The following is a 55,724-nucleotide window of genomic DNA, read 5'->3' on the forward strand; positions in this document are numbered from 1 at the left end:
TGGCCCTGCGTCTCCTCCTGAACCACCGGTCCGCCCCCAAGGGCCTGGCGGGCCGCCGTGAACTCGCCTCGATGTGCCCGGCGGGCATCGAGGCCCGCGCCCGCGACCTGCGCCCCACCCTCAAGGGCCGCGAGCAGGTGCACCCGGACGAGACCGGCAACCTCCTCGGCGACCTGGACCCCAAGGGCCCGGAGCTGCGCAGCAGTTACGAGGACGTGGAGCTCGACCTCATGGCCCCGCGCGCCGGCAAGTCCACCGGCATCGCCATCCCCCGGGTGCTGCGCGCCCAGGGCGCCGTCCTGCTCACCTCCAACAAGTCCGACGTGTACGCCGTCACCCGCGCGGAGCGCGAAAAGGCGGGCACGGTATGGACGTTCGACCCGCAGGGCATCGCGCACACCCCGCGTGCCATGTGGTGGAACCTGCTCGGCGAGTGCGACACCATCGAGAGCGCCCGCCGCCTGGCAGGCCACTTCGTGGCGTCCGTGAACGACGACACCGCGAAGAAGGACTTCTGGATCTCGGCCGCCCAGAACACCCTCACGGCCCTCTTCCTGGCCGCCGCCCGCGGTGGCGCCTCGGTGGTCGACCTCCTGGCGTGGCTCGCCGACCCGGCCGACCGCACGCCGGTCGACCTGCTCCGCGACACCGGACTCATCGCGATGGCCGAGCAGTTGCAGGGCACGGTCCGCGGCGCGGTGGAGACCCGGGACGGCATCTACGAGACCGCCCGCCAGACCGTCTCCTGCCTGCTGGACCCCGAGATCCTCGCCTGGGTCACCCCTGACCCCGAGCTGCCCGAGTTCCGCCCCGACCGCCATGTCCTGTCCAAGGACACCCTCTATCTGCTGTCCAAGGACGGCGGCGGCTCGGCGGCGGGCGTCATCGCGGGCATCGCCGACGCGACGATGCGGGCGGGCGTGGTGGCGGCGGAACGCATGGGAGGCCGCCTGGACCCGCCCCTGACCGCGGTGCTGGACGAGGCGGCCAACGTCTGCCGCATCTCCGATCTGCCCGACCTCTACTCCCACTTCGGCTCCCGGGGCATCAACGTCGTGACGCTCCTGCAGAGTTACCGCCAGGGCGCCCGGGTCTGGGGCGAGATGGGCATGGACGCGCTGTGGAGCGCGGCGACCGTCAAACTCCTCGGCGCGGGCCTGGACGACGCCGACTTCGTCCAGAAGATCTCCACCCTGGTCGGCCAGCACGACGTCCGCACGCCGAGCGTCTCCCGCAGCAAGGACGGCACTTCACGCTCGTACTCCTACCGCCAGGAGGCCGTGCTGCCCCCCGACCGCATCCGGGCCCTCCCCAAGGGCACCGCCCTGCTCCTGGCCACCGGCGTCAAGCCGGCCCTGATCCGCCTCCGCCCCTGGTACAAGGAGCCCGGCGCGGACGCCATCTCGGCGGCGGCCAAGGCGGAGACGGCGGCGATCACGGAACGCGCGGCCCGTCGGCTGCTCCCGAGCGAGGCGCTGTCGCTGGACAAGCGGCCGGTGCACGAGCCGGACGGCGCCCCAGCGTGAGGGTCCGCAGAAGGAGTTCGGCCGGCCCGTGCGAGGCGCGGGCCAACAGCGGTCGGCTGACGGCGAGTTGGACGAGGTACAGCACCACGCACCCCGCCACCACGGCGCCGGCCCCGACCCGGCCGTACAGCCCCAGGCCGTAGCCGGTGAACACCCAGGCCAGGACGAGGGACTGGGTGAGGTAGTGGGTGAGTGCGAGACGGCCGGCGCCGGCGATCACGCCGGCCGTCCGGCCACGCACGAACAACAGCACACCACAGGCGTACGAGGCCGTCAGCGCGGGTCCGGTCAGGACGCCGACGGCATGTCCGACGAGGAACCAGCGCCCGTCGAGGGGCCCGTTGGCGCAGAGGGCGGTCACCGCACCTCCCGCGAGCCCGACGGGCAGACAGCGCAGGCCGGTTCGCCGCAGCCACACCGCGTCCCGCCCGTAGCGCTCCAGGATCCGCAGCCGGGCCGCCGCGAGTCCGGTCAGGAACATGGCGAAGATCTGCGGCGAGTAGAGCACGTTCGCGCCGAGCGCGGCCGACAGTGCGCGCAGATGCGCCCGCAGAACGGACGGCGCGTCCCCGCGGAGGGCGGCGGCGAACGGGTCCCCGGGAGAAGCGGCGGGCGTGCCTGTCGCGGCCACGACCAGCAGCCCGTACCCGAGCAGCAGCACCGACAGCCCCACCACCAGCCCGGCGGCGACGCGCAGGGCGGTGCGGGGCGCGATGCCGCGCAGGGCGAAGAGGGGAAGCGCGAGCGCGGCGTACGTCGTGAGGATGTCGCCGGGATACAGCAGCACGGCATGCAGCACGCCGATCGCGAACAGCCCACCCGTGCGCCGCAGATGACGCGGCGCGAACGGGACGCCGGCCCGCTCCGCCGCCCGCATCTGACACACGAACCCGTACCCGAACAGGAACGCGAACAGCGGGTAGAACTTGGCGGTCACGAGCGCGGTGACCAGCCAGGCGATCAGGCGGTCGAGCGCGAAGCCACCGGACCCGCCCCCGCCGCCTCCGAACACGACCTCCGGCCCGGCCATCAGCTCGGCGTTGACCAGCAGGATCCCGCACAGGGCGAACCCGCGCAGGATGTCGAGCTCAGGGATCCGGTCCTCCGACCTGCCGTCGGGCCTCACGGCGACACCACCACCCCCGTGCCGAACGCCAGGGCCGAGGACAGGAACCAGCCGAAGGCCGGCGCCAGCAGATGGCGCACCGTCCACAGCCGGGCAGCGGTGGGCCGCTCCCGGACGTACACCACGGGCACGCTCCCGCCGACCGGCGGCAATCCGCACAACGCCCCGTACCGGCCAGGTTCGAGAAGGAGATGCCGCCCCAAGTGGTCGCAGAACGCCACGAGTCCGCCCGGTCGCCGGTCACCGGCCCCCCGAGGCGTCACGACCCCCATCACGCGCAGCCCACGCGCCCACAACCGCCCGACCACGACCAGCGACCGGAGGGCGAGCAGCAGAAAGCCGAGCCCGCACCCCGTGCACAACGCCAGCAGCGCCAACTCCGCGTCCATACAGCCCCTTTCACCGGCGGAAATTCCTCGCCCGCACAACGGGCCGCGGCCCGCACCCGGTTCAGGCACTCCTTGAACCACCGCCCCCCGAGGGCCCGTTGTGGAGACGACCCAAGCCAACGAAGGGAGCTTCGGCCCAGATGACCCCATGGACATGGACTCCACGCCCGCACGGCCACCGGACGACGGCGGCCGTCGCCCTGGCCATCGCCCTGACGGCGGCGATCCAGCAACCGGCCGGCGCCGAGCCCAGGACACCGACGACCCTCACCGAGGTGAAGGCCGAGCTCCAGCGCCTCTATCACGACGCCGAGGTGGCGACGGACAAGTACAACGCCGTCGATGTGAAAGTGAGAGCGCAGGAGAGGCGAGTCGGCACGCTCAGGTCCCGCATCCAGGCGACCGAGTCGAACCTGACCCGCCTCAATTCCCTGGCGGGAGCGGCGGCAGCGGCCCAGTACCGGGGCGGGGGCCTGCCCGCCGAGGTGCAGTTCGTGCTGGACGACGACCCCGAAAGCGCCCTGGACAACGCGACGTTGACCCGCCGGGCGCAGCAGTCCACGCAGGAACTGGTCAAGGCACTCAGGGGGACCCGCGAGAAGCTCCGCACCCGCACCGACGAGGCGTCCGCCGAACTGAAGCGCCTTGAGAATAACCGCCGGACCATGTCCGCCGACCGCAGGACGATCGAGCAGCACATCACAGCCGCGAAAAGACTGGAATCGAGCCTGGCGGAGAAGCAGCGCGAGCAACTGGCGGCCCTGGAGGCACAGGAGGCGGCGGACGCCCAGGCGGAGTGGGTGGACACGGGCATCCTCGACCAGGTCGGCACGCAGGCCACCCCGGCGGGCCGAAAGGCCATCGCCTACGCCACGAAGCAACTGGGCAAGCCGTACGTCTGGGGCGCCGAGGGCCCGGACTCCTTCGACTGCTCGGGCCTCACCTCTCAGGCGTGGCTCGCAGCGGGCGTCACGATCCCCCGCACATCGGAACTCCAATGGGCCCAGCTGAAACACGTCCCCATCGCCACAATGCGCCCCGGCGACCTCATCATCTATTTCTCCGACGCCAGCCACGTGGCCCTCTACACAGGCGACGGAAAGATAATCCAGGCCCCTCGCCCCGGCCGCTGGGTGTACGTCTCCCCGGCGGCGTCGATGGAGATCCTGGGGGTGGTCCGACCGGACGCGTGACAACTGACCGCGAGCATCCCGGACATCGCAGGAGGACCAATGTCGACGACGTCGACGCAGAACACCGAGACCACGGAAACCGCGGAGTCCAAGGAGAGGACGCCTGACCCCCCGCAGTTCATCCTCTACTTCCAGGGCCGCGAATACGCCCTGGCCCTACGCAAGTTGACCCTCTGGACCCACCACGTGCTGCTGCCGGTCTACGGCAGGGAAGTCACGTCCGCGTCCCCCTGGTGCCCACGCTGGTGGGAACACCCCGAGGCGGTCGCCCAACTCCACGGCCTCTGGCTGGCCTGGGGCGAACTGACGGGCCCCGGCTCGCCGATGACGGGACCGGCGAGCTGGCATCGCGACCATCTGGCCGTGGTCATGAACAACCTGCGTGACCCACAGGGCCCGTTCGCCGGCTGCAAGCCTGGAATGCACCGCGCCAAGGAAACACCGACCGTCGACGACATGGACCCCTTCGCGGAAATTTCTGCCCCGGTCGAATGAACCGGGTCCGCGTTCAGGGCCGTTGTGCCGGGCGGAACCAATTGGCTCCACTGGGAGAAGAAAGGGTGTGGACCACGTGACGACACCGATGGATGTCGAGCAGGCACCGAAGCTCGTGGAGGTGGAGGACTCGGCGCTCGAACGAGACCTGGAGATTGCTCGGACGGAAGGAGCGAAATCCAACCCCGGGACGCCGCAGGGATCACCGAAGGTATCGCCACAAGGATCCCCGAAGGCAAGCGCATCGGAGCTCAATGCCGGCGGCCATGGCGGGATCAGGCCGATCGGAACCGAAGGCCGGATCCTGGAGAAGCCCGCGCCCGCCGGATCCGTGGAACACGAATTCTATCGCCGCGTCAGGAACGGCGAGGGTGCGTACTCGGGTTTCAAGGAGGTCGTCCCGAACTCCTACGACGCCCAGGGAGCCCGTGATCTGCTGGGTTCCGACCTGCCGCAGGGCACTCGGCTCGACGACACACAGAACGTGTACATCGAGAACATCACCGCGGGTCTGGACAACAAGAAGGTCCTGGACACCAAGGTCGGGAATGCCACGACCAGTTACGACGAGAATCGGGCCCAGCAGGGCAAGAACGCCTTTCAGGCCGCTTTCAAGAGCTTCAAGTTCGCGGTCGGCGGTGATCTGATGACCGGGTCGACGTTCCGTGGCTGGCGGGTCGTGGCGGGTACCGACGCGCATCAGACCCGCGTGTTCAGCGGTGCGCGGTCGAAGGAGATCCTCAGGAGGTTCTCGGACGACCCCAAGGTGTGGGACCAGCTGATCGACAAGATGACCGCGATCCGGACTGCCGCCGACACTTCAAAACTGGGCTTCATCGCCTCAAGTGTGTTCTCCGTGCACGGGGATGAGAAAGGCGCCCCGACGGGCACCCCCAAGACGGTGGACGCCAAACTCATCGACTTCGCCCACGTCATCGACGCGCAGCATCCGTTCAATCCGGCATCCAAGGTCGATCTCACCGCGGCGCAGGCGAAGTACCACCAGAAATTCATCTCCGGCATGGATGCCCTGATCCAGGACTCGACCGAGATCCGGCAGGACCTGAGGGCCAAGGCCGTGCAGGACCTCAGTCCGACGATCAGGGCGACTCACCAGGTCTCCACCTCGACGACCGACGCACCGAAGCCGGTCCTGCCCGTACAGCAGCTGACAAAGTCTCCCGCTCCCTGATCAGGACAGGAGGGCCAGGTGTCCCCCGAGATCGAGCAGCAGGCGCGAGAACTGATCGGGAGGGAGTACGGCAGAAAGGAGGAACCGGAATCGCACCAGGACAGCACAAGGAGTTCGCCGCAGGGGCCGGGGGCTCTGCGGCGACTGTTCGACAAGTTCCTCGCCTTCCTCCGCGGCCTGACAACAAGCCGGTCCTTCGCCACGCGGCCCGGGGGAAACTCCTCTCCCGTCCCCGGGCACCCACCCAACTCCCCCGGCGGGCCCCCGCATTCACCGACCCGGAACCCGCCGGGTCCAAGTGACGCGGTACGCGCGCAGCGCGACCGGGAGCAGGTGGAGGACGCTGTTCTCCACCTGATCAGGACCGACGACAAGCTGAGGAAGGCCGTCGAGGAATCGCCCGGGAGCATGCCCACGGTCCTCGAGTACGCGAGCAACGCGTACATGAGGGAGTCGCTGCGCGAGAGCGCAGAGCAGTCGCGGGACATCACGCGGTCTTCTCCCTCCCTGCCGGAAAGTCCTGTGGGCCAGCTGGCGTGGACGGACTTTCAATGGCAGCGAACCAGCAGCGCGAGCACGTCCGACCTGGACGCGGGCTCCCTCACAAGGTCGACGAGCCGCGCGTCCACCATCAGCAACTCGTCCCGTCCGGCGAGTCGTTGAACCTTCCGGGCCGACCACCCGTTGTCCGAGTACACCCTCGATCGAAGGAGGCCCATGTCAGGTGGTCGGCCCGGGCGCGGCGTCCGGCACGAGTACCTCCTCCGCCGTGCCCTCCCCGTCCTCCAGCCGGCGGAGCAGCTCGCTGACCTTCTCCGCGTCCGGGTGGTCCGACTCCACGAAGATCTCCAGCGCCCGGCGCCAGCTGTCGACGGCCGCCTTCCGTTCGTCCGCGGCGAGTTGGGCGCCGCCGAGGTTGCCCAGGGTGTGGCCCTCGCCCCAGCGGTTGCCGATGTCACGGTGGGTCTCCAGCGCCCGGTGGTAGTACTCGACCGCCTCGCCGTGGCGGCCGAGCCGGCTGTGGATCGTGCCGAGGATGTCGAGCGCGAGGCCCTCCACCCAGCGGTTGCCGCCGGCGCGCAGGACGACCTGGGCCTGCTCCAGCACCTCGATGGCGTCGTCGTAGCGGCCCTGGCGCTGGTAGGCGTCACCCAGGTTGCACAGGGCGATGCCCTCCCCCCAGACGCTGCCGGTGGCCCGGTAGACGGCCAGTGCCCGGCGCGTGTACTCGACGCCCTTGTCGAACTGCCCGGCCTGGAGGTAGGCGTCGCCGAGGTTGCCCACCGCCGACGACCTGCCCTCGGTGTCCCCGATGTCCCGGTAGGCCGCCATCGCCTGACGGAGGTGGTCGATGGCCTCCTCGATCTGCCCCGAGTGACGCAGGGCGGCCGCCACGTCCGCGAGGCCCTGGGCCACGCCCTGGCGGTCCTGGGCGGCGCGGGCGGCGGCCAGTCCCGTCCCGGCGCAGTCGAACCACTCCTGTATGTGGCTGCGGAGGTAGAAGAACCCCCACAGCACCGCGGGCAGCCGCCAGGCGATGCCCACCCGCCCGCTCTCGGCGGCCTGATGGACCACGGCGACCAGATTGGCCCGCTCGGTCTCGCACCAGGCCAGGGCCTGGTCGTACGTCGTGAACTCCAGCGGCCGGCACCCCTCGGGCGGCGGGTCGAGGACGAGCCGGCGGCGGTTCGGCGTCAGGTGCGGGCAGGTGGCGTCGGCGGTGTGCAGGTACCACGCGAACGCCCGTCCGACGGCCTGCTCCCGCTCCTGCGGGGTCTCGTCGACATGGGCGCGCTCGGCGGCGTACACGCGCAGCAGGTCGTGCAGGGTGTAGCGGCCGGGGTAGCGCTCGGTGAGCAGATGGGCGCGGGTGAGTTCGACGAGCAGGCCGCGGGTCTCGCGCAGCGGCAGACCCGCGAGGCTGGCCACGGCGGCCGCGCCGAAGTCGGGTCCGGCGTGCAGCCCCAGGAGGCGGAACAGCCGCGCGGCGGGTGCGGACAGCGCCTTGTACGACCAGGAGAAGACGGCCCGTACGTCGATGGTGACGTCGCCGCCCCCGGCGAACGCGTCGAGGCTGCCGTGGCTCTCGCGCAGTTCCTCGGCGATGGCGCTGAGCGGGAAGCCGGGGTGGGTCGCGGCGTGGGCGGCGACGATGGCCAGCGCCAACGGCAGCCGGGCGCACCGCGTGATGATCTCGTCCGCCGCCTGCGGTTCCGCCGCCGGCCGCTCGCTGCCGAGCCGCTGCACCAGCAGTTCGTTGGCCTCGGCGGAGGTCAGCTGGTCCAGCGCCAGCGGATGCGCCCCGTCGCTCACGACCAGGCCGGTGAGCTGATTGCGGCTGGTGACGATGACCAGACAGCCGGGCGAGCCGGGCAGCAACGGCCGTACCTGGTCGGTGTCGTGGGCGTTGTCGAGCACAATCAGCACCCGCCGCTGGGCGAGCCTGCTGCGGTACAGCGCCGCCTGGGCGTCGAGCCGGGCCGGGATCCGCACCGGCGGGACGCCCAGGGCGTCCAGGAAGATACGGATGGCCTCGTCCGGCGTCACGATCGAACCGGACGGATCGAAGCCGCGCAGGTTGATGTAGAGCTGACCGTCGGGGAAACGATCCGCTATCTCGTGGGCCCAGTGCACGGCGAGGGTCGTCTTGCCGATGCCGGCCATGCCGCCGATCGCGGTGATCAGGACGGTGGCCGAGGGCGGCCCGTCGTCGGGCAACAGGGCCCGTACGCGGTCGAGTTCGGCCTCCCGGCCGGCGAACGTCGGCAGGTCGGCGGGCAGTTGCGCGGGGCGCGCGGTGTGCGACGCGGTGGCCGGCAGAGCCGGCTCCTCCGTCGGGTCCGGGCGCGGAGCGGATTCCAACGGCGGGGACGCGTCCGGTACTTCGGGTGCGGCGGGCTGGTGGGACGGGTCGGGGTGCAGGGACGCGTCGGCCGCCAGGATGCGGTCGTGCAGGCTCTGCAGTGCCGCGCCGGGCTCGATGCCCAGTTCGGCCACCAGGGTGCTGCGGGTCGCGCGATAGGCGGCCAGCGCCTCGGCCTGCCTCCCGGACCGGTACAGCGCGACCATGAGGAGGTGGCACAGCCGTTCCCGGAGCGGATGCCGGCCGGCCAGCGCGGCCAGTTCGGCGATGACGTCTCCGTGGCGGCCGAGTTCGACGTCCAGCGTCAGCCGGGTCTCCAGCGTGGTCAGCCGTACCTCCTGCAGCCGGTGGCGCTCGGACTCGGCCAGCGGGCCGGGGAGTCCGGCCAGGGCCTCGCCCGGCCACTCGTCGAGCGCGGCGTGCAGCAGCTGAGCCGCGGCCGTGAGTTCGCCGTCGGCGCGCAGCTTCCGCGCCTCCGCCACCCGTTTCTCGAACAGGGCCAGATCCAGGGCGTCTTCATGGACCCGGACCAGATATCCGTCCCCGACCGACACCAGGACCTGCGGAGATCCGGCGGCCGTGCCCCCGCGGGGCTCCAGCGCCTTGCGGAGGCGCGAGACATAGGTCCGTACGACGGACACGGCGGCCGCCGGATGCTTCTCGCCCCAGACGGCGTCGAGAAGTTCGCTGAGCGTGGCCGGGCGGCCCCAGCGCAGGAGCAGCGCCGCCAGCAGCGCTCGCTGCTGGGGTGGACCGAGATCCAGTTCCTGCTCACCGCACCAGGCCCCGACCTGCCCTAACAGGGTGAACCGGACGGGAGCTTCGTATGCGTTCATCCTTCGCACTGTAGTGAGTCGCGGCCCCGTTGCGGCGGCGTCGGTGGAATGAAACCTTCCAACGTGCCTCACCGCCCGTAAAGGCAGTACCCGTCACGGTCGAAGTCGAAGGATCACGGTCAGAACTGTGAAGGTTCCGCATGCCCCCTCACGGAATGGGCACGGCTCCCTGACATGAGCAACACCCATATGCCGCCCTTCCTTTCGGGTCTCGAGCTCTCCCGGCGCTTGTACATCGAAGCCGTACGCCCCTTGCTGGAGGAAGCCGCTCCCGGGATTCCCCACTCCGCCGCCCGCCTGGGCAGCGGCTCCGAGGTGCTCGGCTTCGACACGACCGGCCCCGCCGCCCACTCCCCGGATCACCCCGCGGCCCACTCCCCCGACCGCGCACGCCCCCTCCGTCTGCAGCTCTTCCTCCACCGCCACGACGTCCCCCGCAGCGCCGGCCGTATCAGACACGTCCTCGCCGAACACCTCCCGGACACCTTCCACGGCCGCCCGGTCCGTGACGGGGTCGAAGTCACGCACACCGCGCCCTGGTTCACCGCGACGCTCGGTTTCGACCCGGCGCACCTCACCCCGCGGGACTGGCTGGCGACCCCCACCCAACTGCTCGCCGAGGTGACCGCGGGCGCCGTCTTCCACGACGGCCTCGGCGAACTCGCCCGCGCCCGGGCCGCGTTGCGCTGGTACCCGCACGACATCTGGCTGCACGTGCTGGCCTGCCAATGGCAGCGCGTCTCGCGCGAGGAGGCCCTCGTCGGGCGCTGCGGCGAGGTCGGCGACGAGATCGGTTCCGCGGTCGCCGCGGCCCGGCTGGTACGCGACTTGATGCGCCTGTGCCTCCTGATGGACCGCCGCTATCCGCCGTACGGCAAATGGCTCGGCACCGCCTTCGCCCACACCTCCGCCGGGCACCGTCTCGCCCCGGTGCTGACCGCCGCCGTCACGGCGGGCGACCGGCACGGCCGCGAGAAGCATCTGGCCCACGCGTACGAGATCGTCGCCGGCCTGCACAACCAGCTCGGTCTGACCGACCGCGTCGAACCGACCGCCCCACCGCACCGGTTCACCCGCGCCCTCACCGCCCGCATCACCGACCCGGCTCTCAAGCGGCTCCAACTCGTCGGCTCGGTCGACCAGTTCGTCGACAACGCGGAGGTGCTGACCCGGCCGGACCTGGCGCGGGCGGTGTACGCGGCGGCTATGTCAGCGCGAAGGCCAGCAACGCCGTCGTCGTGAAGTCCAGCGCCGGCTCCACCGTCTGCCAGGCGCCCACGTCGTCCACGTACCGCGCACCCTTGCCGTCGAAGTCGCTCCAGGCACCCTCCGGCGGGCCCGCGGAGCACTTCCTCATAGTGGAGAAGCCGTTCAAGTCGGCGAGTTCGTCAGCGGCGTTGGGGCCGTTGACCACCGCGCCCCGCAGGATGGCACCCTTGCCGTCGAGGCTGCCGCGGAGGTTGGCCAACTGGTGTTCCGGGCAGTGCGGATAGACCTCACCGGCCCCGATCATGAAGCTGGTGCCCCAGGCGTTGGCGCCGAGCGCCCAGCCGCGCTGCTGCCCGGCGAAGGCCGCGTACCGGGTGTCGCCGGTGGCCTTGGCGTAGAGGCGCGCGGTGGCCACCAGACCGAAGGTGTGCGGTACGGCGTCGAAGTCGTCGTAGACAGCGCCCGCTCCGAACGGATCGTGCCCGGCGCGATCGACACCGTCCTCCAACTGGCGGCGCAGGTCCTTGTACAGGTCCTCCGCCCCGATGCCGTTCGCCCGGTCGCCGTCCAGGGCGGTGGCCAGGTCGACGTGGGCCAGGGCGCTGACGTCGGCGACGTTGAGGGTGCCCTTGACGTCGGAGTCGAGATAGGCGCGGGCCCAGCGGGCCGCCTCATCGGTCCACTCACCCTCCCGGTCATCGCCCAACATCCTCGCCGCCAGGGCGAGTTCGGCACCGGCGAACTCCATGTCGTCCTGCCAGGAGTCCTCGGGGTAGAAGGCGCTGGGAAAGGCGGTGACGAGCGGTTCGTCGGGGTCGTGTTCGGTGTCGGCCAGGTCGTGGACGGCGGCGGCCTTGTCCAGCCACTCCCGTGCCTCGTCCGGGTCGGTGTCGGCGACGCGCTGTGCGGCGAGGGCGAAGACCGCGGCCACGCGTCCGGCCAGGCTCGGGGTGATCGGCTCGCCCGGGTCGTTCGCGCGGAACACCGGGCGGTGCTTGATCGTGTAGTCCGGGTCGCCGGGTGACACGTCGAGCCGGTCGTCGGCCTCCGGCAGCCGCCATACGTCGTGATCGGTGCGTACGGCGTCGTTGCCCGCGCCGATGCCGACCTGGGCGTAGAGCGTCCCGCTGTCCCCGTCCCACATCTTGTCCAGCCAGTCCAACCCGTGCGTGGCCTCGGCGGCCAGCTCCTTCATGTCGGGCAAGTCCCGCTGGGCGAGGAGCAGTTCGGCGACGGAGTAGGAGGTGGTGCCGGTGAACTTGAGGAAGTCCCCCGCGTCGAACCAGCCACCGGAGACGTCGACTTGATCACCGGCAGGGGTCAACCCCCCGTCGAGCAGCTCGTCGCCCTCCTCGTCGTACTCCGGATCGGCGTAGACGGTCGCGTCCTCGTCGGCGAGATGGGACGGACCGTGCCTGAGGGGACCGCCGGACAGCACGTCGGCTCCGTCGCGCTGGGCCTGCAGGAACCGGACGTTGTCCCGGACCAGCGGGGTCATCAACTCACGCGCCCCGGCGATCCGGAAGACGGGCGAGCGCCCCGCCGCGCTGCCGGTGAGGACGATGCGATAGGTGCCGGGTGTGTTCAGCGCGGAGAGGTCGGCGGTGCGCACCGAGGGGTACTTCGCGTTCCAACGACCGGTCACGGCCCCGAGCCGCCCCGCCGCGACCGTCCTGTCCTCGTCCTCGACGTCGACCACCTTGAAACGGGCGCCCGCAAGAGCCTTCGAGGACCCCATCACATACGCCTCCTTCGTCTCGCCCCGCAGATAACCGACCTGATCGACCCGAACGGCCACGTCGGTCGCCGCCGGCGTGCGGGAGCCGTCAAAGGGCACCCCGAACACGTTCACGCCGACAAGCAGGACACCCAGCCCCGCGGCAGCACCGGTGACCACCAGCCCCGGGGTACGCAAAGAGTTCATGCGCTCACGGTGCCGGGGGCTTCATGAGATGACGATGAGGAGGGGTGGGGGTTCGACGGAAGCGGGTGTTCGGGCGGGGGGTCACCGGGCGGCCTGCGGCGGATGCGGGTGCGGGGCGAGGGCGCAGGGATCTACGCCGAAGGCGTGTGCGTCGGAATCCGCAACTCGGCGAGCAGTCCCCCGCCGGGCGCGTCCGCGAGGCGAGCGGTGCCGTGATGCAACTCGGCGACCCAACGAACGATGGCGAGCCCGGCACCAGTGCCTGCGGCGCCTGGGGCTGGGGCGCCTGAGCCTAGGGCGCCTGGGGCTGGGGCGGCTCCCGTACCCGAGGTCGCCCCCAGACCCGAGCCAGCTCCCGCACCCAAGGCGCCTCCAGGACCCACCACGACACCGGTACCCGCGGCGCTTGTGTCGGCGGCGGCACCCGCGCCCGGGGTGGCTCCCACACCCGAGGCAGCGCCCAGACCCGAGCCAGCTCCCCCACCCAGGGCACCCCCCGAACCCGATCCAGCTCTCGCACCCGCCCCCGCACCGGCTCCAGCCCCCGGCCCGGCTCCCGACCCCCGCCGATCTCCCCCGCCCGCACCCGCACCCGCATCCGCCGCAGGCCGCCCGGTGACCCCCCGCCCGAACACCCGCTCCCGATCCGCCGCCGGCACCCCCGCCCCGTGATCCCGCACCGTCACCAGCCCCGCCCCGACCGTCACCTCCACCGGCGAACCCGCCGGTCCGCCGTGCCTCTGGGCGTTCTCCACCAGGTTCCGGACCGCCTGGGCCAGCAGGTCCGGGTCGCCGAGGACCACCGCCGGCTCGGACGTGACCGTGACGCTCTCGTGGTCCGGCAGTTCCTCGACCGTGGTCTCCACCAGCTGGTCAAGTCGCAGCGGCACCAGTTCCACGCGCTGCGCGCCGGACTCCAGGCGGGCCCTGGCGAGCAGCCCGGTGACCAGTCGGCTCAGCCGGTCCACAAGGCGCAGCGCCTCGTCGGAGGAACCACCCCGCTCGACCACGAGCCGCAGGGTCGCCAGCGGCGTACGCAGCTCGTGTGCCGCCTCGGCCAGGAACTGTTCCTGCTGCCCGAGCCCGCGCAGCGCCGGCCGCATCGCCCGCCCGGACAGCAGATGGCCGACGGCCGCCGCGCAGCAGACCAGCGCCGTGCAGCCGAGCGCCAGCCAGCGCACGAGGACGTCGTGGTCGTGTTCGCCGCGCGCCAGTTCCGTGCCGACCAGCACGGCCGCGCCGATCCGGTCGCCGTCCCAGACCGGGGCCGCCGCCCAGCGCAACCGCGCGCCCCGCGCGGAGGGCGCGCTGAGGACGACGGTCTCCTGTTCGTCGAGGACACTCCGCCAGACGTCGTCCAGTCGGTCCGCGGCGGGCAGCGCCGAACGGGCCGGGACGACGTTGCGCACCGACGGCGACTTCCGGGGCGCCGCTTGCAGTACCGCCAACACCTCGGCGCCCCGGGCGAGTTCGTCCTCCCGCAACGGCTCCAGGTGCAACACCCCCGCGTCGAACCACACCGCCCGCGACAGCCCGGCCGCGCGGCTGCCGACGTCGTGGTCAAGACCGGAACGGCGGGATCCGGCATCGATGCGGATCGCGACCGTGGCGAGTACGACGAGACAGGCGGCGGTGGTCGAGGCGAACAGCAGCGTCATCAGCCGCCGGGTACGCCGCAGCCGGGCCACGGCGGGCGAGAGGACCGGCGACGGCGGCTCGCAACGCCTCACTCCTCGCCGCCCGCACCCAGCACGTAACCGACCCCCCGCACCGTCCGGATCACATCGGGCGGCCCCAGCCTCCGGCGCAGTTGGCCGATCAGGACGTCCACCACGTTGGACATCGGCTCGCTCGCCTCGTCCCAGCAGCTCTCGATCAGTTCGGTGCGGGTCACCACCTCGCCCGCGCGCAGCATCAGGACCTCCAGTACCGCGAACTCCTTGGCGGAGAGGCTGAGCAGCACCCCGCCCCTGGACACCCGGCGCCGAGGCAGGTCGACCTCCAGATCACCCGCCCGCAGGACCGGCGGACGCGCCGGTTGCTGCCTGCGGCACAACGCCCTTACGCGTACGACCAGTTCGGCGAAGGCGAAGGGCTTGACGAGGTAGTCGTCCGCGCCGTGCTCGAAACCGGCCACGCGGTCGCTCACCGCGTCCAGCGCGGTCAGAAGGAGGAAGGGCAGCACCGATCCGGCCCGCCGGTGCGCGGCGAGCAGGGTGAGCGAGTCGCCGTCCGGTACCGAACGGTCGGCCACGACACAGTCGTAACCGTTGACGGAGAGCTTGAGATCCGCCTCGGCCAAGGTCTGCGCAAGATCGACCGCGAACCCGGCGTCCCGCAGCTGAGCTGCGACGACGGGCCCCAGTTCGGGATCGTCCTCCAAGACCAGTACGCGCATGGCCCGGAGCTTAGACGCCGCACGAAAAGGGCGGGCCCTGCGAAAGGGCCCGCCCGTACGCGTGAGCCCCCTGTCGGATTCGAACCGACGACCTACGCATTACAAGCTGTTCGATCTTGGTCCCGGGGTGTCCATTGACGTCCGCCAGACGGCTCTCACACCTGGCCAGAGCACTTCATGCACTTCAACGAACTTCAGTGGACCTCCCCGGAACAGGGCGCGATTGAGACCACAAGTGAGACCGGCTCCTCTCCTCCCGAAGCAACTTGGCGGGCTTACCAAGGTCTGGCACGCCTCCCAACCGCGCCGATGATCCGCGCAGGACAGTGGCACATCAGCCTTCACCGTTGGGAGACTAGGCCAACCGTGTTGCCAGGGAAGCTCAGGGAGCCAGCACAATGACCGATTCAGGCGATTCGAAAAACAGGGACGGTAAAAGCGATTTTACAGAAAAGAAGGGTGGGACGGAAAGTTCTACCGGCCTAACAATTCCCAGTACGCCGAGCACCTCTTTCGGATCATCCGGAATTAACATCACTTCCAGCGGATCCTCTCTGCCACTCACCGTCAACCCATCGACTTCCTTCACATATTTCCCTGGCGGATCGAACGTTCAAATCAGCCATGGACTAATCCGCCCTGTAGGATTTAACAATTCAACCCTGACCGTCAACGGGGTCGAAAATAAGGGGCTGGAGCAAAAAAAGAAGGCACTAACTGATTTTCGGAATCAATATCTGAGTGAGCTTCAGGATGAGATCAAGACCGTGGGCCAGAGGGCGCGAGGTCGCCTCAGGTGGTACCGCCTGCTGAGGCTACTGATCCTCACCTCATCCGCCGTAACACCGGTCCTGGCACTCATGAAAGGGCCAGCTCTCATCACGGCGCTCGTGGCAGCGTTCGCCTTTATCTGCGAAGGCGGGATTCAGCTCACTCGCCTACATAATCGCGCAGTTCTAGATTCGCAGCGCGCAACCGCACTCGGTCGAGAGTACCGGATGTTTCGAACCGAGGTTGGGCCATACACGGGCGATAACGCTTTCACCTTGCTGGTCAAGGCGGTTGAAGCGTTTCGCGAGGAAAGCGACAGTGCGGACCTCGGTGTCGTAGAACAGACTTTCTCTGCCGCGTCAGACAGAAGGCAGTAGAACATCAGGCAGGTTCTGCGGTCTCCGGTACGAGTCGACTGGTGAAGCCGCGGTCGCGCAGCCGCTCGTACGCGGCTTTGATGTCACCGGGAATGTCCTGCTCGATCATGAAGCCCCGTCTCGGGTAGATCATGAGGCGCTGTTGCCCACCGACCAACATGTCGGCGACAAGCCGAGCGTCCCCGATCGAGTCGACGTAGTCAGCAAGCGTCATGGGGGGGTGGACGCGGATACCCACTCGACGGCCGGCCACAGCCTGCGGGCAGGGTCCGCTGGGCTTGAAGGCGTAAGCGCGTGCTGGGAGCTCAGGTGCTGAGGTGCTACTTGACGGTCACCAGCGCAGCGCGATGCCCCTGGTCTTCCCGCGACTCGATCCGCGGTCGATGAAGCCGAGCTGTTCCATCCTGTCGAGCTGGTACGCGACAGCCGATGCGCTCGACAGCCCGACGTGTTGGCCGATCTCCCGCACTGAGGGCGCCTCTCCGCGGTCGGCTACCAAGTCCCTGATGCACTTCAGGATGCGTTCCTGCCGTTCCGTGAGGCGATCCTCCGCCTCCTCCATCTCCCGGACCCACTGGCGTAGCTCGACTCTGGCGGTGGGCGGCCGACCGGATCGTGTCTCCCAGAACGGATGGGAGGCGAGCCGGGCGGAGAGTTGCTGCAACCGACGTCGGAGAGCGGTCGTATGGATAGGTCGGCGCTCCAGCGCTGCGTGGGTGCGGTTCCAGTCACGCTGAGCCTGGATCAGGTCTGGCGGAAACGGCGCGTATCCCATGACTTGGATTCAATCATGTGTTCGATTTTGGGGGACACGCCAGTGCCGACATATGTGACGCTCAGTGTTAGTTGGCCACGCGCAGCGATACCTGGCCACTCGGTCCGGCCGTGGAAGATCCACGTTCCGGTGGGAGTCGGTTCATCCTCGGAAGTGCGCTGTACACGGCACTGGACAACCCAAAAGTCACAGGATAATCACGGTTATCCTGTCGGCATGCTGACGTCGGATCAGGGCCCCGTCCAGACGGGCGAATCGAGCGACACACCGCGGTCGGAGGCTCCGGCTGGAGGCGGACACTGGTACGTGCCGCCGGGTCGCCCGTCCCAGCCGCCACAGTTGGACTTCCCGCCGGTCCGCAACGGCATCGACTACCTCGCCAGCGTCGTTGAGCGCCTGGACGAGAACGAGTCGGCGGTCGACGACCGCGACCTGAAATACGCGGTCCTGCATCTACAGGCCGCGGTCGAGGTGCTGCTGAAGGCCCGGCTGCTGCGCGAGCACTGGAGCCTGGTCTTCAAGGACCCAGGCACCGCGACCCGGGCGGCCTTCGACAGCGGCGACTTCGAGAGCTGCGGCACCGGAGCCGCGGTGAAGCGTCTGTGCGACGTCGTCGGCATCGCCATCGACAAGAAGGAGAGTGACGCCCTCGACGCGCTGGCCAAGGACCGCAACGCGCTCCAGCACTACGGCCTCACCCACCCGGCCCACGCGGTTGAGGCTCGCGCCGGCCGGGTGCTCGACTTCCTGATGCGCTTCTTGCAGGACGAACTGCTGCCGCTGCTTCAGGGATCAGAGCGCGAGCGGGCTGCCCGGGACATGGCCCCGGTGGTCGAGGGCGTCAGGAACATCAGTTCCTACGTCAAGCGGCGCCTGAACCGGCTCCGGGGGGAGCTGGCCGGGAGCCAGGCGGTCATGTGTCCGGCCTGCGAGCAGCGGGCCCTCGTCGTCGTCCCTGCCGGGGGGCGCTGCCGCTTCTGCGACCAGGCATGGCACGACGCCACCATGCTCACCTTCGACTACCTTGGCACCCCCGACGCCCGGAACGCCGTGACACGGGTTTGCCCTCACTGCCACGTGCTCGCCCTCGTCGAAGGCGTCGTGTTCGCGGACAGCCCAGAGGTGTCTGACACGCTGTACTGCTTCTACTGCGCTGCCCGGCATTCCTCGCACGAGCTCGTGCTTTGTGCCGGATGCGCACGTCAGTGGTTCCTCGAATCGGAGATCGAGGGCACGGCCCCCGACCTGTGCCCGGATTGCCGGGAGCAGTTGGAGCCGGAGGATGCCACGTGACCACAGCATTGGAGCACTCTCCCCGGGCGGCGCTCGCGACCCTGCGGCGCGACCCTCGGAACCTGTGGCCGGAGTACGCGCGGAAGTTGTACGACCACTTTGTCGGTCTCTACGGAGAAGGCGACGCACTGTCGATCCTCGCAGGCTCCTGGGTCGCCCACCAACAGGGCATCGCCGCGCATGTGCGGGCCGCACAGGCGAAAGACCCCGAGAGGCCGCACTCGGCCGCGGCGTCTCAAGTTGCTGGCCGGAGGCAAGGGCGCTACGCCGGGCAGCAGGGCCTTCCCACCGTGGAGGATGACGCGTACCCCGAGGGGATTGTCCCGGGACCGAAAGCCGTACCGCGACGAGGCTCTCCTCGACCGCACGAAAGGGGCGCCGGAGGAACAGCATGCTCCGCCCGGCGCCCGATGGGGCTGACGCGTCAGTTCACGAAGGCGCAGACCACCCCGACCACGGTGAGCACGCCGCTGAAGGCGCAGCCCGCGAACCGCCAGCGTAGCCAGCGCGGCGTGGGGGCGGTCGCGCTCCCGCCGGTCAGGCTGAAGACCAGGGCGGCGAACATCACCGCGGCGACCACCAAGGCGACCGTCCAGCCGATCCGGCTGCCGCTCGGCGCGCCGCTCGTGAGGTCGAGCAGCAAGCCGTACACCGCACCGATGTCGCCCACCGCGACCACGAACGTGCCGCCGGTCCAGGACCACAGCGGGATCGAGCTGAGCGAGTCGGCCACCGCGAGGCGGTACGTGGTGAGCGTGGTCCCCACGGCGAAGAGCACGCCGAATACGGTGAACAGGACCCAGGCGTCGGTCGTCACGCGCGTCCCCTTGAAGGGCGAGGCCCGAGTCCCGATGACACCAGGCCGATGTCCCGTAGCCTACGTAATTACAGGCACCTGGGACAAACGTGGAGGTGAGCACTGATGGCACGGCCCGAAAAGCAGATCCCGCCGGACTCCGCTCCGCCGCTTCGAGCCCTTGCCCAGCAGCTCCGGCAGATGCGGGCTGCGGCCGGACTTTCGTACAACCAGCTGAGCGCGCGTACGCACTACAGCACGGCGACCCTGTCCCGGGCCGCGTCCGGCCGGAGCGTGCCCAGCTGGAAAGTGGTCTCGGCCATCGCCACGGCCGCGCAGCTGCCGCCGGAAGAGCGAAGCGCGCTGGCAGCCCTGCACCGAGAGGCCCTCAAGCGGCAGGAGGAACGGGCTTCGCGGCAGGAAGCCCGAGAAGCAGGCTTCGGCCTGGCTTCGCAGGAAGCGATCGACACAGAATCCCTTTCCCGCGCCATGCAGACGCTCTACCAAGCTGCGGGCAGGCCCTCCGTGCGCGAGATCTCCAAGGAGTCCGGCGTCCCGCGCTCGACCGTGCACCGGGTCCTCACCGGCCAGGCTGCGGTCTCTCCCGCCCCTGAGGAACCGGCCGCAGAGATCGCGAGAACGCTGCTCCCGCTCGTGCCCCCGGAGACCCGGAACGAGTTGACTCACCGCTCTTCGGAACTGAAGGCACTGTTCCGCAGCTTCCGCACCGAATGGGAGAAGGCGTGGCACCGTCACCGCGTGCAGGGGGTTCTGGCTCCTCTACGCGCAATCGGCATTCTGGCTGCCAACCTGGAGCGCCTGTACGAGGTCGATGCGGCGGGGCCCGACGACGCCGAACGGTTGCTGGAGCAGGCGCAGGAACTCCTTGACCAGGCCCGGCAGCATCTGGACCAAAATCCCCGACCAGAGCCTCTTCCTCCGATTACGGACCGGTTCTCCGACTGGGACGAGGATGTCGAGGTGCCCGACCCTATCGAAGCGGGCCATCCCTCCATCAGGGTGCACAACTTCAACGGCGCCGTGGAGACCGGCGACGCTCTCGACGAGCTTCCCGCGCGAGAAGCTGCGGACCGTGGAGAGAAATGGTGACCGCGCCCGCACCGCTCGGCGAATACGCAGACACGTGGCCGTTCTGGAGTTCGGCCAGCAGCCGCCTCGGCTTGTCACGGGCTTGGGGGTTGAGGCTCTCGTCCGAAGCCAGTTCAGTCCGGGACCCGACTGGCCAACTATCGCTGAGCAGAGTGGCCAACTGCGATTGAGCACGGGCCCGCGATCTGTGGTTACGTCGGACAGGCTGGCCATGTATCGCTGGAGGTCACAACATGGGACCTGAAGTGATGTCCACGCCACGGCTTCTGACCTGCAGCGGAGCCACCGTTTCCGGTCGTTGCTGATCATCCTCTGACGGTCCACAGACAGCCCGGCGCTCCCAAGGGTGACCTGCGAAAAGAGACCCGGACATTCCGTCCGGGTCTCGCCTGCTTAGGCACGGCAAGCTCGTACTGACGCGGCGGGGCGCCAAGGGCGTCTACCCGTCGCCTGAGCGGCTCTGTACCGTGAAACACGCCCCTAACAGCATCAGGAGGCAGCACCCCATGCGTGGTCTTGGAGATCACCTCAGCATCGGCGAGCGCATCGCGTTCTACCGGAAGCGTCGCGGCTACACGCAAGAGGTGCTGGCCGGTCTGGTCGGGCGTAGCACTGACTGGCTCGCGAAGGCAGAGACCGGCCGTAGGAAGCTGCCGCGGATCGACATGCTCGCGGAGCTGGCTCGCATCCTGCGAGTACCGCTTGGCGACCTACTCGGTCAGACCCTTCTGGTTGAAGACGAGAAGCATCAGGACGACGTGCCGGCCGTGCGGGACGCGCTCATGAGCCCCCGGCGGCTCTCGCGCCTACTCTTCGGTCCAGAGGCAGACGTTCAGCTCCCCACTCCTGCCCCCGTGGCGGTGCGTGTTGAGCACGCTTGGAACGACTACCAGGCCCGGTCGGCTCGGCAGCGTGATCGCGGCCCTTCCTGCGCTTCTCCAGACCGCACAGGAGCTAGAGGATCGTGCTGGGCGCCGCGGGGAGGACCGCCACGACTGCTGGGCCGTCTCTGCCCGCACGCACCACCTTGCAGCCACGACGCTGGCGAAGGTCGGAGAGTCCGATGTCTCATGGTTGGCTGCCGAGAGGGCGATGCGTGCGGCGGACGAGTCCGACGACCCCCTGGTTCTCGCCTCAGCCGCCCGGTCCGGGACGCACGCGCTGCTCGCGAACGGTCGGTACGAAGATGCCATGGAGCTGGGCAACACCACGGCGACGTGGTTGGCCTCTCAGGTGGCGGAGAGTGATCCGTCTGCACTGAGCTTGCTCGGGATGATCCACCTACGGGCAGCCGTTGCGGCGGCTCGGCACCAGGACCGCCCGACTGCCACCCGCCTCCCTGACCGTGCTGAGGAACTCGCTGACGATCTCGGTTCGGATGAGAACTACTGGCAGACCGGCTTCGGTCCCACGAACGTGATCCTCCACCGGCTGTCTATCGAGCTTGACTTGGACAACGTGTCGTACGTGGTGGAGAACGGCCGGATCGACGTCGACCACATGCCGCAGGAGCGCAGCGTCTCGCACCGCATTGACTACAGCCGCGCTCTCTCGCTTGCCGGACACGGTGATGAGGCCTTCTCCGAGCTGCGCACCGCCGAACGCACAGCCCCGCAGCTCGTGCGCAACAATCCCAGGGTGCGCGAGACGCTGCGGGACCTGATCAAACAATCGCCCGTGAGCGGCGGCTCTCGTTCGTCCGAGGTGTTCGTGATGGCTCAGCGGTGCAGGGCGGTGCAGTGAGTTCGAGCAAGCGCGGGGTTCTGGGAGTCGTCGGTTCGGCGGCCGGCGGAGTGGAATCACTCCGTACGGGTCTGGTCGAGCCAGCGATGGAACGTAGGTGGCAGGCGGCCGTGACGCTGACGCCCACTGCGGGAGTTTGGCTCCGGATGAGCGGGGAGACCGAGCGGCTAGAGAAGCTGACCGGACTCCCTGTCCGTGACGAACCTCGCCTCCCTGGCGAGGTCCGGCCGCACCCGGCTGCTGACTGCTATGTCGTGGCTCCGGCCTCAGCCAACATGGTCGCGAAGCTCGCGAGCGGCCTCATGGATAACCAGGCCTTGACGCAGGTGGGCGAGGCTATGGGGACTCTCGGTTTGCCGGTGGTCGTGTTCCCTCGCGTCAACGCCGCGCATGCTCGACACCCTGCGTGGCAGCGCCACACCGACGCCTTGCGCCAAGCAGGAGTTCGACTGGTCTACGGGCCGGACGTGTGGCCGTTGTACGAGCCCCGAGCCGCACCGGAGGGGCGGGAGCTCCCGTGGGCTGCGGTACTGGATGCCGTGGACGAAGCAACTCGGTGACGACTCGTCAACATCCCTGACCCGCAAGGCAAGAGGACCCGGACAGTCTGTCCGGGTCCTCTGCCGTTCGCGGGCCCATGCTCATTTGCATGCCAGGGATCACTGAGCAAGAGAACGGGCTGGCGGGCCTCACCGCCGCTGAACTCGCGCTGATCAAAGCGGGTTTGGGCGAGGCGCGCGCCACGGTCGAAGGGCTGCTGAGGCGCGCGGACGTACTCACCGCGAAGGTGGCGTCTGGCTACTCACGATCTCCTCAAGCCGGTCCAAACGCTCAGCGAGAAGTCGGAGGGCGTCATGGATCGAGCTGAGCTCTCCCGCAAGGGCGGCGAAGGCAGGGCTACTGCCGGGCTCGGTGCCAAGCGGCGCCGATGGGTCGCGTACGAACGTCCCTCGCCCCTGCTGGGTGAGAACCAAGCCCTCATCACGGAGTTGGCCGTACGCACTCTGCACGGTCATGAGCTGCACTCCGAGCTCCTTGGCGAGTTGGCGAGCGGCCGGCAGTCGCTTCCCCGGCGAGTAGTCCTCGTTGGCATATGGGCTGTGGACCCCGGAGCGCTCCGCGGCGTGCGCTGCCGAGCATGACCGTGAGCTGGCGATCGATGTGCTGGCCCGTTTCGGCTACCGGCTCGGTCGTGGTCACGTTCCGGCGGGCGGGAAGTCGTGGGGGATGGTGCAGGGCATGGCCCGCCGCAAGGTCGGCCACCTGTGGCACGAGATCCGCACCACCGCGCACGCCATGAACGAGCACACGGTGCTGACCGGTGACGAGATCGCCACGCTGACCGGCCTGGTCAACCCTCCCTTCCAGGGGGGGGCGCGGCATGACCGCGACCGGCACGGCACAGAGCAACGAGCGTGCGGCCGTTCCGCCCCTGACGAAGCCTGAGTTGGGCCTGGCAGGGGTTGGTGCGCTGGCCGCTGCTGGGGTGGGTGCGCTGGGTCTGATCTCCTCCTTCGATGCGGTGTCGGCTGCCGCGGTGCGGTGGGGGTTCAGTGCGCCGTGGATGCTGCCGGTCGGTATCGACGTGGCCATCCCGGTGTTCACCGTGGCCAACTTGCTGTTGATCCGGATGGACATGGCGCTCGCGTGGGTGCGGCTCGTGCCCTGGGCGCTGACGCTGATCACGTGCGGACTGAACGTCGCGGCCGGACACTCTCTGTCCGCGAAGGTGGCGCACGGCACGATGCCGCTGTTGTGGGTGGTGTTCTCCGAGATCGGCGCGCACATCTACGCCGTACGGATCGGCGCTGCGACCGGCCGGCGGATGGAGAAGATCCGGTTCTCCCGCTGGTTGCTCGCCTTCCCTTCCACGTTCGCGTTGTGGCGCCGCATGACGCTGTGGGAGGTCACCTCCTACAGCGAGGCGCTGAGGCTGGAGAAGGAGCGGCAGTTGGCCCGCGCGGACCTGCGCGAGACCTACGGCCGCAACTGGCGAGCAAAGACCCCGCGGCGTGAGCGCGTGATGCTGCGCATGGGCGAACTCACCCCCGCCACCGGCGACATGCCCGTGCCACCCGCACCGCCGCAGGCTCCGGAGCTCCCGAAGCCCGAGGCGCGGAAGGCGCCTCGCAGGCAGTCGCCCAAGCCCAAGGCTGCCGCGCCGCAACGCACCCCGGCCGCCCTGCTCGCCGAAGCTCGCACGATCACGGCCGACTGGGACGACAGCGCGATCAACGCTGAGGCGCTGCGCAAGGCGCTGCACTGCGGTGCGGTTCCGGCCCGGCAGGTGCGCGATGCCCTGCTCGCCGAACGGACCGACAGCCGTGCCCAGCACCCCGTCAACGCCGGTGAGGCCGTGGCGGCATGACGTCCCTGACGTTCGCCAAGTGCTACGACCCCACCGGCGCCCGACACGGCGTGCCCACGTTCCCGTGGCGCCTGGCCCCTGACGGCTACGCCACCCGCCGCCAACTGCGGGCGGACGGGCTTCGTCCGGGCGGTCAGCCGGTGGCCGCGCAGGTGATGCGCCGCCACCGGGGCCGCAAGTCGGGGGTGCAGGTCGCCTACCTCTACCGCGTCGACCTGGCCAAGCCGGTGCGGCCGATGACTTCGCGCAGGTGCGGTGCGCTTGCGCTGGCGATGCTGGCGCGCCGCACCTGCCCGAAGTGCCGCGTGGTCTACGACTACTGCCTCCCGACGTCGCTGGGGATGTGCATCCTCTGCGCCTACCCCGAGGAACAGCGCGCCGCGTGACCTACCAGAAGCCCAGAAACTCCCAGACCGCTTCCGCGATTCGGTTCCTGCGCCGGTGTGCCTTGCTGCAATAACGCCGCTTCCGCCAGCGGCCTTCCGGCTGCTGCACCGGTTTGCCGCACCACTCGCACTGCTGCGTCTTGGACTTGGTTTTCCTCATGCCACCCCCGTAGCGCCCCGTGCGGGGTCCGTCCGCCCACCTCCTACAGCGACGGACCGACCCCGCCTTGCCTCCCCTTAGGAAGGAACATCCAGTGAAACATCCCGACGATGAGAACGAGCTCTTCAACCGACTCGAAGTCGAACTGGCAGCCGACTCCGGGGGCGAGGTGGTCGACCTCGGCAAGGCACGGTCGGCCCGTGCCGAGTCGCCCGACTCGACCACCCGACCCGACTCCGACCCGTCGGCCGACTCCGACACCGATCGGTCGGGTGCCGAGTCGGGCGACCCGACCGCGCGCGTGATGGTCGACCAGCCGACCGTGAAGGCGACCGGTCCCAGCTACCTCGGTCGCCTGCTCGCCGCGCAGCGTCGTGCGGTCGTTCCCGAGTGGCTGCGGTCGGTGGCAGAGCTGCGCACCGCCACGGCGTGGGTGGCCCGCCACTACGCGCATGCTGCCGGCTATCACGCGCTGCGTGCCCCGGTCTACGTGGCCCGGTTCGCCCTGCAAGCCCCCACCGGGGCCGCGAAGTTCGTGGGCGGCACGATGCGGTGGGTGGCCGACCGTGAGGGCGAGCCGGTCCGGCTCGCCGCGGTCCGCCGTGAGGACGCCGGCGAGTACCTGAAGCTGTCGCGGCAGCGCGACGGACGGGTCCGACTGCGCACCCTCGTCGCCGTGCTCGCCCTGTTCGTCGGGCTGGGCGCCGCGCTCGCCCTGTACGTGCTGGCCCCCGACTGGCTTCAGGCGGTGTCGGTGAGCGCGGTCGTGATGGCGCTCGGGTTCGCCGGACAGCAGGCGGACGCACCGGTCATCCACCGGGCCGTGGAACTGCCCAAGGCGGTCCAGCTCACCAGTGACATCGTGCTGCGGGCACTGGGCGCTCTCGGCATCCCTGCCATCAACCAGGCACAGGGCAAGGGCCGTGACGGGTTCGAGTTCACCGCTCCCATCACGCGCGACGGTCCCGGCTGGCGGGCGGAGGGCAATCTCCCCTACGGCGTCACCGTGACCGATGTCATCGAGCGTCGCGACCGGCTCGCTTCCGGTCTGCGCAGGCCGCTGGGCTGTGTGTGGCCCGAGGCGGTGCCGGATGAGCACACCGGGCACCTCGTGCTGTGGGTGGGGGATCAGGACATGTCCCGCGCCGCACAGCCCAAGTGGCCGTTGCTCAAGGCAGGTTCGGTCGACCTGTTCAAGCCGGTCGCCTACGGCACCGACCAGCGCGGACGCTGGGTCGAAGCCACCCTGATGTACATCGCGGGCGTCATCGGCGCCATCCCGCGCATGGGCAAGACGTTCCTGCTCAGGCTGCTGCTGCTCATCGCCGCGCTCGACCCGCGCGCGGAGCTGCACACCTACGACATGAAGGGAACCGGCGACCTCGACCCGGTCGGCGATGCCGTCTCCCACCGTCATGCCGCAGGTGACGACGACGAGTCGGTGACCTACTGCCTGAACGACTTCCGGGCGCTGCGCGAGGAGTTGCGGCGCCGTACCAAGGTGATCCGCTCGCTGCCGCGGGATGTCTGCCCGGAGTCGAAGGTGACCAGCGCCCTTGCCGACAAGCGCTCCCTGGGCCTGCACCCGATCGTGATCGGGGTGGATGAGTGCCAGGTCCTGTTCGAGCACCCCGAGCACGCCAAGGAGTTCGAGGAGATCGCCACCGACCTGGTCAAGCGCGGTCCGGCCACCGGCATCGTGCTGCTGCTCGCCACCCAGCGCCCGGACGCCAAGGCGCTGCCCACCGGAATCAGCGCGAACGCGTCGGCCCGCTGGTGCCTGAAGGTCATGGGCCAGTTGGAGAACGACATGGTGCTGGGCACCTCCGCGTACAAGCGCGGGGTGCGGGCCACCATGTTCGCCTGGGGTGACAAGGGCATTCACTACTTCGTCGGTGAAGGCTCCGACGCCCGGATCGTGCGCTCCGTCTACGTCGACGGCCAGGGTGCCGACGCCATCGGCGCCCGTGCCCGCCGTCTGCGCGAGGAGGCGGGCACGCTGTCCGGGCACGCGCTCGGGGAGGCACCCGAGCCGGTCACCAGCGCGTACGACCTGCTGCGCGACATCCTCGCCGTGGTGCCGGCCGATGAGCCCAAGGCGTGGTCCGAGACCGTCGTCGCCCGGCTCGCAGAACTGCGCGAGGAGGTCTACGACGGCTGGGACCCCGAGGGACTGGCCGCCGCGCTCAAGCCGCACGGCATCTCCACCATCCAGGTGGGCCGCCGCGTGAAGGGCAAGGTCGTCAACCGGCGCGGCATCGACCGCTCCCACATCGCCACCGCAATTGCGGAGCGTGACGGAAAGCGGGACGCGGGCTGACTGTCCGGGGCCGCTAGCGCTAGCGGCACACCCCGCTAACGTTAGCGGCCCCGCTAGCGCCCCACACCTGCTCTGATCAGGCCGCTAGCGGATAGCGGCCCACCTGCGGAAACCCCTGAAACCCGCCCGGAGGGCCCGTCATGACCTCTGCCCTGCTCACTATCACCCTCATTCTCGGTGTGACGCTCTGTTACGTCGCTGTATGTGCTGCCTCCCCGTTCGGCAACTGCCGCAAGTGCAACGGCTGGGGCTTCGCCATGAAGACCGACCGCAAGGGCCGCATGAAGCGCGGCAAGGACTGCCGCCGCTGCCACGCGACCGGCAAGCGCATACGCGTCGGCCGCTGGCTCTACAACCGCTGGGCCCGCACCTACCGCGCCGGAACCAACGCCCCCTGACCGGAAGGCTCCTCATGGTCCTGAACATCTCCGCCGTGCTGCTGTTCGGCGCTGCTTCCGCGCTCGCCGTCCGCACCAAGTCCGCCGGGGGCGGCGCGGCCATCGCGCTGTTCCTGTTCGGGTTCTTCGTCGCCGGTACCGGTGCGTACGAGCCCATCCACAACCTCGTGCAGGCGTCCGCCGACGCCCTCTCCGAACTCGGCAACTGACCGGAGGCCACACCGTGAACGACTCCACCCGCCTACCGGCCGCGCACGACACGGCGGCCGTGGACGTCCACCACCCCACTCCGATCACGCTCGCGCGCACGGCGCCGCTCGTGCCCATGCAGACGGGCAGCATCCCGGCGGTGGCGAGCGTCGTCCTGCCCGACGGTCGTGTCGTCACCGGCTACGCCATCACCCCTGTGCAGCCCGAGCCGGTCGCGTACAAGCCGCCCGTCTCCCGCGCTGCTGTGAACATCGCGCTCGGGGGTGTCGGGTTCGCCGCTGTGTGCGGCGGACTGTTCCTGCTGACCGCGTTCATCACTGCCCTGACCGCGTTCATCACCCAGCTCATCACCCTCGCCGCCGTCATCTTCGGCGGCTGGGTCGCCGTGCAGGCCTCAGCGCGAGCGGCCACAAGGACGGGACCACGGTCAACATCCGCAAGGCCGTCTTCAAGCGCAACCACTTCCACGGCTGATTCAGAGAGCGTTACTTTCGGGGTTGGCCTCCCAATGAGCCACAAGTGCCGGGTAGAAGTCCGGATTTTCCCTGATCACGTGAACGAGCGCAGGGCAGTCGCGGCGCATTGCAAGGGCGTACGCCCGCCATCCCTCGTATCCCAGGACGACGGGGGTGACTGCGGTGGTCATAATCCCGTAGTCGATCGCGTCGGCCAGGATATTGGCCAGGATCAGTACGCGAGCCCGCTGCTCTGGATCCGGCGGTATCGACGCCCCGCCATAGAAGTAGTCGTACAGCGACGGGTCTGTGGCGATGAAGCCATCCACGTGGTGCAACCGCTCCAACCCGTTGTACGTAGCCTGCGCCCCGGCAAGCCCATTGTTGATCTTTGTCTGTCGTGTGAGCTCCCGCGTCTGCCACGCAGCAATCAACAAAGAGGCCAACACGCCGAAAGACGCGATCACCCCGAATAAGTCGGCCACTGAGCCCCCAGGTCGAAAAGTACCGGGGCACTACCCACAGCCAGAGATCCAGTAACTAAGCACCGGACAAAGTCCAGTTATGCCAAGAGCGGCCCCTCAATTCCGCCAAGAACCCGGGGCCGCTCTTGTCCAACCCGTCCTAGACAGACCTGTTGGAGGTCCCCAGCATGACCCAACCCCTCATGCCGCCGGAAGACGGCAATGTCAGTCTGTGCACCGGTTCCGGTGCACTGGACCAGGCCGTGGAAACGGTGACCGGCCTGCCCACGGTCCTGGTCGGCGAAAAGGACCCCGCCGCATCCCGGCTGCTCGCCACCCGCCTGCCCGGTGTCCGCAACCTGGGTGACATCACCGCCGTCGACTGGGAGGCGCTCGCCGCCGAGATCGCACGCCCCCGGGCGCTGACGGCCGGCTTCCCGTGCCAGGACATCTCCAACGCCGGACCCCGGGGAGGGATCGCGGGTGACCGCTCAGGACTCTGGAAAACCATCGTTCACGGAGCCATTCGCCACCTTCGACCCCGCCTCGTCTTCCTGGAAAACGTCGCCGCGCTTAGGTCCCGGGGGCTCGATGTCGTCGCCGCCGACCTGGCCGCGATCGGGTACGACGCGCGGTGGATGTGCCTACGCGCTGGAGATCCCGAAGTCGGCGCCTGCCACCGCCGCGACCGCTGGTTCGCCGTCGCCTATCCCGCTGCTGAAGACCCCCACCTCACAGTTGGGACGCAACGGGGGACCGCAGCACCCGGACAAGCGCAAGGCCGGCGGGCACGGGCCCACGCTGGAGGACGAAGTGGTCTTCTTACTTCCCCCGACGGCCGCCTGACCCTGCTCCCCACACCGGCCGCCGCCGACGGCACCGGCGGCCCCGGCACCTCCGCCAAGCGGCAGGGTGGGATGAACCTGCGCACCGCCGTCACCCTCCTGCCCACCCCCGCCGCACGCGACTGGAAGTCCGGAGCCTCCAACCTGCTCGGCACCAACTCCCGCCCGCTCAACGAGGTGGTCGTCAACCTGCTGCCCACCCCGACCGCCGCCCGCTACGGCCGCAACCAATCCGCCTCACCCGGCGCGAGCTCGCGCCCCTCCATCGAATACCTGGTCCGCGACCTGCTGCCCACCCCGAAGGCCTCCGACGGACCGCACGGCGGCCCCAACCAACGCGACAAGGCGGGCAACTACTACCTGCCCGGCCAGGCCGTGCGCCTGGACGAACGCTGGGTGGCCACCAACGGCACCGACTACGGCCCCGCCATCCACCGCTGGGAGCAGGTGCTGGGACGCCCCGCACCCGAGCCCACCGAACCCGGTACGAAGGGCAACCGGCGCCTGTCCCCGGCATTCGTGGAATGGATGATGGGCGCCGACTCGGGCTGGGTGACCGGCGCGGACCTGGGCCTGTCCCGCTCCGACCAGCTCAAGATCCTCGGAAACGGCGTCGTCATCCATCAGGCCGCGCTCGCCTACCGCATCCTGCTCGCCGCAGACGTGTCCGTCATCGCGCCTGCCGAGCCGTCCCAACTCGCCCTGGACATCGCCTAGCTACGCCAAGGGCGGCCCCCTCGTCTCGCCAAAGATCCGGGGCCGCCCTTGCCAACCAGCCCACAACAGACCTGTTGGAGGCATCCAGCATGACCCAACCCACCGACATCCGGCGAGTAGCCCCGTTGCAAACCGCGCTGACGCTCGCCACGAACGGGGTCCCACCCCTGCCGCTACGTGCAGGCAAGGTGCCGTTCGGCAACTGCCGCACCTGCGCGAAGAACGCATGCGGCGGCCGACCGAACATGAAGACTCCCGGTCCCTGCACCTGCCCGCGTCCGTGCCACGCGTGGGCCGCCGCCACCACCGACCCGAACGTCCTCAACTCCTCTCAGTGGGCCACCGCGTGGCGACAGGCGGCAGCGATCGGCTACCACCCCGGCGGCGCCAACCTCACCGTGGTCGACCTCGACAACGCGGACGCCATCACCTGGGCGCGTGCGAGCCTGCCGGCCACGCGGGCCGTGCCGACGACGCGGGGTGAGCACTGGATCTACCAGGGCGTCATGCAGTCCGTGAACGCGGTCCGGCCCGGCGTGGACATCAAGTCCCTTATGGCGTACGTCCGTTGGCTGGGGGCCGGTACCGGCGCCATGGCCGTTCTCCCGGACGCGGTGCGCGCGCTGACAGCAAAGGAGCCGCCCACCGCCCGCAAGGCGACAGAGATGCCCACAGTGCTCATGAGGGGGCAGAGCGGTGCATGCCCGCACCGCACGCCCACCTACCTGGGCCGCGGGATCACCATGGCGGTACAGCGCGTCACCGAGGCCTCGGGCGGGGTGCACGCCACCGTGTACCGGACGTTCCTCGCGGTGCTGTCCACGCATGGGCGGTGCGGCTGCCTCACCGACGCCCATGTCGCCCGGCTGTTCACCGCGGCTCAGGCCAAGGGCGAATCCCCCCGGCACTGCTCCGACACGTGGACGAACGCCCGCACCACGTTGGGACTGTGACCATGTCCGAGGACGACGACAAGACCCCCGCCCGCAAGGTCATCACCGACTACGCGCAAGCCCACTTCCGCTACTTCCGCACCGCCGACGGAACCGTGTACGCGCAGCGCAACAGCCACCCCGTGGCCCGCCCGATCCGCTCCCAGGGCACCACCGGAAGCCACCGCCAAGAACTCATGGTCGGCCTGTTCAGGGACGGAGTCGGCGTGTTCAACGGGACCGCACTCAAGGAGGCGTTGGACCTGATCGAAGCGCTCGCGCTGTACGAGGACACGCACGCCGTGAACATCCGCGTGGCGCCCGGATTCGACGGAGCGACCTGGCTGGATCTGGGCCGCGACGACGGACAGTCCATCCGCATCCACCCCACCGGCTGGGACATCCTCACCCCCGACCCGCGCGAGGTGTGCTGGCGGCGTACACAGCTCACCGGGGAACTCCCTCTCCCAGCCAAGGACACCAACGGCAAGGGCATCGATCTCCTGATGCGGCTGTGCAACTTCGCCACCGCGGAGACCGAGTGCCTGGCCATCGCGTGGCTGATCGGATGCCTCGGTCCGTCCGTGCCCGTGCCCGCCCCGTTCCTCACCGGCCCGCAGGGCGCCGGCAAGTCCACCGGTGGACGCATGCTCGTACGCATCATCGAAGGCATGAGCGGTGACCTCCGTCGGGCTCCGAAGGATGAGGAGAACCTGATCGCAGCGGTGGCCGCGGGATGGGTCACCGCGCTGGACAACCTCTCCCACATGACGCCGGACTTGTCCGACGCCATGTGCTGCATCGTCACCGGCGCCGAGAGCGTCAAGCGCGCGCTGTTCACCGACGGGGACGTCTTCCGCGTCGGCTACCGCCGGCCGTTGCTGCTGACCGGTATCGACGTCGGCGTCATCCGGCCCGACCTCGCCGAACGGCTCCTGCCTCTGCGGTTGGAGCGACCCCGGGTGCGGCGTACCGAGGCGGAGCTGTGGGCGGACTACGCGGAAGTGCTGCCCGTCGTCCTCGGCTCGCTCCTGGATCTCACGGTCAAGGTCCGCGCAGTTGAGGTAGAGACCCCGACCGACCTGCGGATGGCGGACTTCGCGCACCTGTGCGCGCAGCTCGACGCCGCGACTGGCCTCGGAGCACTCACCGCCTACCGGGCCAGTCTGGACGACCTCAACGACGACGTCATCGAAGGCGACCTGCTCGCACAGACCGTGTTGCAGCACGCAGCGAGCATGGAAACGGGCACGGCGCAGCGGATGACGTCCACGGAATGGCTGCACTGCCTCAGCCACGTCCACGCCGGGGACGACTTCCGCCCCCTGCCCAAGGGCTGGCCGACCACCGGCAAAGTCCTCTCCGACCGCCTCAAGCGCCTCCAACCCACCCTGGCCGCCCGCGGCGTCCTCATCGACTCAGGCCGCACCCGAGAGGGCCGCTACATCGAAATGACCCGCTCGCTGGCCACGCCCCCGCACGAGCAACAGGCGTTCTGACCGGCCGCGACCGCACGAGCAAGATGAGCACCCCGGCCGGGCGTGCTCCTCTTGCTGTTCGGCGGCGGCGCCGCCCTGCGCGAGACGCGCCGCGAAGCGGCTCCCCTTTCACGCCCTGAGCCGCGCCGCACCACCAACAGAACCCCCTCCTTTTTTCCTAAGTAGGGGAACGTTGCGTCACCTGCGTCACGGGACCCCCGAAGACGACAGGTGACCTGCGCAGACGGGCGTGACGCAGACGGCCGCCGACTGCGTCACGCCGCGTCACCCGCGTCACGCGTGACGGACAGCCTGCGTCACCGGTGACGCACCCCCAACGCTCTGCGTCACTCAAACCGGCAGGTCAGAAGCCTGATTGACGCAGGTGACGCTGTGACGCAGAAATCCGTACCTCGGACAGACACGGTCCGTGAAGCGGGCCCCTGCCCCGGCGCAGCACACTCCTGAGACCCCGAGGAGATACACCCCGATGAGTACCGTCCTCGCCCCTGCCGACCAGTTGCTCTACACCCCCAAGGAAGCCGCCACGGTCCTCCGTTTCGGCCGCTCAACCGTCTACGAGTTGATGGCCGAGGGGGCCTTGAAGTACGTCAAGCGGGGCCGCTCCCGCCGCATACGCCGCGGCGACCTTGAGGCATTCGTGAACGGCCTAGAACCCCTGCCCCACTGACCAGGCCCCACCGAGGCGGCCCCGGACCAACAGTCCGGGGCCGCCTCCTGCATTGAGGAGCACATGAGCCCCCGCAACCCGAACATGGAGTCATCCGTCTACGAGGGCAGTGACGGTTGGCGGCACGGCCGCGTCACGATGGGCGTCAAGGACGACGGAAGCCCCGACCGCCGCCACCGCAGGGCCAGGACTGAGCCTGAAGTGCGCCGCAAAGTCCGCGAGTTGGAGAACCTGCGCGACAAGGGACGCGCCCCCAAGGCCGGACGTAAGCCGACCGTAGAGCAGTGGATGACCACGTACCTCACCGACATCGCGAGCCTGAAACTCAAGCCCCGCTCCCTGGACGACTACTGGTCGAAGACCCGCAATGACATCGTCCCTGGCGTCGGCAAGCATCGCCTCGACAAGCTCCAGCCGGAACACCTTGAGCGGATGTACCGGAGGATGCTCGACGCCGGACACGCGCCCTCCCACGTACTCAAGGTGCACCGCATCCTCTCCCGTGCCCTGAAAATCGCCCACCGCCGCCGGATCATCGCCGAGAACGTCGCCACCCTCGTCGACCCACCCACTGTCGACGAGACCGAGGCGAATCCGTTCACGATCGAGGAGGCCAAAGCGTTCCTGAAAGCCGCCGCCAAACGACCCACCTTCATGCGCTGGGTCGTCGGTGTCGGTACGGGCTTTCGCCCCGGGGAAACCCTGAGATTCCGCTGGCCATACGTCGACCTGGACAACGGGCTCTTCCACCCCAAGTGGCAACTCCAACGGCTCACTTGGCGCCACGGCTGCAAGAACCCGCACGCGTGCGGCCAACGCCTGCACCGCTTCGAGCTCTGCCCGCCGGACTGCGCGCGGCACGAGAACTACAAACGCGGATGCCCCAAGCCCTGCCCGCGGGACTGCACCAAACACGCGAGCACGTGCCCCGAACGGAAAGGCGGCGGCCTGGTCTTCACCCGCCCCAAAACGAAAAAGAGCACAGAGCCCGTCCCGATCCCCCCACCCTTCATCCCCTACCTCCGCGAGCACAAGAAAGAGCAGGAGGCCATGAAGGCGGCGGCAGGCGACGCGTGGCAGGAACACAACGTCGTCTTCAGTCGACCGGACGGCAGCCCCATCGACCCCCACGACGACTGGGAGGAATTCAAGGAACTCCTTGAAGAGTCCGGCATCGCGGACCGCCGCCTGTACGACGGAAGCCGCCACACCGCCGGCACGACCCTGAACGAACTCGGGGTCGACATGCCCACGATCATGGAGATCCTGCGGCACACCCAGATCACCCAGACCCGCAGGTACGTGAAGGGCCGCAGCCACCTCTCCAAGGACGCCATGCGCCGCATGGGAGACACCTTCATGCCGGACCCAGAACGGGCCCAGGAACCCGCGACTGAGACCAGAACTGAGACCGTCGACCGCCGCGCGGCACGCGCCCAACGCCGCCGCCGCATCCGCTGAACGCAAAAGCCCAGCTCAGACACCGTCAGAGCTGGGCTTGCAGGTGAGCCCCCTGTCGGATTCGAACCGACGACCTACGCATTACAAGTGCGTTGCTCTGGCCATCTGAGCTAAGGAGGCCTGCACGCGCCCGCGCCCTGCGCGGCGGGCGTGCCCGTGCAGTGTACCCAGCTCACAGCGGCGCCCTGTCGAAAATTTCCGCGAAGTTCACATGCCCACGGGTACTGACAGACCAGGCGAACGCGAGGTACCGTCCGAAGCCAGTCCGCTCTTGTGGACTACACCACCTTCCTACAACGGATCGTCCGGCACGTTCCTGCCGGTAGAAGGGGGCCTTCACCATGGCCACTGTCTCGTTCGACAAGGCGACCCGGATCTACCCGGGCACCGAGAAGCCCGCCGTCGATGGACTGGAGATCGAGGTCGGGGACGGCGAGTTCCTCGTCCTCGTCGGTCCGTCCGGTTGCGGCAAGTCCACCTCGCTCCGCATGCTCGCGGGGCTCGAGGACGTGAACGCCGGCTCCATCCGCATCGGCGAGCGCGACGTCACGCACCTGCCGCCCAAGGACCGGGACATCGCCATGGTGTTCCAGAACTACGCGCTGTACCCGCACATGAGCGTCGCCGACAACATGGGCTTCGCCCTCAAGATCGCCGGCGTGAACAAGGCGGACATCCGCAAGAAGGTCGAGGAGGCCGCGAAGATCCTCGACCTCAGCGACTACCTGGACCGCAAGCCGAAGGCCCTGTCCGGCGGTCAGCGCCAGCGTGTCGCGATGGGCCGCGCCATCGTGCGTGAGCCCCAGGTCTTCCTCATGGACGAGCCGCTGTCCAACCTGGACGCCAAGCTCCGCGTCTCCACCCGTACGCAGATCGCCTCGCTGCAGCGCCGCCTCGGCATCACCACCGTCTACGTCACCCACGACCAGGTCGAGGCCATGACGATGGGCGACCGCGTGGCCGTTCTCAAGGACGGGCTGCTCCAGCAGGTCGACTCCCCGCGCAACATGTACGACCGCCCCGCCAACCTCTTCGTCGCCGGCTTCATCGGCTCCCCGGCCATGAACCTGGTCGAGGTCCCGATCACCGACGGCGGCGTGAAGTTCGGCAACAGCGTCGTCCCGGTCAACCGTGACGCCCTGAAGGCCGCCACCGACAAGGGCGACAAGACGGTGACCGTCGGCGTCCGTCCGGAGCACTTCGACATCGTCGGGGAGAACGGCGAGGTCGCCTCGTCCCTGACGAAGCACTCCGAGGACGCCCCGGCCGGTCTCGCGGTCTCCGTGAACGTCGTCGAGGAGCTGGGCGCCGACGGTTACGTCTACGGCAGCGCCGAGGTCGGCGGCGAGACCAAGGACCTCGTCGTCCGCGTCGAGGGCCGCCGCGTCCCGGAGAAGGGCACCACGCTCCACGTGGTCCCGCGGCCGGGCGAGACCCACGTGTTCTCGACCTCCACGGGCGAGCGCCTCACCGACTGACCCGAAGAACAGCGATACGCAGAAGGGCCTTCGCGGGCGCACCGCGGGGGCCCTCTCCGTTTCCCGGACACCCCGGCGCTCCACTTCCGTCTCCGTCTCTCGGATACCCCGGCACTCCGGACGTTTCGACCAGCCCCGTCAACCCGTTACCCAAAAAGAGGCACCACTTCATCCCCCGAACCGGTGACTAAATGTCGCCAAATCATCACCGGGCGCTACCCTCACGAGCGTGAAGCACTCCACTAACCAACAGACGCGACGCGGCCGGGGCCCCGCCCGCCGGATCGGCCGCACGCTCGCCCTTGTCCTGCCCGTCGTCCTGGTGCTCTCCGGGACCCTCGCGGTCACCCGAGTCAACTGGTCGGGGAACGCCTCGTCCTCGGTGCTCACCGCCTCCGACGCGATCGACGACGCCAAGGGCGCCGCGGCGGTCCACCGCGCCCCCCAGGACGTACTGCGCGACCAACTCCTCGCCGAGCTCCAGGAGGAGAACCCGGGCGAGGTCCTCACGCACCTCCAGCAGGCGGTCACCGAGCGCCCCTCGCTCGCCGAGCACTGCGTGTCCATCGCGCGCGCCCTCGGCAAGGCCGCGGTGCGCGTGTACGGGCCCTCCAAGGCGCAGTCGTACGCCCGCCCCGTCTGCGACACGTCCTTCGCCTCGGGGGTCGCCGCGGTCCACAGCTGAGGCACACGAGGGCTCCCGGCCCTCCTCCGGACCGGTCAGGCGCGGAGGAGGGCTGCGGCTCATCACGGATCGGTTGCCGAATCCGGCCGCCCGCCGGGCGCGTCGTACAGTTCGAGTCATGACCGATCCGAACGCCGCCGCACGCCCTGTTCAAGCCGTCGTCCTGGCCGGTGGCCAGGGCTCCCGGCTGCGTCCGTACACCGACGACCGGCCCAAGCCGATGGTCGAGATCCCCGGCACGGGGACTCCGATCATCGGCCATCAGCTGACCTGGCTGGCCGAGGAGGGCGTGACGGACGTCGTGGTCAGCTGCGGCCATCTCGCCGACGTCCTGGAGAAGTGGCTGGCCACCGCCGACCTGCCGGTGAACGTCAAGACGGTCATAGAGACCGAGCCCCTGGGCCGCGGCGGCGGCCTGAAGTACGCGGCCGCGCATCTCCCCCACCCCGACCGGCCCTGGTACGCCACCAACGGCGACATCTGGACCCGCTTCTCCCTGCGGGACATGGCCGACTTCCACGCCGAACGCGACGCGCTCGCGACCCTGGCCCTGGCCCGGCCCCGCATCCCCTGGGGCGCCGTGAAGACGGACGGCTTCGGACACATCACGGACTTCATCGAGTCCCCGCCGACGACGTACGAGATCAACGCGGGTGTGTACGTCTTCGCGCCCGGGTTCTCGGAGCTGTTGCCGGAGCGTGGGGATCACGAGCGGACGACGTTCCCGCATCTCGCGCGGGAGAGGCGGCTGGCCGGCTTCCCGATCCCGCACGGGGCGTACTGGCGGGCCATCGACACGGCGAAGGACCTGACGGAGGCGGCGAAGGAGCTGGCCGCTCTGGGGCGGTGAGGGGTTGTTTCCCGGCTGACGGCCGGTGGGGGCCGGTCGCGCAGTTCCCCGCGCCCCTCAACGGCATGAGGTGACCTGCGTCGAGGGGCCCCGTACCTGTACCCGGTGCGGGACCCCTCGTTTTCCTGTTCTGCTTTTCTGCTCTGCGGGCGATCGTTCAGCCGGCGGGCGTGCCCAGGATCTTGCCCACCGGCTCGGCTACCCCAACAGGCCGCCCACCAGGCCCGGTTGGCCGGAGGAGGTGCCCCCGGTGCCGGTGCCGCCTGTCGAGCCGGTGCCGCCGCTCGTACCGCCTGAGGTGGGCCCGGAGCTGGTGCTCGGGGCGCCGCCGCCGGCGGGCGAGGACTGCTGGGGCGGGGCCTGGCCGCCGGTGCCCTGGGTCTGGCTCGGGGCGCCGCCACCGGTGGTGGTGCCTCGGGTCGCGCCCGGGGTGGTCGCCTTGCCGGACGGCGTGGCGCCGGTGGTGGCGGCCTGGGTGGGAGTCGTCGAGGCCTTCGGCGACTCGCTGTGCTTCTTGCCGGGCTTCTGCGGGAGCGGGGAGCCGGGCAGCTCGTTGCGCGGGGCCTCGCCGGGGCCGGGGACGACCACGCGGTCGGCGTCGCGGACCGCGCCGCCCAGCAGGGAGCCGAGCAGCAGGGTGAGGCCGGTGACGATCGCGGTGACGAGGATGCCGCGGCGCAGCACGTACTGGCGCAGCTCCCAGATGTCGGCGCGGGGGCCGAGCCGGCGCCAGGCGCTGCCCGCGAGGCGGCCGTCCACGGAGTAGACGGGGGCGCCCGCGATGATCAGCGGGGACCAGGCGGCGAGGTAGATGATGTCGGGGGCGTCGTAGGCGGGGACGGTCTTCCAGCTGACGGTGACGATGAGCGCGGCCGACAGCAGCGCGCCGAAGACGGCGGCGACCCGCTGCCAGCAGCCCAGCACCGTCAGGACGCCGACGACGACCTGGGCGAAGGCGATGACGAGGCCGGAGCCGACGGGGTGGTGAAGGGCGAACTGGCGCAGTGGCTCGGCGACTTCCCACGGATGCAGGGTGTTGAGCCACTTGACCATGGAGCCGCGCTTGCCGCCGTCGAAGTAGACGGGGTCGCACAGCTTGCCCATGCCGGCGTAGATGGAGATGAAGCCGAGGAAGATGCGCAGCGGGAGGAGGACGACGCCGAGGTTCATGCGGCGGCCCGGGTAATAGGCGTGCCGTGCCGGGTCGACGCCGCGCCGGGCCGGGCGGCCCTCGCCCGTGCCGTCCTCGAAGTCCTCGAACTCCTGGTCCCCGTAGGCGGGTTCCTCGTCGTAGGCGCTGCCGACGGGCCGCATGTCGGGCAACAGGCGGGTGCCGCCGGTGTCCTCGCGGCTGCGCTGGGCGCCGACGATCGGGGTCTCTACGGTCTGGTCGAGCGAGTCGTAGACGTCGTCGTAACCGCCTACGTCCACGCGGGGGATGACCTGGGTGGCCCCGGCGTCGCCCGACGACTCGTCCGGATGGCCGACGCTGCCGCTGCGCACGGCCTGGAGCAGGCGGTGGGCGCCGGTGTCGTCGGGGGCGGCGCTGCCGCTCCACACGACGGGACGGCGGCGCGGCGCGCGACCTGCGGCGGGGATCCGGGAGTTGTCGTCGGCGGGGCCCAAGTGCCGTGCGATCCGCGGCGATTGGGGACCTCGGGTCGAGGCGCCCAACTGCACGCGGAAGCTCGCATGATTGACGATGACCTGCGCCGGATCGCTCGGCACCTTCACCATGCTCAGCGCGGGAGCGTCGTCGAATCCCGACGGGCCGTCCCCCGTGGGTGTGCGGGGTGTTCTGGTGTCCACACTCATCTAACCGAGTGACGTGTGTTTAGGACACTGCTTTGACTGGGGCGGATCTGTCCGGACTCCGTCAAGGTTGCCCTCCTCGCCCGGATTGACCCGCAAGGGTGAGGAGGGGCACGCCTGTTCAGTCCCCGCGGCACGTCTGTTCAGTCGCCGCGGCCCGCCTGCCGTCGGGCCCCGCGGCACGCCTGCCGTCAGACCCGGCGGCGCGCGGCCTCGTAGAGGACGATCCCGGCCGCCACACCGGCGTTGAGCGACTCGGCGCCGCCCGGCATCGGGATGCGCACGCGGTAGTCGCAGGTCTCGCCGACCAGTCGGGACAGGCCCTTGCCCTCGCTGCCGACCACGATGACGACCGGCCCGCCCAGAGCGGCCAGTTCGCCGATCTCGTGCTCGCCGTCGGCGGCGAGACCGACGATCGCGATGCCCTGCTTCTTGTACGCCTCAAGGGCGCGGGTGAGGTTGGTGGCCCGGGCGACGGGCGTACGGGCGGCGGCGCCGGCCGACGTCTTCCAGGCCCCGGCCGTCATCCCGGCCGCGCGCCGCTCCGGTACGACGACACCGTGACCGGCGAACGCGGAGACCGAGCGGACGACGGCACCCAGGTTGCGCGGGTCGGTGACGCCGTCGAGGGCGACGATCAGCGGGTCCTCACCGGCGTCGTAGGCGGTGCTGGCCAGGTCCTCGGGGTGCGCGTACTCGTACGGCGGGACCTGGAGCACGAGCCCCTGGTGGTTGAGGCCGTTGGTCATGCGGTCGAGCTCGGGGCGGGGGGCCTCCATGAGGTTGATCCCGCCGCGCTCGGCGGCGAGCTGGAGGGCCTCGCGGACGCGCTCGTCGTTGTCGATGAACTGCTGGACGTAGAGCATGGACGCGGGCACGCCCTCGCGCAGCGCCTCGACGACCGGGTTGCGGCCGACGACCAGCTCGGAGGTGGACCTGCCACCACGGCCGCGGGCCGTGGGACGGCGTACCGCCTGCTTCGCCTTGGCGTTGGCGACGCGGTTCTTCTTGTGGCCCTTGCGCGCCTCGGCGGGCGGGGTGGGACCCTTGCCCTCGAGAGCCTTGCGCCGCTGGCCACCGCTGCCGACCTGCGCGCCCTTCTTGCCGGACATGCGGCGGTTGTTAGTGGCCATGACCTACCTGTCTGTATGAAGCGTGCGGACGTACGTATATGGATTGTGCCGCCCGGTGGCCCGGACGGCACAATCGATCAAGAGATCGGTCGGAGCGGTCGAGCGCGTGTCAGCGCGGTCCGAGGCTCCAACGAGGGCCCTGCGGCCCGTCCTCGATGGCGAGCCCGGACTGCCCGAGCTGGTCCCGGATGGCGTCCGCGGTGGCCCAGTCCTTACGGGTCCGCGCCGCTTCCCGCTGATCGAGCACGAGTCGTACGAGGCTGTCGACCACCCCGTGCAGGTCCTCGCCGCGGTCGCTCTCGCCGGCCCAGTGCGGGTCGAACGGGTCGAGGCCGAGGACGCCGAGCATGGCACGCACCTCGGCGAGGCGGGCCACGGCGGCTTCCTTGTCGTCGGCGGCCAGCGCGCTGTTGCCCTGCCGGACGGTGGTGTGCACGACGGCGAGGGCCTGCGGGACGCCCAGGTCGTCGTCCATCGCCTCGGCGAACGCGGGCGGCACCTCGGCGGACGGCTCGACGGAGCCGGCCTTCTCCACCACGCGCTGCATGAAGCCCTCGATGCGTGCGAACGCCGACTCGGCCTCGCGCAGCGACTCCTCGCTGTACTCGATCATCGAGCGGTAGTGCGGGGTGCCCAGGTAGTAGCGCAGCACGATCGGGCGCCAGGCCTTGACCATCTCGCTGACCAGGACGCTGTTGCCCAGCGACTTGGACATCTTGTCGCCGGCCATGGTCACCCAGGCGTTGTGCACCCAGTACTGCGCGAAGTCGTCACCGTAGCCCTTGGCCTGGGCGATCTCGTTCTCGTGGTGCGGGAAGATCAGGTCGAGGCCGCCGCCGTGGATGTCGAAGGCGGGGCCCAGGTACTTGTGCGCCATCGCCGAGCACTCCAGGTGCCAGCCGGGACGGCCGCGGCCCCACGGGGTCGCCCAGGTGGGCTCGCCGGGTTTCGCTGCTTTCCACATGGCGAAGTCGCGGGGGTCGCGCTTGCCGGTCTCGCCCTCGCCCGAGGGCTGGAGCAGGTTGTCGAGCTCCTGCCGGGACAACTGGAGGTAGCCCGGGAAGGAGCGCACGTCGAAGTAGACGTTGCCGTCCACCTCGTAGGCGTGACCGCGCTCGATCAGGCCCTGCATCATCTCGACCATCTCGGTGACGTGCCCGGTGGCGCGCGGCTCGTAGGTGGGCGGCAGGCAGCCGAGGGCGGTGTAGCCGTCGTTGAACGCGCGCTCGTTCTCGTAGCCGATCGACCACCACGGGCGGCCCTGCTCGGCCGCCTTGGTGATGATCTTGTCGTCGATGTCCGTCACGTTCCTGACGAACGTCACCTCGAAGCCGCGGTAGTCGAGCCAGCGGCGCATGATGTCGAAGTTGAGGCCCGAACGGATGTGCCCGATGTGGGGTGCGGCCTGCACGGTGGCGCCACACAGGTAGATCGAGACACAGCCCGGAGTGAGCGGGACGAAGTCGCGAATCTGCCGGGCACCGGTGTCGTACAGGCGAATAGTCACGACTCCAGGGTAGTGGGCCGGAGGCGATGCGTTGCACCGGACTTGTAACATCGCGCGCGCCCACGAGCGACCCGGTCGGCGCGGGTGATCGACACTCAGCCGGTGCGCACCACCAGGGCCGTGGCCACCGCCATCAACCCCTCCTCGCGGCCCGGGAAACCGAGCCCGTCCGTCGTCGCCCCCGACACGGAGACCGGCGCTCCGGCCGCCTCCGACAGGAGCTTCTGGGCCTCGTCGCGCCGCTTGCCGATCTTCGGGCGCGGTCCTACGACCTGGACGGCGATGTTCCCGACGCGGAAGCCGGCCTCGCGGACGATGCGGGCGGCCTCCGTCAGCAGCGTGACGCCGGAGGCGCCGGACCACTCGGGGCGGCCGGTGCCGAAGTGCTGTCCGAGGTCACCGAGGCCCGCGGCGGAGAAGAGCGCGTTGCACGCGGCGTGCGCGACGACGTCCGCGTCGGAGTGACCGGCGAGCCCCGGCCCCTCCCCCTCCCACTTCAGGCCCGCGCACCACAGCTCGCGGCCCTCCTCGAAGGCGTGGATGTCGGTGCCGATGCCGACCTGGGGCAGCACGTACGGCACGGGGCCGGTCTCAGAAGCCATCGTTGAGCCTCCTGCGGGCCAGGACCGCCTCCGCGAGGACCAGGTCCAGCGGGCGCGTCACCTTGAAGGCCTCCTCGTGCCCGGGCACCAGCAGCACGGTCTTGCCGAGCTTCTCGACCATGCTCGCGTCGTCGGTGACGTCCTCGGTGACCGTCTCGTGGGCGCGGATCAGCGTGGCCCGATCGAAGCCCTGGGGCGTCTGCACGGCGCGCAGCCGGGCCCGCACCGGGGTGGCGACGACCGGCTCCGGCTCGCCCGGGGTGCCGGCCGGTTCGACCTCCTTGACGGTGTCGGCCAGCGGCAGCGCGGGCACGACGGCCGGCGCCCCGGCCCGTACCGCCTCGATCACCGCGTCCACCGTGTCCACGGGGACCAGCGGGCGGGCGGCGTCGTGCACCAGCACGATGTCGTAGTCGGGCGGCAGCGCGTCGAGGCCGAGCTTCACCGACTCCTGGCGGCTCTCTCCGCCCGGAACGACGAGGAAGTCGGTCCGGTCGGGCAGCGCGTGCGCGTCGAGGAGCGACTTGACCTCGGGCGAGCCGTCCGGCGGGGCCACGACGACGACCAGGGAGACGGCGCGGGAGGCGGCCATCGCCCGCACCGCGTGGATGAGCATCGGGGTTCCGCCCAGCGCGCGAAGCGCCTTGGGGGCGCCCGGACCAAGGCGTACGCCCTGGCCGGCGGCCGGAATCACGGCAGCCGTCCGGGCTCCCGCGGGCGAAGTGCACGAATCGTCAGACATCGGTTCCTGCCAGGTTTGTGTGCTCGGCCTACGTGGGTATGGCCTGGGGAGTGCCGGGCGCGACGGCCCTGACCGGACCCTTCCGTGACCCTGGTCGAGCCAGCTGCCCGGGCCCGGCACGCCAAGTATCGGGGGAACCTCCCCGAGTGGACGTACGCGGGCGTACGGAAGCCGTGAAAGAAATCGCGGCAGACGTATGCGAAGGCGCTCGGACGCGAACATGCCGCAGCGCCCGGCGACAGTGAATACGTCATCGGGCACCGCGGCATTTCGATGTACTGACCGCTGGTACTGAGTGCTGAAGTCGGCGTGCGCCTACGTCAGTTCAGAACAGTCGGTTCAGGACGCGAGGACCTCGTCGAGCAGAGCCTCGGCCTTGTCCTCGTTCGTGTTCTCCGCGAGGGCGAGTTCGCTCACCAGGATCTGGCGGGCCTTGGCGAGCATCCGCTTCTCACCCGCGGACAGTCCGCGCTCACGCTCACGACGCCACAGGTCACGCACGACTTCCGCGACCTTGATGACATCGCCGGAGGCGAGCTTCTCCAGATTTGCCTTGTAACGACGGGACCAGTTCGTGGGCTCCTCGGCATACGGCGCGCGCAGCACCTCGAAGACCCGGTCCAGCCCGTCCTGACCGACCACATCACGTACGCCGACGAACTCCGCATTGTCCGCTGGCACACGTACCGTCAGGTCACCCTGGGCGACCTTCAGCACCAAGTAGGTCTTGTCCACGCCTTTGATCTGGCGAGTTTCGATAGCCTCGATCAGCGCGGCCCCGTGATGGGGATAGACCACGGTGTCGCCAACCTTGAACGTCATGTGACAGGTACCCCTTCCGTGGCTATCCAGGGTAACACGGAAACGGCGGGTTCTGAATGGCGTTTTCGCAGGTCAGGGCATATCTCGGGGCTTGACAACTACAACAGGAACGTGCTGCGGGCGCCGAGCGGAAGAAGGTATTCGCAGGTCGGAGCGGCTCTTCGGGGGAGGAGAAACGCGCACGTTACACACATCCGGAGCCCCTGCCAAGTGGACTAACGTCCCCATATGTCCGGTTCCAAGTGTGCGACTTCCGCTACTCCGTTCGGTGCGTGGGAGACGCTTCCGCGCCGATTCCGAAATTGATCACGGTCGGACTGCGCGGTCGGTTGATGACGGGTTCACGGGTGGGTTCACGGGCGGTTCATGCGCGGCTTGATCGACGGGTTGTTCCGCCGCTCCGGACCCTTCACGTGATCAATTCCGGGTACGCCGTCTATTCCTTCACGGAAAATTTGCGCGCCGGTCCCTGGCGTATCCGGCGTAACCCGGGAACGGCTTATGTGAATGCCGGACGAACGCGCGGGCTACCCCCTGCCGGGGGAAGCCGACGCTCCGCGGGGGAGGGTCGGGTGCGGCGGTGCGGGAACGGCTCGGTAACCTAAGCCCGCTGACAGACACTTAGGGCGGCTTTATAGGCCGCCACGTTCGAGTCAAGGAGTTGCCGCCGCCGTGAGCAGCAGCCTTCGACGGGGCGCACTCGCCGCCGCCGCCATCGCGTTCTCGATCGCCTCGCTCGGCGCGTGCGCCGCCGGCAACGACGCCCAGACCCTGGAGGTCAAGCCGGACAACGCGGCGACCACGGTGGGCGACATCAAGATCCAGAACGCCATCGTCATCACCCAGCCGGACCTGGAGTCGACCGGACCGGCCGTGATCTCCGCGACCCTGTTCAACAACGGCCGCACCGCCCAGACCCTGGACTCGATCACCCTCGCCGGCTCCGGCAAGACCGCCGAGCTCAAGCCGGCCAAGGGCAAGGGCCCGCTGACCGTCCCGGCCGGCGGCCACATCGTGCTCGGCGGCAAGGGCAACGCCTCCGCGGTCCTGGCCAGCAGCCGCGAGGCCGTGCAGGACGGCAACGCGCAGAAGGTCACCTTCACCTTCAGCACGACCGGCGACGTGAGCCTGCGCGCCTTCGTCCAGCCGGCCGACAGCTACTTCAGCACGTGGGGCCCGACCGAGGCCCCGGGCTCGACGCCGACTGCCTCGGACACGGCCACCACGAAGCCGAGCGGCGACACGTCGGCCACGCCGACCGAGTCCGCGAGCGCCACGGCGACCACGCCCGAGGGCGGCACCCCGACGGACGCGGCGTCGGCGAGCGCGTCGGCCTCCGGCAACTGAGCGGACGTACACACGCCGAAGGGCGGGCCTCCTTATGGGGGACCCGCCCTTTTTGTACGTACGACGCTGTTGGGCTGCCGTACAGGGTTGTTTACGGCTCGAACTTGTAGCCGAGCCCCCTCACCGTCACCAGGTACCGCGGCGCGCCCGGGTCCGGCTCGATCTTCGCGCGCAGGCGCTTGACGTGGACGTCCAGGGTCTTGGTGTCGCCGACGTAGTCGGCGCCCCAGACCCGGTCGATGAGCTGCATGCGGGTCAGGACTCGGCCCGCGTTGCGCAGCAGCATCTCCAGGAGGTCGAACTCCTTGAGCGGCAGATCGACCTTGGAGCCGGAGACGGTGACCACGTGGCGATCCACGTCCATACGGACCGGACCGGCCTCGAGGGCGGCCGGGGTGACCTCCTCGGGCTCGCCGCGGCGGCGCAGGACGGCCCGGATACGGGCGACCAGTTCACGGGAGGAGAAGGGCTTGGTGACGTAGTCATCGGCTCCTATTTCCAGGCCGACGACCTTGTCGATCTCGCTGTCCTTGGCGGTGACCATGATCACCGGGACGTTGGAGCGACCGCGCAGCTGGCGGCAGACCTCCGTGCCGGGCAGGCCCGGCAGCATCAGGTCGAGGAGGACGAGGTCGGCGCCGTTGCGCTCGAACTCGTCGAGTCCGTCGGGCCCGGTGGTCGCGACGGCGACCTCGAAGCCCTCCTTGCGGAGCATGTAGGACAGAGCGTCGGAGAAGGACTCCTCGTCCTCGACGACGAGCACTCGGGTCACGGAAGGACCTCCGGGGCGGGAAGCGGTTCATACGGGGATGACTCCGGGTCGGAGTCTGGCTGACCGGCCTCGTCGTCGAGGTCCGGGTGCTGCTGTGCGCGGTCGCGGGCAGCCCCCGCCTCCGGCAGCCGCAGGGTGAACGTGGAGCCCTGTCCCTCAGAACTCCACACCGTGACCTCCCCGCCGTGCGAGGCGGCCACGTGCTTGACGATCGCCAGGCCCAGACCCGTGCCGCCGGTGGCACGGGAGCGGGCCGGGTCGACCCGGTAGAAGCGCTCGAAGATGCGCTCCTTGTCCTTGTCGGTGATACCGATTCCCTGGTCGGTGACGGCCACCTCGATGTGGTCGCCCCCGGGCGCGGTGACCCGGCGGGCGGCTATGCCCACCCGGGTGCGGGCCGGGGAGTAGTTCACGGCGTTCTCCACGAGGTTGCCGAGGGCAGCGGCGAGCTGGCCCCGGTTCCCGTAGACGTGCAGGTCGGCGGTGCCGCCGGCGGCCATGGTGATCTGCTTGGTGCCGGCCGCGTGCCGGCAGCGGTCGATGGCCTCGGCGACCAGTTCGTCGACCCGGACCGGCTCGGCGTCCTCCAGCGGGTCGTCGTTCTGCACCCGGGAGAGGTCGATGAGCTCCTGGACCAGGTTGGTCAGGCGCGTGGCCTCGATCTGCATGCGCCCGGCGAAGCGCTCCACGGCCTCCGGGTCGTCGGAGGCGTCCATGACGGCCTCCGACAGGAGGGAGAGCGCGCCGACGGGCGTCTTCAGCTCATGGCTGACATTCGCGACGAAGTCGCGGCGTACCGCCTCTATCCGTCGGGCCTCGGTGAGGTCCTCGACGAGCAGCAGTACCAGCCGCGACCCGAGGGGTGCCACGCGCGCGGAGACGGCGAGCGCCTCCCCCCGCCCGGTCCCCCGTCTGGGCAGGTCCAGCTCGACCTGCCGTATCTCTCCGTCTCTCCTGGTGTCCCGGGCCATCTGCAGCATCGGCTCGACCGAGAGCCGGCCCCCGCGCACCAGTCCCAGGGCGTACGCCGCGGAGCTGGCCTTGACGACGGCGTCGGCCTCGTCCAGGACGACGGCCGAGGAGCGGAGCACGGACAGGACGGTGTCCACGCCCGGCGGAAGCACCGGGTCCATGTGCAGAGAGGTGCGAGTGGGGCGTTTCTGCTCCCGCTCGCTCCAGCGGAACGCCAGCATGGCGATGACACCGGTGCATACCCCGGCGATCGCTGCCGCTGCGGCGACCGCCGCGTTCACGTCCATGCACCCAGGTTAGGCATGCGGTACGACATCCCCACAGCCATCGAGGTGCGACCTCGAACACTCGTCGCCCAGAGTTCACCTGGGAGCTAGGGGTGATTCATTTGAGAGGGCGGAAACGGACGCGTACAAGCCAGATCGTGGGAGCGTGGGTGCGAAGCGCCGGTTTTCGGAAACCTGACGCGCGGGCCCCTGCCCCGGCAGCCCCGAAGAATACGTACGAGAGGGAACCCTGATGCGGGACGCGTACCACGAGGAACTTGATTCGATCGGCGACGGTCTGGTGGAGATGGCCCGGCTGGTCGGTTCGGCGATCGGGCGCGCCACGACCGCCATACTCGACTCCGACCTGAAGCTGGCCGAGAGCGTCATCGAGGGCGACAAGAAGGTCGACGAGCTGCAGCACGACCTGGAGGCCCGGGCGATAGCCCTGCTGGCCCGCCAGCAGCCGGTGGCGACCGACCTTCGTATCGTCGTGACGTCGTTGCGGATGTCCGCCGACCTGGAGCGCTCGGGCGACCTGGCCCAGCACGTGGCGAAGCTCGCCCGGCTGCGCTTCCCGGAACGTGCCATCCCGCACGACCTGCACGCGACCATCCTGGAGATGGGCCAGCTCGCGCAGCGTCTGATGGCGAAGGCGGCCGAGGTCATCATCACCAAGGACGTCGACCTGGCGCTCCAGCTGGAGTCCGACGACGACGCGATGGACCTCCTCCATCGCACGCTCTTCCAGCACCTTCTGGACGACCGGTGGAAGCACGGCATCGAGACGGCCGTCGACGTCACCCTGCTGGGCCGCTACTACGAGCGCTTCGCCGACCACGCGGTGGCCGTCGCCAAGCGCGTCGTCTTCCTGGTGACCGGCGAACACGCGGACGACCTCCAGCCCGACATCCAGCCGGAGATCCAGCCGGTGACGGCGGTCGAGGAGGCGTAGGCCTCTCGGCGGGCGGGGCGTCCGGGAAGGGGCGCCCCCGTGCGCCGTTGATGCGCCCAGCGGAACGGGCATGCAATGGGCAAAGGCACGAGCCTCCAGGAGGACCCATGGCCGAAGCCCCCGCCCCCATCACGCCCGACCCGACGCAGCAGCGCGAGACGGACCGCCCCGCCGAGATCAAGAGCCTCCCGCTCTTCGGAGCATGCGGCTGCGGCTCGGGGTGCGGCTGCGGATGCCAGTCAGGCAATCCCTGCCAGTGCGGCTGAAAACGTACGACGAGGAAGGGCCCCGGCAATCTCGCCGGGGCCCTTCCTCGTGGGGGTGTCAGTGCCGGGTGCCAGACTCGGCGCATGGGTGAGGACGCGCGGCCGGACGTAGGGCTGAGGGATGCCGAGGAAGGCGACCTGGAGGTCTTCTTCGCGCAGGAGCACGACGCGGAGGCGGTCCGGCGGTCGAGGTTCGCGCCGCGCGAGCGGGAGAGATTCATGACCCACTGGGCCACGAAGATCCTCGGGGACGACACCGTCTTCGTGCAGACGGTCACCGTGGCCGGTGAACCGGCAGGCCACATCGTGGCCTGGTGGGAAGGGGACCACCGCTTCATCGGCTACTGGCTGGGCCGGCAGTACTGGGGCCGCGGAACGGGCACCGAGGCCCTGGCCCTCTTCCTCCAACGGGAGGGAACACGCCCCCTCCACGCCGACCCCTTCACCGGAAACACGGGATCGGTACGGCTGTTGGAGAAACTCGGCTTCGAGCGCACGGGAACGGTGCGGCACGGCGAGGACGAGCACGTCATGCTCGTACTGAACAGGGCGGTCACCCCTGCGACTACCGCTTCCGCGCCCGGTACCGCTTCATCAGCTCGACGATCCGCGCCTGGTCCGCCTGCCCGTTGAGCTCGGTCAACAGCTCGTCGGGGCACAACTCGTAGACGTCGCCCCACCATCGGCGCCCTCGGTTGTCCCAGATCCGGTAGCCGCCGGGCACGCCACGGGCGACGTAACGTCTCCTGCTCACAGTCCCCCTCCCTGCTGGATTCGATCATCCCGAGCGACCAGAGTGAAGGGGAAGGGGGGCGAGCAGGCCCTCTGGGGTGCAGCCACCTACACCCTCGATCCGGTAGGTCCCGCCATGGTTCCGGAGGGCGGCCGACGGCATCTTTGAACCCAACGGATCCCAGAGGTTCGCAGTCCCCAGCCGGAAGGAAAACGCCATGAAGTCGCTGCTGTCCTCCACGACGAGCACCACGATGGACGACCCGACCGAGACCACCGGCGAGAACACCCTCGCCCCCCTGCTCACCGCCTGGGACCTGGCCCACTCCACGGTGGCCGACCCCGAGTGGCGCCACCTCTTGGACGAGATCGCCCACCCTCGGACAACGCGGGCGTTCTATCAGTTGGCTACGGCGGCGGTTTGAGCACCCGCTGGGTGACGCACGGTCCGGCCCGGCCGTGGGTCACATGAACGACATCAGCCGGCCAAAATGGCCCGCCATTGCGCGGTGACGCATCCCTCTTCCCTGTGCCACCACTCCTTACCACTTCCGCCACTTGTCCGTGATCTGGTACATGCCGAGTCCATGCCGGGCGGCCAGTGCCGCGATGTCGATGCCGCGCTCGGTGAGCGACTGGTCGATGAAGTCGCACAGTTGCTCACGCTCGTCAGTGTCGTAGGCGCCTTCGTTGTGTGCGGCGTTCACGGCGTTCAGGGCCAGGACGACGCGTTCCACCACGCCGAAGATCTGCGCGTCGTCTGCTCCGTCCAGCCCGGCGAGCTCCATCTCGAAGCTGTCGAGGACGGCATCGGTCGACGTGAGCAGTGCTTCGGGGAAGAGTCCCACCATGCACGCGCATTCAGGGTCCAGAGTGCCGGCGGCAAGCTCTTCGGCTTCCTCGGCGATGCCGTCGCGCCAGTTCGTCGTGGGTCTCTCAGCCATGGAGCGGACCGTACAGCGCCGGTCGGACAGTGGATCTCCGACCGTCAGAGGAGGACAGGTCGTGGGGCGATTCGCAGGCGTCGTCACGTAGGTGCAGTCTGCGGAGATCCTGGAGCAGGGCGAGAACGGCGGGGGCGAACAACGGACGCGGATGCTCCGATCTCCACATCACTGTGCCGAACATCAGCGACACCTCTGCGAACCCTCGCTCAGCCGGCATGTTGCCCAACCATGGTCCCGCAGTTCCCACTTCAGCCGGAGGGCGCGGCCTCGCGCGCCTGTGCCACCGACACTGCCGCAGGTTGTCGAGACGTTGCGGATCACAGCCCGGGCCAGGACTCTGCCACCGCCTGCGACGCCGGATGCCGTCACCGCGGCGGAAGAAACCATCGGTCTCCCGCTTCCTCCTCTCCTTCGGCACCTGTACGTCGAGGTCGCCGAGCTGTACCAGGGCGGACAGGACCCGTCCGGCCACATCCCGGCCGGCCTGGTTCCGCCCTACGACTGGGGCTGCACCAACTGGTCGCTGGACGACTTCCGCGATCCCGCAGGCCCTATGTGGTGCAACCCTCAAGGCGAGCACTGGCCCCAGGGCGTGAACCTCGCGGAATGGCTCACCGGCACGCTGGCAGAAACCCTGACAGTGAGAACTCTGCTGGAGAGTCAACCCACTGCGTAGATCATTGCCTCACTGCCCTGAGCCGGTACGTGTCCGTCGGGGCGGCGGGGCCGAGCCGTGTACTTGTCATTGGGGAGGGACGCCATGACCGCGACGGACGACGTCATCGACTTGATCCATCTGGCCGACCTGTCAGGGACCAGTGGGCACAGCGTCTCCGTGCGCGTGCTGGGCCGCTCGCAGCCCGGCATCCTGTTCGGTCATGACTTTCTCGACTGCGAGATCGTCATCTTGGCGGAATCCCTCAGCGCCACCTACTCGGTGACCCTCCTCCCTGAGGATATGGAGGACTGGGAAGACGCCCTGGCCGCTCTGGAGTCCCAGAGGTTCGCCGCATGGCTTACCTCCGGCCGAACGCCCTCCTTGGAATTCAAGCCCGACAGCCAGGGGCGGATGTCGGTGTCCGTGCACGACGGACCCACGTCGGGAGTCACCGTCACCGTCCCCTTGTTCGGGTTGCCGGCGGGGTGGGTCGGTGAACAGCGGGCCCTGCTCGCCCACATCCGTGACGTCTACCCCCTCGAGGTCGTCGAGACGTCGCCCGGCACCTACGTGTGGCACCGCACCGGTAACACCTGACAAGGAGCCCAGAAACGGTCCCGGAACAGCGTCAAGCCCCTCACCAGCCGCGAACTCGCAGGCGAGGGGCTTGATCAGTCGGACCTACTTCTTCTTGCCCTGGGGGTTGTCGGGGATCTTAGTGAGCTGGGTTCTTGCTGGTCGGGGTCGGTGGGCTCGTACGCCTGGTGGTCGTCATTGGTCGTCCTTGGCCAACGTTGCGCGACCTCGGACGGCCCAGGGACGGCCCGGACAACTGCCCTTCGGCCCGTCCGACGGCCTACGAACTGATGGGCAATTCGCGGGCTCGCTGGCGTGCTTGGGCCCGCAGCCCCTTCAACTGGCTGTGGAAGGCGTTGTGGCTGTTCTGGTCGAGATTCAGCGGGAGGTCGAGTTCGGAGATGAGCTGTGATTCCAAAGTCCACGGTTCGTTCTGCTCGACCCAACACACTCGCGCCTTGTCCGCCATCCACTGGCTCAGGATGGCTTCGCCCGCCTTGCCGAAAGTCATCCGCTTACCGCTGCCCACGCGGCGCAGCTCAAGTCCGAGCAGGCTTCCCAGAGTGAGCCGCAGGGTCGAGCCGGCGGCGTTGCCTCGGTAGTGGTAGCGCACCCGCTTGCGCAGGTTCTGGGTGCTGGTCCGGTTCGCCATGTGCCGCGGGGCTATACCGACATAGAGCAGGCACCCGGCGTCCAGATCTGGGTGGGGCGACTGCTCGAAGTGCCAGCCGTAGACCCCTGCCACCGCTGGGACAGGGCTCGGGCGCGCCAAGACCTCCTGCGCCGACCACAACCGGACTGGACTTACGAGAGCAATAGCTTCCACGATGCCTCCAGACGTGCCACCGCTGATCGTCGCAGGCTACTGGGCGACACTGACGTGACATCAACTTGGGAATCTCGGGGTCTCTGGCGGTGGTTGCTGCGTTGACCTGCGGCGGACCTTGAACGGTGCCCAGGCTGACGCCGACTTGTTCCCCGCTGTTCCCCGTGGTTGTCCGCAGGATCTGGCACGCGTCTGGCACGTCCGATGACTATGGGTGAGAGTCTGAGCCCGTGACTGATGAGGTTGTCGAGGTGTTGCGGACCGTAGCGTCGGCGGGGACTTTGCCACCGCCCGCAACACCAGAGGCTGTCGCCGCAGCGGAAGAGGCCATCGGGTTGGGGTTGCCTCCTCTCCTGCGGCGCTTGTACGTCGAGGTCGCCAACGGCGGATTCGGACCGAACGAAGGAATCCTGGGCGTGAGCGGTGGGGCTGCGCAGGGCAACTTTGCGGACATCGCCGAGCTGTACCAGGACGGCCCGGATCCGTCCGGGAGCATCCCGGACGGCCTGGTCCTGATCTATGACTGGGGCTGCACCATCTGGTCCTTGGTCGACTTCCGTGATCCTGCGGGCGCCATGTGGGTCAACCACGAAGGCGAGTGCTGGCCCCAGGGCTTGAACCTCGCGGAATGGCTGACGGGCACGCTGACAGGAACCCTGACGGTAGAAACACTGCTGGAGAGCAAGCCCACTTCGTAGACCAGCAGCCCCACTGACTGGGCCGGTACTTCTCCATCATGATTGCGGAAACGCGAACCCACGACCTCTTCGTCCCGAAGCAGCTCGGGATGCCCGCTGCCCTTGAGCTGCTGTGCCAGTCACCTGCGCTGATGGCCCGCTGACGTCCACCCTTGTTCGCGGCTGTGCGTCACGGTTGTCACGCAGTTAGACACTCACCGCGTCTCGCAGGAGGAGTCGTGGTCGCAGGCCGCTGGAGGAAGTACACGGGCTACGGCTGCCCACGCCGGGTATCCGTCGGAGCATGCTTGCTCTGATCTACACCTCGCGCAGCACCGCAACGACGGTGTGCGCCTTCGTGGTTGCCCTCCTCATTGTGGTGGTCGTGGCTTGGTACGTCCGCCGCCGGCGGTAGGTCCCACACCCACTTCAGGGGCGAGGTGGGACGACTTGTGGTGTGACCTGCGGGTTCCCCGCCTTGAGACGGTCCGACGGCACACGCCTCGGTGTACCCCGATTCCCCGTGACCCCCCCGCCCGTTCCGGCATGGATGTGGCACGACTGCTCTTCGTCGTTGAGCGGCCGACCCGTGTGTCTCCGCCTACTGCCTCCGATGGGGAACGCGGGGCGCGAGCCCTGCGCCCCCTGTCACCGCGGGTCGACACCCCATATCTTGATGGGCTCGTACGCCCCCTCGCGGAAGTCGAAGACAGTCACTTCGGTGTCGGATATGTGGCGGAAGTGGCCCCCATAGCCGGGCTGCGCGATGTGCGGGGCGAGCAGATCCAACAGGCCCCGGAGGTACAGCATGGAGTCGTCGACCCAGTGGTTGCGCGCGAAAAGTTCCCACTCGTACCTCTCCCCGGCGCTCGTGAACTCTTGCACCTCGCGACGCAGGGACACGACGTCTCCACCGGGCACCCGGCGGTTGGCGTAGTTGTCGGGGACGAGCAGTGGATACAGATACTCGTCCTGGTCGTCGAGACCTTCGGGGAACTCGGCGTCCAGGCCCAAGTGCCACCGCAAGGCGGCCATGACCCATTCGGGGGTGTCGTCGCGCAGATAGCAGGAAAGGACGACCTCATAGCGCTCACTCATGGACGGCAGTGTGCACGTTGGGACTGACAACGCCACGACGGTCGTGCTTCCACATGCCCCTCGATGCGAACTGCGGGCAGGGTGGTCGCTGAGGTCTGCGGCGCTGATCGCCTGTGCCGGTGTGATCAGTGATGGCCGACTGGGGCCCTCATTCCCTCAAAGGTGCGGCCCCTCCCGTACTCGCGAGCAACCCACGGCCGTACCCGGCTAGGGCCTCGACAAGTCTGGGGTATCTGTACGCCGGATCATCTTTACAACGTTCACCGCATGTTCCGCGTGGGCCCATAGTCGTACGGACCCCGCAGGCGATTCACACTCGATCACCCGCGCATCGCTCGGGAGCCACCACTTTTCGCGAAAGGTCGCGTCGCGTATACAGACGTAGCGCAGATCGGTCGGGAGCTCGCGCAGTCGCGTCCACGACCGGCGAGGTTTCCAGCGGAACTCACTTCCGGCCAGTACCTGGCCAAGGCTGTATCGGCGGCGTCCCTCGTCCGGCAAGTTGGCCCCGACCGGGAAGATGACTGCTTCTCCTGCTCTGGCCCGAGCAGCTGTTCGCCGCACTCGCCGTGCCACGAGGATCCACCCGATCTGCGAGCCAACGAAGACCGAGAGCCCTGTAATCACGCCCTTAACCATGCGCGAAGCAAAACAGGCAGCCACCCGATGATCAAGAGGCGAGGTGCGCCTCTGACCTGACATCACCCACCACTCCCCCTAGCTTCCATCCCGTCCGCCGTCGACCCACACACCGTGAAGCGGGCGTGGTTCATGGCGTCCAGGTGGAGGGCGCCACTGTGCCGGGAACGGCGCCCCCTCCATCCCGGTGCGGCCAATCCCCTGCCGGAGGCATCGTCTTGACCGTGGGCCGCGCTATGCGGTGATCGCCTCATGGCTTCCGGCCCTATGCACATGTGGGCGCACGTGGGCGGCGGCAGCGCCGAGCGGGCCGAAGGCAGGAGCGCGGGCGCAACCAGAGCCGGGAAGCGCGCCCGGCGGAGCGGAGCTCAGCCGGGGCTTGAATCAGTAGGGATAGTCGTAACTCAGTCGGACGCGCGGGGTTGAAGTCGTTTGCGCAGGTGGGGAGTTCGTTGCCCTGT

At 69.2% G+C, this 55,724-nt stretch carries 53 protein-coding genes, 1 tRNA gene and 4 pseudogenes (1 of these 58 running past the window's edge); 34 read left to right on the top strand and 24 right to left on the bottom strand.

Annotated elements, in window-relative coordinates; all coding sequences use genetic code 11:
* Positions 1-1,526: the 3' portion of a type IV secretory system conjugative DNA transfer family protein gene (locus ACIQI8_RS34325; protein WP_402359741.1), read on the top strand. It extends 253 nt beyond the left edge of the window; only the last 1,526 of its 1,779 coding nucleotides appear in the window; its start codon lies beyond the left edge, outside the window; the stop codon is at positions 1,524-1,526.
* Here ACIQI8_RS34325 and ACIQI8_RS34330 read toward each other — a convergent pair.
* Both ACIQI8_RS34330 and ACIQI8_RS34335 read right to left on the bottom strand, forming a co-directional pair.
* Positions 1,435-2,652, bottom strand: a complete 1,218-nt coding sequence (locus tag ACIQI8_RS34330) for a DUF418 domain-containing protein (RefSeq protein WP_402359281.1) — start codon at positions 2,650-2,652, stop codon at positions 1,435-1,437. The two genes, ACIQI8_RS34325 and ACIQI8_RS34330, sit on opposite strands and share 92 nt — an antisense overlap.
* Entirely contained in the window at positions 2,649-3,041 is a 393-nt protein-coding gene (locus ACIQI8_RS34335; RefSeq protein WP_402359283.1) for a hypothetical protein, read from the bottom strand. The genes ACIQI8_RS34330 and ACIQI8_RS34335 overlap by 4 nt, the downstream gene beginning before the upstream one ends.
* Before the next feature lie 140 nt (positions 3,042-3,181).
* Here ACIQI8_RS34335 and ACIQI8_RS34340 point away from each other — a divergent pair, with 140 nt between their 5' ends.
* The 3 genes from ACIQI8_RS34340 (at position 3,182) to ACIQI8_RS34350 (ending at position 5,921) form a co-directional block, all read left to right on the top strand.
* Positions 3,182-4,234 (top strand): NlpC/P60 family protein, encoded by a 1,053-nt coding sequence (locus ACIQI8_RS34340; RefSeq protein WP_402359286.1) that lies wholly within the window; start codon positions 3,182-3,184, stop codon positions 4,232-4,234.
* 39 nt (positions 4,235-4,273) lie between these two features.
* On the top strand, positions 4,274-4,729 hold the full coding sequence (locus tag ACIQI8_RS34345) for a DUF4913 domain-containing protein (RefSeq protein ID WP_402359289.1): 456 nt from the start codon (positions 4,274-4,276) through the stop codon (positions 4,727-4,729).
* Between the two features lie 76 nt (positions 4,730-4,805).
* On the top strand, positions 4,806-5,921 hold the full coding sequence (locus ACIQI8_RS34350; RefSeq protein WP_402359292.1) for an inositol polyphosphate kinase family protein: 1,116 nt from the start codon (positions 4,806-4,808) through the stop codon (positions 5,919-5,921).
* A 720-nt stretch (positions 5,922-6,641) separates the two neighbouring features.
* On the opposite strand, the gene ACIQI8_RS34355 is transcribed toward ACIQI8_RS34350, so the two are convergent.
* Positions 6,642-9,620, bottom strand: a complete 2,979-nt coding sequence (locus ACIQI8_RS34355) for an AfsR/SARP family transcriptional regulator (protein WP_402359295.1) — start codon at positions 9,618-9,620, stop codon at positions 6,642-6,644.
* 174 nt (positions 9,621-9,794) lie between these two features.
* On the opposite strand from ACIQI8_RS34355, the gene ACIQI8_RS34360 reads away from it, so the two are divergent.
* Positions 9,795-10,862 (top strand): DUF4037 domain-containing protein, encoded by a 1,068-nt coding sequence (locus tag ACIQI8_RS34360; protein WP_402359298.1) that lies wholly within the window; start codon positions 9,795-9,797, stop codon positions 10,860-10,862.
* Here ACIQI8_RS34360 and ACIQI8_RS34365 read toward each other — a convergent pair.
* The 3 genes from ACIQI8_RS34365 to ACIQI8_RS34375 all read right to left on the bottom strand — a co-directional run bounded on the left by ACIQI8_RS34365 (position 10,825) and on the right by ACIQI8_RS34375 (position 15,151).
* Positions 10,825-12,753, bottom strand: coding sequence for a glycoside hydrolase family 9 protein (locus tag ACIQI8_RS34365; RefSeq protein WP_402359301.1), 1,929 nt, complete (start codon positions 12,751-12,753; stop codon positions 10,825-10,827). The genes ACIQI8_RS34360 and ACIQI8_RS34365 overlap by 38 nt on opposite strands.
* Positions 12,754-12,884: 131 nt before the next feature.
* Complete coding sequence (locus ACIQI8_RS34370; protein ID WP_402359304.1) at positions 12,885-14,411, bottom strand: sensor histidine kinase; 1,527 nt, start codon at positions 14,409-14,411, stop codon at positions 12,885-12,887.
* A 68-nt stretch (positions 14,412-14,479) separates the two neighbouring features.
* On the bottom strand, positions 14,480-15,151 hold the full coding sequence (locus tag ACIQI8_RS34375) for a winged helix-turn-helix domain-containing protein (RefSeq protein WP_402359307.1): 672 nt from the start codon (positions 15,149-15,151) through the stop codon (positions 14,480-14,482).
* 398 nt (positions 15,152-15,549) lie between these two features.
* On the opposite strand from ACIQI8_RS34375, the gene ACIQI8_RS34380 reads away from it, so the two are divergent.
* Complete coding sequence (locus tag ACIQI8_RS34380; protein WP_402359310.1) at positions 15,550-16,299, top strand: DUF4231 domain-containing protein; 750 nt, start codon at positions 15,550-15,552, stop codon at positions 16,297-16,299.
* A gap of 4 nt (positions 16,300-16,303) precedes the next feature.
* Here the strand turns inward: ACIQI8_RS34380 and ACIQI8_RS34385 are convergent.
* Together ACIQI8_RS34385 and ACIQI8_RS34390 are read right to left on the bottom strand one after the other, a co-directional pair.
* Positions 16,304-16,563 (bottom strand): annotated as a pseudogene (locus tag ACIQI8_RS34385) (YdcF family protein); the annotation flags it as partial.
* Between the two features lie 67 nt (positions 16,564-16,630).
* On the bottom strand, positions 16,631-17,074 hold the full coding sequence (locus ACIQI8_RS34390) for a LexA family protein (RefSeq protein ID WP_402359313.1): 444 nt from the start codon (positions 17,072-17,074) through the stop codon (positions 16,631-16,633).
* A 216-nt stretch (positions 17,075-17,290) separates the two neighbouring features.
* On the opposite strand from ACIQI8_RS34390, the gene ACIQI8_RS34395 reads away from it, so the two are divergent.
* Positions 17,291-18,367 (top strand): hypothetical protein, encoded by a 1,077-nt coding sequence (locus ACIQI8_RS34395; protein WP_402359316.1) that lies wholly within the window; start codon positions 17,291-17,293, stop codon positions 18,365-18,367.
* Between the two features lie 424 nt (positions 18,368-18,791).
* Here ACIQI8_RS34395 and ACIQI8_RS34400 read toward each other — a convergent pair whose 3' ends face one another.
* Positions 18,792-19,184, bottom strand: coding sequence for a hypothetical protein (locus ACIQI8_RS34400; RefSeq protein WP_402359319.1), 393 nt, complete (start codon positions 19,182-19,184; stop codon positions 18,792-18,794).
* 105 nt (positions 19,185-19,289) lie between these two features.
* On the opposite strand from ACIQI8_RS34400, the gene ACIQI8_RS34405 reads away from it, so the two are divergent.
* The 4 genes and pseudogenes from ACIQI8_RS34405 (at position 19,290) to ACIQI8_RS34420 (ending at position 22,576) form a co-directional block, all read left to right on the top strand.
* On the top strand, positions 19,290-20,273 hold the full coding sequence (locus ACIQI8_RS34405) for a helix-turn-helix domain-containing protein (protein ID WP_402359322.1): 984 nt from the start codon (positions 19,290-19,292) through the stop codon (positions 20,271-20,273).
* 506 nt (positions 20,274-20,779) lie between these two features.
* Positions 20,780-20,926: pseudogene (locus tag ACIQI8_RS34410) on the top strand (helix-turn-helix domain-containing protein); the annotation flags it as partial.
* 259 nt (positions 20,927-21,185) lie between these two features.
* A complete protein-coding gene (locus ACIQI8_RS34415) occupies positions 21,186-22,016 on the top strand; it encodes a hypothetical protein (RefSeq protein ID WP_402359755.1) in 831 nt (276 codons plus the stop codon).
* 50 nt (positions 22,017-22,066) lie between these two features.
* Positions 22,067-22,576, top strand: a complete 510-nt coding sequence (locus tag ACIQI8_RS34420; protein WP_402359745.1) for a flavoprotein — start codon at positions 22,067-22,069, stop codon at positions 22,574-22,576.
* Positions 22,577-22,792: 216 nt separating this feature from the next.
* Here the strand turns inward: ACIQI8_RS34420 and ACIQI8_RS34425 are convergent, their stop codons facing one another.
* A complete protein-coding gene (locus ACIQI8_RS34425) occupies positions 22,793-23,173 on the bottom strand; it encodes a GntR family transcriptional regulator (protein WP_402359749.1) in 381 nt (126 codons plus the stop codon).
* Here ACIQI8_RS34425 and ACIQI8_RS34430 point away from each other — a divergent pair.
* The 7 genes and pseudogenes from ACIQI8_RS34430 to ACIQI8_RS34460 all read left to right on the top strand — a co-directional run bounded on the left by ACIQI8_RS34430 (position 23,103) and on the right by ACIQI8_RS34460 (position 28,332).
* Positions 23,103-23,462, top strand: coding sequence for a hypothetical protein (locus ACIQI8_RS34430; RefSeq protein ID WP_402359325.1), 360 nt, complete (start codon positions 23,103-23,105; stop codon positions 23,460-23,462). The genes ACIQI8_RS34425 and ACIQI8_RS34430 overlap by 71 nt on opposite strands.
* Positions 23,398-24,384: a DUF2637 domain-containing protein gene (locus ACIQI8_RS34435; protein WP_402359328.1), complete on the top strand. Its 987-nt coding sequence runs from the start codon at positions 23,398-23,400 to the stop codon at positions 24,382-24,384. Before ACIQI8_RS34430 ends, ACIQI8_RS34435 begins: the two co-directional genes overlap by 65 nt.
* Positions 24,381-24,770 (top strand): RRQRL motif-containing zinc-binding protein, encoded by a 390-nt coding sequence (locus ACIQI8_RS34440; protein WP_402359331.1) that lies wholly within the window; start codon positions 24,381-24,383, stop codon positions 24,768-24,770. The genes ACIQI8_RS34435 and ACIQI8_RS34440 overlap by 4 nt, the downstream gene beginning before the upstream one ends.
* Positions 24,771-25,024: 254 nt before the next feature.
* The gene (locus tag ACIQI8_RS34445) at positions 25,025-27,250 is read left to right on the top strand and encodes a cell division protein FtsK (RefSeq protein ID WP_402359334.1); all 2,226 of its coding nucleotides are present in this window, start codon (positions 25,025-25,027) and stop codon (positions 27,248-27,250) included.
* Positions 27,251-27,390: 140 nt separating this feature from the next.
* Positions 27,391-27,648 (top strand): hypothetical protein, encoded by a 258-nt coding sequence (locus tag ACIQI8_RS34450; protein WP_402359337.1) that lies wholly within the window; start codon positions 27,391-27,393, stop codon positions 27,646-27,648.
* Between the two features lie 14 nt (positions 27,649-27,662).
* Positions 27,663-27,857, top strand: a complete 195-nt coding sequence (locus ACIQI8_RS34455) for a hypothetical protein (protein ID WP_402359340.1) — start codon at positions 27,663-27,665, stop codon at positions 27,855-27,857.
* Positions 27,858-27,871: 14 nt separating this feature from the next.
* Positions 27,872-28,332: pseudogene (locus ACIQI8_RS34460) on the top strand (hypothetical protein).
* Position 28,333: 1 nt separating this feature from the next.
* Here ACIQI8_RS34460 and ACIQI8_RS34465 read toward each other — a convergent pair.
* Positions 28,334-28,798, bottom strand: a complete 465-nt coding sequence (locus ACIQI8_RS34465) for a hypothetical protein (protein WP_402359343.1) — start codon at positions 28,796-28,798, stop codon at positions 28,334-28,336.
* Positions 28,799-28,965: 167 nt separating this feature from the next.
* Between ACIQI8_RS34465 and ACIQI8_RS34470 the strand changes: the two genes are divergently transcribed.
* The 5 genes from ACIQI8_RS34470 to ACIQI8_RS34490 all read left to right on the top strand — a co-directional run bounded on the left by ACIQI8_RS34470 (position 28,966) and on the right by ACIQI8_RS34490 (position 34,901).
* A complete protein-coding gene (locus ACIQI8_RS34470) occupies positions 28,966-30,339 on the top strand; it encodes a DNA cytosine methyltransferase (protein ID WP_402359346.1) in 1,374 nt (457 codons plus the stop codon).
* A gap of 89 nt (positions 30,340-30,428) precedes the next feature.
* Positions 30,429-31,292, top strand: coding sequence for a bifunctional DNA primase/polymerase (locus tag ACIQI8_RS34475; protein WP_402359349.1), 864 nt, complete (start codon positions 30,429-30,431; stop codon positions 31,290-31,292).
* A 2-nt stretch (positions 31,293-31,294) separates the two neighbouring features.
* Positions 31,295-32,770 carry an ATP-binding protein gene (locus tag ACIQI8_RS34480; RefSeq protein WP_402359752.1) on the top strand — a complete coding sequence of 492 codons (1,476 nt, stop codon included), beginning with the start codon at positions 31,295-31,297 and terminating at the stop codon, positions 32,768-32,770.
* 469 nt (positions 32,771-33,239) lie between these two features.
* The gene (locus tag ACIQI8_RS34485; protein ID WP_402359352.1) at positions 33,240-33,440 is read left to right on the top strand and encodes a helix-turn-helix domain-containing protein; all 201 of its coding nucleotides are present in this window, start codon (positions 33,240-33,242) and stop codon (positions 33,438-33,440) included.
* 63 nt (positions 33,441-33,503) lie between these two features.
* Positions 33,504-34,901 (top strand): tyrosine-type recombinase/integrase, encoded by a 1,398-nt coding sequence (locus ACIQI8_RS34490; RefSeq protein ID WP_402359355.1) that lies wholly within the window; start codon positions 33,504-33,506, stop codon positions 34,899-34,901.
* A gap of 46 nt (positions 34,902-34,947) precedes the next feature.
* Here ACIQI8_RS34490 and ACIQI8_RS34495 read toward each other — a convergent pair.
* A tRNA-Thr gene (locus ACIQI8_RS34495) sits at positions 34,948-35,021 on the bottom strand.
* Between the two features lie 221 nt (positions 35,022-35,242).
* Here ACIQI8_RS34495 and ACIQI8_RS34500 point away from each other — a divergent pair.
* From ACIQI8_RS34500 to ACIQI8_RS34510, 3 genes are all read left to right on the top strand, one after another.
* Entirely contained in the window at positions 35,243-36,379 is a 1,137-nt protein-coding gene (locus ACIQI8_RS34500) for an ABC transporter ATP-binding protein (protein ID WP_402359358.1), read from the top strand.
* A gap of 229 nt (positions 36,380-36,608) precedes the next feature.
* A complete protein-coding gene (locus ACIQI8_RS34505; RefSeq protein WP_402359361.1) occupies positions 36,609-37,064 on the top strand; it encodes a hypothetical protein in 456 nt (151 codons plus the stop codon).
* A gap of 118 nt (positions 37,065-37,182) precedes the next feature.
* The gene (locus ACIQI8_RS34510; RefSeq protein ID WP_402359364.1) at positions 37,183-37,914 is read left to right on the top strand and encodes an NDP-sugar synthase; all 732 of its coding nucleotides are present in this window, start codon (positions 37,183-37,185) and stop codon (positions 37,912-37,914) included.
* 198 nt (positions 37,915-38,112) lie between these two features.
* On the opposite strand, the gene ACIQI8_RS34515 is transcribed toward ACIQI8_RS34510, so the two are convergent.
* The 6 genes from ACIQI8_RS34515 to ACIQI8_RS34540 form a co-directional block, all read right to left on the bottom strand.
* Positions 38,113-39,729, bottom strand: a complete 1,617-nt coding sequence (locus ACIQI8_RS34515; RefSeq protein WP_402359366.1) for a DoxX family membrane protein — start codon at positions 39,727-39,729, stop codon at positions 38,113-38,115.
* Between the two features lie 188 nt (positions 39,730-39,917).
* Entirely contained in the window at positions 39,918-40,859 is a 942-nt protein-coding gene (gene rlmB, locus ACIQI8_RS34520; protein ID WP_402359369.1) for a 23S rRNA (guanosine(2251)-2'-O)-methyltransferase RlmB, read from the bottom strand.
* A gap of 109 nt (positions 40,860-40,968) precedes the next feature.
* On the bottom strand, positions 40,969-42,366 hold the full coding sequence (cysS, locus tag ACIQI8_RS34525) for a cysteine--tRNA ligase (RefSeq protein ID WP_402359371.1): 1,398 nt from the start codon (positions 42,364-42,366) through the stop codon (positions 40,969-40,971).
* Between the two features lie 95 nt (positions 42,367-42,461).
* The gene (gene ispF, locus ACIQI8_RS34530; protein ID WP_402359374.1) at positions 42,462-42,968 is read right to left on the bottom strand and encodes a 2-C-methyl-D-erythritol 2,4-cyclodiphosphate synthase; all 507 of its coding nucleotides are present in this window, start codon (positions 42,966-42,968) and stop codon (positions 42,462-42,464) included.
* A complete protein-coding gene (gene ispD / locus ACIQI8_RS34535) occupies positions 42,958-43,710 on the bottom strand; it encodes a 2-C-methyl-D-erythritol 4-phosphate cytidylyltransferase (protein ID WP_402359377.1) in 753 nt (250 codons plus the stop codon). The genes ispF and ispD overlap by 11 nt, the downstream gene beginning before the upstream one ends.
* A gap of 339 nt (positions 43,711-44,049) precedes the next feature.
* Positions 44,050-44,532 carry a CarD family transcriptional regulator gene (locus ACIQI8_RS34540; protein ID WP_003953493.1) on the bottom strand — a complete coding sequence of 161 codons (483 nt, stop codon included), beginning with the start codon at positions 44,530-44,532 and terminating at the stop codon, positions 44,050-44,052.
* Positions 44,533-45,204: 672 nt separating this feature from the next.
* Between ACIQI8_RS34540 and ACIQI8_RS34545 the strand changes: the two genes are divergently transcribed.
* On the top strand, positions 45,205-45,879 hold the full coding sequence (locus ACIQI8_RS34545) for a DUF461 domain-containing protein (protein WP_402359380.1): 675 nt from the start codon (positions 45,205-45,207) through the stop codon (positions 45,877-45,879).
* A 91-nt stretch (positions 45,880-45,970) separates the two neighbouring features.
* On the opposite strand, the gene ACIQI8_RS34550 is transcribed toward ACIQI8_RS34545, so the two are convergent.
* Positions 45,971-46,651 (bottom strand): response regulator transcription factor, encoded by a 681-nt coding sequence (locus ACIQI8_RS34550; protein WP_015659563.1) that lies wholly within the window; start codon positions 46,649-46,651, stop codon positions 45,971-45,973.
* Positions 46,648-47,910 (bottom strand): sensor histidine kinase, encoded by a 1,263-nt coding sequence (locus tag ACIQI8_RS34555; protein ID WP_402359383.1) that lies wholly within the window; start codon positions 47,908-47,910, stop codon positions 46,648-46,650. The genes ACIQI8_RS34550 and ACIQI8_RS34555 overlap by 4 nt, the downstream gene beginning before the upstream one ends.
* 232 nt (positions 47,911-48,142) lie before the next feature.
* On the opposite strand from ACIQI8_RS34555, the gene phoU reads away from it, so the two are divergent.
* From phoU to ACIQI8_RS34570, 3 genes and pseudogenes are all read left to right on the top strand, one after another.
* Positions 48,143-48,844, top strand: a complete 702-nt coding sequence (phoU, locus tag ACIQI8_RS34560) for a phosphate signaling complex protein PhoU (protein ID WP_402359386.1) — start codon at positions 48,143-48,145, stop codon at positions 48,842-48,844.
* Between the two features lie 107 nt (positions 48,845-48,951).
* Positions 48,952-49,110, top strand: coding sequence for a hypothetical protein (locus ACIQI8_RS34565; protein ID WP_402359389.1), 159 nt, complete (start codon positions 48,952-48,954; stop codon positions 49,108-49,110).
* 84 nt (positions 49,111-49,194) lie between these two features.
* Positions 49,195-49,656: pseudogene (locus tag ACIQI8_RS34570) on the top strand (GNAT family N-acetyltransferase); the annotation flags it as partial.
* A 19-nt stretch (positions 49,657-49,675) separates the two neighbouring features.
* Here the strand turns inward: ACIQI8_RS34570 and ACIQI8_RS34575 are convergent.
* Positions 49,676-49,864, bottom strand: a complete 189-nt coding sequence (locus ACIQI8_RS34575; protein WP_402359392.1) for a hypothetical protein — start codon at positions 49,862-49,864, stop codon at positions 49,676-49,678.
* Between the two features lie 196 nt (positions 49,865-50,060).
* Between ACIQI8_RS34575 and ACIQI8_RS34580 the strand changes: the two genes are divergently transcribed.
* On the top strand, positions 50,061-50,267 hold the full coding sequence (locus tag ACIQI8_RS34580; protein WP_402359758.1) for a hypothetical protein: 207 nt from the start codon (positions 50,061-50,063) through the stop codon (positions 50,265-50,267).
* A gap of 117 nt (positions 50,268-50,384) precedes the next feature.
* Here the strand turns inward: ACIQI8_RS34580 and ACIQI8_RS34585 are convergent, their stop codons facing one another.
* Positions 50,385-50,786: a hypothetical protein gene (locus tag ACIQI8_RS34585; protein ID WP_402359395.1), complete on the bottom strand. Its 402-nt coding sequence runs from the start codon at positions 50,784-50,786 to the stop codon at positions 50,385-50,387.
* A 313-nt stretch (positions 50,787-51,099) separates the two neighbouring features.
* On the opposite strand from ACIQI8_RS34585, the gene ACIQI8_RS34590 reads away from it, so the two are divergent.
* On the top strand, positions 51,100-51,465 hold the full coding sequence (locus ACIQI8_RS34590) for a hypothetical protein (protein WP_402359398.1): 366 nt from the start codon (positions 51,100-51,102) through the stop codon (positions 51,463-51,465).
* 84 nt (positions 51,466-51,549) lie between these two features.
* Positions 51,550-52,044, top strand: coding sequence for a DUF5959 family protein (locus tag ACIQI8_RS34595; RefSeq protein ID WP_402359401.1), 495 nt, complete (start codon positions 51,550-51,552; stop codon positions 52,042-52,044).
* A gap of 259 nt (positions 52,045-52,303) precedes the next feature.
* On the opposite strand, the gene ACIQI8_RS34600 is transcribed toward ACIQI8_RS34595, so the two are convergent.
* On the bottom strand, positions 52,304-52,675 hold the full coding sequence (locus tag ACIQI8_RS34600; protein ID WP_402359403.1) for a GIY-YIG nuclease family protein: 372 nt from the start codon (positions 52,673-52,675) through the stop codon (positions 52,304-52,306).
* A gap of 404 nt (positions 52,676-53,079) precedes the next feature.
* Between ACIQI8_RS34600 and ACIQI8_RS34605 the strand changes: the two genes are divergently transcribed.
* Positions 53,080-53,547 carry an SMI1/KNR4 family protein gene (locus ACIQI8_RS34605; RefSeq protein ID WP_402359406.1) on the top strand — a complete coding sequence of 156 codons (468 nt, stop codon included), beginning with the start codon at positions 53,080-53,082 and terminating at the stop codon, positions 53,545-53,547.
* A 627-nt stretch (positions 53,548-54,174) separates the two neighbouring features.
* Here the strand turns inward: ACIQI8_RS34605 and ACIQI8_RS34610 are convergent.
* On the bottom strand, positions 54,175-54,624 hold the full coding sequence (locus ACIQI8_RS34610) for a hypothetical protein (protein WP_402359409.1): 450 nt from the start codon (positions 54,622-54,624) through the stop codon (positions 54,175-54,177).
* Positions 54,625-55,724: the final 1,100 nt, after the last annotated feature.

This window comes from Streptomyces sp. NPDC092369, assembly GCF_044755245.1.
Lineage (GTDB): Bacteria > Actinomycetota > Actinomycetes > Streptomycetales > Streptomycetaceae > Streptomyces.

Bases quoted from the DNA above. Each gene is read 5' to 3' on its own strand.
- ACIQI8_RS34335 (WP_402359283.1), bottom strand. From the start codon at position 3,041: ATGGACGCGGAGTTGGCGCTGCTGGCGTTGTGCACGGGGTGCGGGCTC.
- ACIQI8_RS34340 (WP_402359286.1), top strand. From the start codon at position 3,182: ATGACCCCATGGACATGGACTCCACGCCCGCACGGCCACCGGACGACG.
- ACIQI8_RS34345 (WP_402359289.1), top strand. From the start codon at position 4,274: ATGTCGACGACGTCGACGCAGAACACCGAGACCACGGAAACCGCGGAG.
- ACIQI8_RS34355 (WP_402359295.1), bottom strand. From the start codon at position 9,620: ATGAACGCATACGAAGCTCCCGTCCGGTTCACCCTGTTAGGGCAGGTC.
- ACIQI8_RS34360 (WP_402359298.1), top strand. From the start codon at position 9,795: ATGAGCAACACCCATATGCCGCCCTTCCTTTCGGGTCTCGAGCTCTCC.
- ACIQI8_RS34365 (WP_402359301.1), bottom strand. From the start codon at position 12,753: ATGAACTCTTTGCGTACCCCGGGGCTGGTGGTCACCGGTGCTGCCGCG.
- ACIQI8_RS34370 (WP_402359304.1), bottom strand. From the start codon at position 14,411: ATGACGCTGCTGTTCGCCTCGACCACCGCCGCCTGTCTCGTCGTACTC.
- ACIQI8_RS34375 (WP_402359307.1), bottom strand. From the start codon at position 15,151: ATGCGCGTACTGGTCTTGGAGGACGATCCCGAACTGGGGCCCGTCGTC.
- ACIQI8_RS34380 (WP_402359310.1), top strand. From the start codon at position 15,550: ATGACCGATTCAGGCGATTCGAAAAACAGGGACGGTAAAAGCGATTTT.
- ACIQI8_RS34390 (WP_402359313.1), bottom strand. From the start codon at position 17,074: ATGGGATACGCGCCGTTTCCGCCAGACCTGATCCAGGCTCAGCGTGAC.
- ACIQI8_RS34395 (WP_402359316.1), top strand. From the start codon at position 17,291: ATGCTGACGTCGGATCAGGGCCCCGTCCAGACGGGCGAATCGAGCGAC.
- ACIQI8_RS34405 (WP_402359322.1), top strand. From the start codon at position 19,290: ATGGCACGGCCCGAAAAGCAGATCCCGCCGGACTCCGCTCCGCCGCTT.
- ACIQI8_RS34435 (WP_402359328.1), top strand. From the start codon at position 23,398: ATGACCGCGACCGGCACGGCACAGAGCAACGAGCGTGCGGCCGTTCCG.
- ACIQI8_RS34440 (WP_402359331.1), top strand. From the start codon at position 24,381: ATGACGTCCCTGACGTTCGCCAAGTGCTACGACCCCACCGGCGCCCGA.
- ACIQI8_RS34450 (WP_402359337.1), top strand. From the start codon at position 27,391: ATGACCTCTGCCCTGCTCACTATCACCCTCATTCTCGGTGTGACGCTC.
- ACIQI8_RS34455 (WP_402359340.1), top strand. From the start codon at position 27,663: ATGGTCCTGAACATCTCCGCCGTGCTGCTGTTCGGCGCTGCTTCCGCG.
- ACIQI8_RS34470 (WP_402359346.1), top strand. From the start codon at position 28,966: ATGACCCAACCCCTCATGCCGCCGGAAGACGGCAATGTCAGTCTGTGC.
- ACIQI8_RS34475 (WP_402359349.1), top strand. From the start codon at position 30,429: ATGACCCAACCCACCGACATCCGGCGAGTAGCCCCGTTGCAAACCGCG.
- ACIQI8_RS34480 (WP_402359752.1), top strand. From the start codon at position 31,295: ATGTCCGAGGACGACGACAAGACCCCCGCCCGCAAGGTCATCACCGAC.
- ACIQI8_RS34485 (WP_402359352.1), top strand. From the start codon at position 33,240: ATGAGTACCGTCCTCGCCCCTGCCGACCAGTTGCTCTACACCCCCAAG.
- ACIQI8_RS34490 (WP_402359355.1), top strand. From the start codon at position 33,504: ATGAGCCCCCGCAACCCGAACATGGAGTCATCCGTCTACGAGGGCAGT.
- ACIQI8_RS34500 (WP_402359358.1), top strand. From the start codon at position 35,243: ATGGCCACTGTCTCGTTCGACAAGGCGACCCGGATCTACCCGGGCACC.
- ACIQI8_RS34510 (WP_402359364.1), top strand. From the start codon at position 37,183: ATGACCGATCCGAACGCCGCCGCACGCCCTGTTCAAGCCGTCGTCCTG.
- ACIQI8_RS34515 (WP_402359366.1), bottom strand. From the start codon at position 39,729: ATGAGTGTGGACACCAGAACACCCCGCACACCCACGGGGGACGGCCCG.
- rlmB (WP_402359369.1), bottom strand. From the start codon at position 40,859: ATGGCCACTAACAACCGCCGCATGTCCGGCAAGAAGGGCGCGCAGGTC.
- ispF (WP_402359374.1), bottom strand. From the start codon at position 42,968: ATGGCTTCTGAGACCGGCCCCGTGCCGTACGTGCTGCCCCAGGTCGGC.
- ispD (WP_402359377.1), bottom strand. From the start codon at position 43,710: ATGTCTGACGATTCGTGCACTTCGCCCGCGGGAGCCCGGACGGCTGCC.
- ACIQI8_RS34540 (WP_003953493.1), bottom strand. From the start codon at position 44,532: ATGACGTTCAAGGTTGGCGACACCGTGGTCTATCCCCATCACGGGGCC.
- ACIQI8_RS34555 (WP_402359383.1), bottom strand. From the start codon at position 47,910: ATGGACGTGAACGCGGCGGTCGCCGCAGCGGCAGCGATCGCCGGGGTA.
- phoU (WP_402359386.1), top strand. From the start codon at position 48,143: ATGCGGGACGCGTACCACGAGGAACTTGATTCGATCGGCGACGGTCTG.
- ACIQI8_RS34565 (WP_402359389.1), top strand. From the start codon at position 48,952: ATGGCCGAAGCCCCCGCCCCCATCACGCCCGACCCGACGCAGCAGCGC.
- ACIQI8_RS34580 (WP_402359758.1), top strand. From the start codon at position 50,061: ATGAAGTCGCTGCTGTCCTCCACGACGAGCACCACGATGGACGACCCG.
- ACIQI8_RS34585 (WP_402359395.1), bottom strand. From the start codon at position 50,786: ATGGCTGAGAGACCCACGACGAACTGGCGCGACGGCATCGCCGAGGAA.
- ACIQI8_RS34595 (WP_402359401.1), top strand. From the start codon at position 51,550: ATGACCGCGACGGACGACGTCATCGACTTGATCCATCTGGCCGACCTG.
- ACIQI8_RS34600 (WP_402359403.1), bottom strand. From the start codon at position 52,675: ATGGCGAACCGGACCAGCACCCAGAACCTGCGCAAGCGGGTGCGCTAC.
- ACIQI8_RS34610 (WP_402359409.1), bottom strand. From the start codon at position 54,624: ATGAGTGAGCGCTATGAGGTCGTCCTTTCCTGCTATCTGCGCGACGAC.